The sequence below is a fragment of the Rhodanobacter sp. MP7CTX1 genome (assembly GCF_014205795.1).
In the GTDB taxonomy this organism is placed as follows: Bacteria; Pseudomonadota; Gammaproteobacteria; order Xanthomonadales; family Rhodanobacteraceae; genus Rhodanobacter.
The window spans coordinates 57,672-115,342 of sequence record NZ_JACHCN010000011.1 but is presented as its reverse complement, the minus strand read 5'-3'; the positions used below and the strand labels follow the sequence as shown (position 1 = coordinate 115,342).

The window sequence follows — 57,671 nt, the reverse complement described above, 5'->3', positions numbered from 1 at the left end:
GCAAAAACAATTGCATTCTCAACCTGTATCGTTTCGTGATCCATCGCCAAGGATCCAGCCATCAGGCAGTAAATATTCATGCTGGCGCCCACATGCGCCGGATCAACTGGTCGACTGAAAGAATTCGTTGAGACGATCGAACTGCTTATTGCGTCTATTCACCATTAATCCGCTCGATTTATGGCGTAAGCTAACGTTGTTGGTTAACGCCATGGATCGACTCCCGCTAAACGAACCGGAGCACAACCTCATGCTTGATTGGCTGCAATACCGCAAAGAATTGATGAGCCGCATTGGCGAGCTGGGCAAACTCAGCCCGGACACCCTTGCTGGTTACCAAACACTGTCGGGCGCCGGTGAAAAGACTGGGCACCTCGACGCCAAGACGCGCGAATTGATTGCACTGGCTGTTTCCGTGACCAATCGCTGCGATGGCTGTATTACCGTGCACACGGGTGCGGCGTTGAAGCACGGCGCCAGTCGCGAAGAGATTGCAGAGGCATTGGGCGTGGCGGTGGCGTTGAACGCCGGCGCAGCGATGGTCTATTCGGCCCGGGTCATGGATGCTGTTAGCGCGCACAGCGCAGCTTGAGCTGTCCAATTAAAAAGGGATGATGTCTTATCTGATTGTTTGTCCCGTGGGGCCGAAATTGATAGGTCGTGTCGCTTCGCATGTCAAAGGACGTCGAATGCGACACAATCAATACGCACTCAGAACGGCGAAATCTTTACAAGGCGCTCTCTGGCCTGGAAGACAAGCGAGTTCTGTCCACGTGGCGCCAGAGACGAGAGCTTCAAGAATTTCCCGTTGTGGCAAACGAAACCAGCCGATCCAAGCTGGCAGAGTTGGCGTCTGGCTGGTAACCCATGTCCTCGCTGGCCGCCGACGCTCTGTTTGCCCAATAGGTACGGTAGCCATAAGCCTTGGCACCGACCGCGTCCCATCCCCCAAATGCAACGAACAGCACTTCCGGTCTCGTGACTTTGAATGCTGTAGTTGCTATTCGGTATGCCAGAGGGGCGGGTTTGAAGAACCCCACTTCGTCAGTACTTAAGAGCGCGTCCAGCTTACCTTCCAAACCAGACGACACTACGCAGTGACGCATCATATCTAAAGTGAAGTTGGACAAAATTGCCAGCCTGATATTTGCCTCTTTCAATCGATCCAACGTTTGTGCAGCGTCAGGCCAGGCTCGAAGGCTCAGGTACGACTGCATCAGCTCGTCGGACTGGGCATCGTTTATTGCTATGTCACTGGCTCGTGCTGCATGTCGAAGCGCCGAACGCGTGACGTTCCAGAAGTTGTCGTACTTACCCATACTGTTACGAAGCCACGTGTACTCAAATTGCGCGGCTCGCCACGCTAGACTTAGCGCAGCTCCGCGTTTAGGAAACATTTTTTCGACGGCTGCAACTACGCTGTTCGCATTGAAGAGCGCAAAAGCGTCAAAGGCCACCACTTTTGTCTTGTAATCACCTGACGTTGATTTGCCAGGAACTGTGCTCACCATTCCCATAGCAGCCGCAGCAGACGTCATTTTCAGAAAGTCGCGTCGTTTAAGCACGATGATTACTCAATTCAGTACGAGAACCGAAGCCTCTTCTCGTTTTCCTTAACGTCGAGGAAAAAACGTGGGTATGCGGCAATGTCACCATTCTTTGCCGTGCTCGCCACTTTCCATATAGGTTTTTGACCAAAGCGCCATCTGGATGTGCATCGACTTGATCCAAGCCTTATGCATGCTAGATACCTCAGATTCTGTATGTCCCTTGGCCGCTAAATATGGCTTTATCGTTTCGTTGAGAACAGCCACGAAAGCAACGATGTCGCTGTAGGGAACGTAAGGCGTAGAGACAACGTTGTCGGTCTGATTTTTCTTCACACTCGTATGGCGCAGCGCTATCTCTTGCTGGTAGTTCAACCAGTCCTGGTCGTAGGTACGTGTGCAGGTATCAATGATCCATTGTTCGAATCGGCGATTGCTGCGCGCAAGGTAATCAGGGGAGGGAGATCCATCGAGGTTCCGTGAGTGCTTTGCGAGATGGGGAATTCCAGCAATAATGTTGGCGCGCCAGTGTTTCACGATGCGCTCGACATCATCCTTTAAAACGAATCCCGCTAAAAGCAACGAGCGCTCATCATCCTCCGTAAAGCCCACGGACGTCTTGAGTCGCTGAAGGTCATTGAGCGTCGCGGATGAAACGGCGATGGCCGGCGTTCCGTAGGTATATCCAGAGATGTCGTTCGCATTGCTATTCATGGACGTCTAACCCGAATAAATTGGCTCTCATTACACAGTCACCATTGGTTGGATCATCGGTGAAATTTTATGAAGCTACGGAAACCTCAGGTCCGTCGCTGCGATTGAATTTCATCGCTAGGACCTCTCTGCGACATGACGGTCAGCATGATGGCGGTCGATCTCTATCAACACCAGTAGTCACCTCATGCTCAGAGGCTTAAGCCGACTTAGCTCGAAAATGCCTGAATTAAATAACTTTGCTTGTAATGAAGTGGTTTACTAAATCTAGAGTCAAAAATACAGATATTTACGTTTCGAAAAATCACACTTCTGGATTGTGTGTGCATACTACTTAAGTGGTATCCGTTAAGCGAAATGGACTTCTATAGATGCCATACGCCGCTCGACCTCCAAAAAACATTCTGCACCGGGCGACGATGGCGATGAGAGTTCATCGTCTAACACTAAAGTGGTAGCTGTCTCGTCGCATGAAGAGTGATACGCGCATAGCTTACGTAGGTTAAGTTTTGTCCGAGTCAGTAACGCCACGCGGAAATAAGTTGCTATGCGACATGGTTATTTTTACCTTCACGAAAATATTACAATGGATAATTTAGTGTCGCGCTACTCGCATGAAATTTGCGGCAGCTACATTGTAGAGTAATAGCACATAGTCAAATCGACGGTCGTGTGAATCATTTATTAATTTTCACAAGATAGATTGTTCAATCTATAAGGACCTATTCCGTGACTAATCCCAAATTCGTTTCGAAAGTTCGCTTGGCGAGCCTTATGGCCGTCGTCGTCCTGGTCATCTCCACACTATCTTTGCCAGTGGTAGCTGGCGTATTCGAGCAGGTCAACGCCGAAGCGGCGAGTGGCCGGATAACGGTACACCCTCTGCGTGGGGGTGTCACTGAGTTGGAAGGTTCCGGCGGAAACATCACCGTGTTGACTGGTTCCGATGGTAAGTTCATGGTCGAGGCAGGAATAGCATTGTCCAAAAAGCCGATTCAAAACGCTTTGGACACGTTGGGAGCAGGCTCGGTAAAATATGTAGTCAACACGCATTGGCATTGGGACCACAGTGACGGCGACGCTTGGTTGCACGAAGCTGGTGCGCTGGTTATCGCGACCCCGAATACTGCCAAGCACTTGGCGCAGGCATCACGAGTTACAAACTGGAACCATACGTTTCCGCCGGTCACTAAGGATGGTATGCCCACCATTCTTCTGACCGCTGCGAAGACCTACAACTTCGACGGCGACAACATCGTGGTGACACCGCTGGCACCAAGCCATACGGACGGTGATATTTCAGTTTACTTTACCAAAGAGGACGTGCTGGCGACGGGCGATACATTCTGGAACGGCTTTTATCCTTATATCGACTACGAGCACGGTGGCAAGATCAACGGCACGATCAGCGCGGTAGATAGCTATCTGGTCAATATCACCGATCACACACTGATTGTTCCCGGCCATGGCGCGGTGGGCAACAAAGCGCAGTTGAAAGCTTTTCGCGACATGTTGGTAGGGATTCGCGATCGCGTGGCCATGCTTAAGGCCCAGGGCAAAACGCTCGATCAGGTGGTCGCTTCAAAGCCGACCGCACCATTCGACGCTCAATGGGGAGGCTTTATCGTCAAGCCAGATCTTTTTGCGAAGATTGTCTATCTGAGCTTGTAAGGCCGCTGAGCGAGTGCAAGGCAAGGCAAGGCAACGCAAGTGATTAGGGCAGGTTATCGGGGGTAGGGTGACCGTGCCTGCGACCAGGCTCCGAGCTGGCCATGAAATGAGTGAATCCGGTATGGGCCACAGCATCCACGGCAGCCAAAGATTGAGTGTGTTGATTTCCGCACCGTCGATGTTTCTTGGTGGACTTCTATCAGTGCGAACTCTATGGGCGAAGATTGCGGAAGATTTCTGCGGTAGCTGCCGAACTTTCAATGCGCTGAACACCAAAACACGCATCGAAGTAAGGTGTAAAAGTCGGGGATGGGCCCCTCAGCCTAAGAAGCGAATTGGGAAACCTTGTCGGATCGGGTTTGCGACACGGATATGCCGAGCAATTGCTGTCCTAATTGCTTCGGAGGGCTGTTTTGAGCTGCGGCAAGGGCCGCGAGGGCGATAAGCAGGAACCACGCCAGTAGTGCCAATTTCGCATAATGTATATTATGTAAAATCAAAGATATCCGCTCTTGGGCAAGGCCTTTGCCGTCGATCCCTATGTCCTTCTGCTGCAAATCTTCATCCTTTGGCGCCGATGTCCATTTAAATCACGACCGGTTCGAATGAGTCGGGACCACGCCTGATAAGGTCAGCGAGCCTTTGCAGTGCTTGCCCCAGCCGCGCGCGATCCTTGACGCCGCCGAGAGAAATTCGGATGGCTGTCGCGGACTCGCTACCGGCGGCAAATGCGTCGGAGGAAGTGACTGCCAGTCCTTCCAGACGCGCAGCGATGGCTAACGCTTGTGTAGTCCAGCTGTCAGGAAGCTCATACCAGATGTGTATGCCGCCGGCCGGCCAATGCTGGCTTCCATCGGTCAGAATGTGTTCGGCGAGCTGTTGGCGGGCGTGAGCTTCATTCTTTACGCCTTCAAGAAGTTGGATGGCCGAGCCGTCGTGGATCCACTGCGTCGCGACTGAAGTCATCAGTGGCGTTGACATGAGCGTGGCGGCCCGCAACGCCGCAAGAAAGCGAATTCGTGCATTGTCATCAGGCGACACTACGTAGGCTGTCCGAAGTCCCGGCGTCAGGCACTTGGATAGCGTCGATATGTAGTGCACCTGGCCGGGGGCCCAATGCGATAGCGAAGGCGGCGCATCCTCCGCCAAACGCCAATAGGGGTCGTCTTCGATAATCTGGATATCGTGTTTGGCAGCGACCCGTGCAATGTCGCGACGGCGATGCTCCGGCATGGTGCGTGTAGTCGGGTTCTGCATGGTGGGGTTGAGATAGACCACTTTCGCGCCCTCCTTCCGATAAGCCGACTCCAGCGCTTCTGGCGTCATGCCATGGGCATCGCGATCAGCCACCACGATGCGTCGACTCAATTGGCGCGAAGCCCCCAACAAGCCGGGATAAGTCATCGACTCGGTGACAATGGCGTCACCCGGCTTGGTCAGCGCCAGAATGAGTGCGGCCAGCGCGGCCTGGGCACCCGGACTGGTTACGATGCGCGCCGGCTCGACGCGCCCAAGCACCGGAGCGAGCCATATGGCCCCTGCTTCCCGATCAGCCTTGCTTCCGCCGCCAGGGTGATATGTCATCAGCATGTTGGCGTCTGCGCGAGTCAAGACCTGCTCCACGCCACGCCTTAGAAGGTCGGTGAAGTCCACCGACGCCGGTGGCGGCGGAATGTTCATGCTCAGGTCGACGATGGGCGCGAGTTCGACCTTCGGCGTGGATATGTAGGTCCCCAATGCTCCACGGGCATGAATCAGGTCCCGACCGCGAGCCTCCGCATAAGCGCGCGTCACTGTGGTGAGGTCGAGATGGAGTTGTCCGGCGAGATCTCGCTGTGGCGGCAAACGATCGCCTGGGCGCAGATGCCCTTCTGCCATTGCACGCTCGAGGAAGCGGACGATTTGCAGGTAGCGAGGGCCGTGTCCACTCAGGGCGGCCGACCAATCAACGCCATTCCCTGCTTCTTGTATGGATTTTGTCCGCGTCACTTTGCCACCGATGTATGGATCTTGTTGATCACTAGTATGCGCACAACGCGCAGCTAAATCCATGCATCCCGATTGCATCAGGCAACTCCAGAAGGACATGGATCATCCGCCTCATCCAGGTAAGCCACATGCTCAATCTGTTAGTCCGGTATCTGAGGATCGCGCTGGAAAGCGCGATGGGCGCAACCAGCGCCCGCTTGCCACGATGGCTTGTGCGTCTGCTGTGCACGGTGCCGGCCGGTTTGCTCGCCGGATGTCACCTCGCGCTTTTCGATCCGAAAGGCGACATTGGTGTGCAGGAGCGCCACCTCATCTTGCTGTCCCTCGTGTTGATGCTGATGGTGGTCGTTCCAGTGATCGCTCTGACGCTGTTTTTCTTCTGGCGCTATCGGGCGTCCAACACCAAGGCGACTTACGCGCCGACATGGGCGCACTCCACGAAGATTGAAATCGTGGTCTGGGCGATCCCCTGCGTGATTGTGGCCTTCCTTGCCGTGCTTATCTGGCGCAGCACGCATGTGCTCGACCCCTATCGCCCTCTCGCGTCTGATGTCCCGCCTGTGCGCGTGGAGGTCGTCGCACTCAACTGGAAGTGGCTGTTTATCTATCCGGACTACGGGGTGGCGTCGGTCAATCAACTCGTCATACCCGCCAATACGCCGGTCGATTTCGTGCTCACGGCGGACTCGCTCATGAACTCGTTCTTCATTCCGCGACTCGGAAGCCAGATCTATGCGATGGCCGGCATGCAGACGCAGCTTCATCTGATAGCCGATGCCCCTGGCGTCTATGCCGGCATGTCATCTGCCTACAGTGGCGAAGGTTTCTCGGACATGCGCTTCAATGCCATCGCAACCACTGGCATCGGCTTTCGCCAGTGGATTCAGCGCGCTCGAGGGGCACCGGCAAAGCTCACTCGTGATGCCTATCGCGCGCTCTCCCAGCCCAGCACGAACCCACCTGCCATGGTTTACGCGGACGTCGACCGGAATCTGTTTCAGAGCGTCGTCAACCAATACATGCCGAAGCCGAAAGCAGAAGACATGTCCGCAATGGCTTCGATGGCGCACCCCACCCCGAAACAAGTGAAAGAGTAACCACCCATGATTGGAAAGCTCACCCTGGGCGCCATCCCGTTCCACGAGCCCATCATCATGGGAACGCTGATGGTGGTGCTCCTTGGCGGGATCGCCCTGCTCGGCGCGATCACCTACTTCGGCAAGTGGCAATACTTGTGGACTGAATGGTTCACATCGGTCGATCACAAGCGCATCGGCGTGATGTACATCATCCTCGCCCTGATCATGCTGGTCCGCGGTTTTGCCGATGCGATCATGATGCGCGCACAGCAGGCCGTCGCGGCGAATGGCGCCGCCGGTTATCTGCCGCCGCATCACTACGATCAAATCTTCACCGCGCATGGCGTGATCATGATCTTCTTCGTGGCCACGCCGCTGATTCTCGGACTGATGAACGTCATCGTCCCGCTGCAGATCGGCGCACGCGACGTGGCGTTTCCGTTTCTCAACCAGTTGAGTTTCTGGCTATCGGTGGTCGGCGCGGTGCTGGTCATGCTGTCGATGTTTGTCGGCGATTTTGCCGCTACGGGTTGGGTTGCCTATCCGCCACTGTCGGAACTGGGCTACAGCCCAACGGTGGGTGTCGACTATTACATCTGGTCACTTCAGGTATCAGGCCTCGGAACGCTTCTCACCGGCGTGAATCTGGTCGTGACGATTCTGCGCATGCGCGCGCCCGGCATGGACCTGATGAAGATGCCGGTGTTCACCTGGACCGCACTGATCACCAACATGCTGATCATCGCCGTCTTCCCGGTACTGACCGCCACGCTGGCCTTGCTTACCGCAGACCGCTACCTCGGCATGCACTTCTTCACCAACGAACTTGGTGGGAACGCGATGATGTACATCAACCTGATCTGGGTCTGGGGCCACCCGGAGGTTTATATCCTCATCCTGCCCTGCTTCGGTGCGTTCTCCGAAATCATTGCCACGTTCTCCGGCAAGCCGCTGTTCGGCTACAAGTCGATGGTCTATGCGACCTCGTCCATCGGAGTCCTGTCGTTCTTCGTGTGGCTACACCACTTCTTTACGATGGGCTCCGGCGCGAACGTCAACGCGTTCTTCGGCATCATGACCTCGATCATTTCGATCCCGACTGGCGTCAAGCTGTTCAATTGGCTTTTCACGATGTATCGGGGGCGCATCCGCTACCACTCATCGACGCTGTGGACGGTCGGCTTCATGGTCACCTTTGCCGTGGGCGGCATGACCGGCGTGTTGTTGGCGGTGCCGGGCGCGGACTTCGTGCTGCATAACAGCCTGTTCCTGGTCGCCCACTTCCACAACGTCATCATTGGCGGTGTGGTTTTTGGTTCCCTCGCCGCGATTACCTTCTGGTTCCCCAAGGTATTCGGCTTCACCCTGAACGAGTTCTGGGGGAAGGTCTCGTTCTGGTGCTGGCAGATCGGCTTCTATCTTGCCTTCATGCCGCTCTATGTACTCGGCTTCGACGGCATGACCCGCCGCATGAATCATTACAGCAATCCGGATTGGCATCCGTGGCTCATCGTTGCCCTCTGCGGCGCGGTGGTGATCGGCGCAGGTATTGTCGCGATGGGAATACAGTTTGCAGTGAGCATCCGCGATCGTCATGCCCATCGCGATATCACGGGCGACCCCTGGAACGGCCGCAGCCTGGAGTGGGCGACGTCGTCGCCGGCACCGCTCTACAACTTCGCCCACATCCCGCAGATTACGTCGCTCGAACAGCATTGGGATGACAAGGTTTCCGGGCGAGCGTACAGCCAACCCGATCAGTACGAGGACATCCATATGCCTCGCAATACGGGCGCAGGCATCATCCTCTCAGGTTTCTCGTTCGCGCTTTGCTTCAGCCTGGTCTGGCATATCTGGCCGTTGGCGGTTGCCTCGCTGATAGGTGCCATCGCCACCTTTATCGTTCGCACCTATGACCGCGACGTGGACTATGTCATCCCGGCCAGCGAAGTCGCCCGCATCGAACGTGACCGATATGTCCGGCTGTGGACCACGGTGTCCTCGCCCGACCTGCGTCCTATCCACTTTGAAAAGGCGGCCTGAGCCATGAGTGCTTCCCTGCCCTACGCCGTGCACGAAACGGCGGGACACGACAACGCATCCATGACCACGGTCGGGTTCTGGATCTATCTCATGAGCGACTGCCTGATCTTCGCGGTGCTCTTCGCGACGTTCGGCGTCCTCGTCCACAGCACGGCGGGAGGCCCTGACGGCAAAGGGTTGTTCGAGCTTCCCTTCGTACTCGGCGAGACCATGTTGCTGCTGGTCAGCAGTTTCACTTTTGGTGCGGGCATGTTGAGCGCCCAGGCCGGTCGCAAGAAGCAGCTCCTGGCATGGCTCGCTGTCACCTTTGTGCTGGGTCTCGCCTTCATTGCCATGGAGCTGCACGAGTTCTCCACGCTCATTCACGAAGGCGCGGGGCCATCCAAGAGCGCGTTCCTGTCGTCCTTCTTCACCTTGGTGGGAACCCATGGCCTGCACGTCACCTGCGGCCTAGCCTGGCTCATCGTGATGGCTCACCAGGTTGTGCGATTCGGTCTTGATGGCATCGCGCTGCGTCGACTGGCGTGCCTTAGCCTGTTCTGGCATTTCCTCGATCTGATCTGGATCTGCGTCTTTACTTTCGTCTATCTGCGAGAGTTTCTATGAAAGCCCCGCTTCCCCACTCCGGCATGGAACATGCCGAGTCGCATGCCCATGGCAACCTGAAGTCATACGTCGTTGGCTTCGTGCTCTCCCTCGTGCTGACGATAGCGTCCTTCGGCACCGTGATGACCGATCTCGTGCCTCACGCCAGTCGACTGGCCACCATCGTCATCCTCTGCGTGGTCCAACTCTTCGTTCAACTGGTGTATTTCCTGCACATGGGCACCGCCAAAAGCCAGCGGCAGAACACGGCCATCTTCGCGTGCACATCCCTATTGATCGTGATCGTCGTGGCCGGGTCGCTTTGGGTCATGCATAACGCCAACGTCAATATGATGCCCATGTCGATGTCCATCCAGAGTGCACTGAAGCATCCATAGGCTTCACTTGCATGACTAGCCCCACCATCGCACCTTCGGATCGTGGGGGTCTTGGCGGCGCCGGCGAAGGACGGCTCGATGTAGACCTTTGGAGTGCTCCGCCGGTACACCGGAGGGGTTTACAATGAAAGAACCAGTGCCGGATCCCGGCTCTGAAGGACTCGCAACACAGCGACTCGCACGCTTCCCACTGATTGGAGGTCGATGATGAATCCCATCTATATCTCGCCCGGCGTACGCACCCCTTTTGTCAAAGCAGGTGGTTCTTTTTCGGGGCATGTCGCGCTTGAGCTTTCCGTTCCGGTGGCCAAGGCCATGGCAGATGTCGCTGCGCCGGACTTCCTCGTGTGGGGTCAGGTTATTCCGGACGTTATGGTGTCGAACATAGGGCGCGAGCTGGTGTTCGAGGCGGGTCTGAATCCCGATACACCCGCGTTTTCCACAGTGCTCGCCTGTTCGACCAGTTTCATGGGTGCGATCGAAGCGGCGGGCATGATCGGTAAAGGTGGAACACATCTCGCCCTGGTCGGTGGCGCGGAGACGATGAGTCACGTACCGCTGGCGCTCAGCACGGCTGCGGCGGATCGCATCGTGGCCGAGTTCGCCAAGAATCCGCGTGGTGCTGCGGAGATGATCGCTGCCACGACGGCGGCGGATTTCCAGTTGCCAGGCCAGGCGTGGGCCAACAAGCAGAGTGGTCGCTCGCAAGGTCAGCACACGGAGGATACCGCCCGGCACTTCGGCATCTCCCGCCAGGCGCAGGACGAACGCGCCCTGCTCAGCCATCGTGCGGCCATCGCGGGCCAGGACGATGGATTCTTCAATGATCTCCTGGTGCCTTTCGCTGGCGTCACTCAGGATGCGATTCCGCGTCGCGATACGTCGCTTGAGCGGCTGTCGACATTGCGGCCTGCGTTCGATCCGGTGGCAGGCACGATCACCGCGGGGAATGCGTCGCCGTTGACCGATGGCGCAGCGGGCGTGTGGGTGGCTGATGCCGAAGGCATGAAGAAACTGGGCCGCGAACCTGCGGTGCGTTTGGTCGATTGGCAAATCGCAGCGATGGATTTCCGCCATAGTGACGAAGGGATTCTGATGGCGCCTGCGCGGGCGATACCACGGTTGCTCTCCCAGCATCGTCTGAGGTTTGCCGACATCGCGTCCTGGAACATTCACGAGGCGTTCGCGGCGCAGGTTCTCGCCAACATTGCTGCAGCGTCGGACCCGGTCTATCGACGTGATAAGGCCGGCGTCGACTTCGACCTGGGTGACTTTGATTGGACACGGGTCAATCCGCATGGCGGATCGCTGTCGATTGGACACCCGTTCGCCGCCACCGGCGCGCGGATATTGAGCCAGGCCGCGAAGGAGTTGCAGGCATGCCCATCGGGTACGTACGGCATCGTGTCGCTATGTGCGGATGGTGGCCAGGGTACGGTGGCCCTGTTGCAACGCGTTTAGTGCTGCACTGAAGGAGCTTGCCCATGTCGTCCCGCAGCTTCGAATTTACCAGTCCGACAGGTTACCTGCTTGCCGGTCGGCTCGAACTTCCCGATGCGCCCGTGCGAGGCTGGGCGCTGATGGCGCACTGCTTCACCTGTGGCAAGAACAACCTGGCGGCCGTTCGCATTGGCCGTGCCCTCGCCCGCGCAGGCATTGGTATGCTGCGTTTCGATTTTGCCGGTCTCGGCGCCAGCGGCGGCGATTTTGCCAGCAGCAGCTTTGCGGCCAACGTGCGCGATCTGGTTGCTGCCAGCCAGGCGATGAGCGATGCCGGCATGGCACCTGCCCTGCTGATCGGGCATAGCCTCGGCGGCGCGGCGGCACTGGCTGCAGCCGGCGACATGCCCAATGTCCGCGCGGTGACGACGGTCGCCGCCCCGTTCGACGTGGCGCACGTGCTGGCACTGTTTGAACCTGCTTCGCTCGCGGCCATCCAGAAGGATGGCGAAGCAGAAGTCTTGCTGGCGGGTCGCCCGTTCCGCGTGAGCAAGGCCTTCATCGACGATCTGTACAAACACGACCAAGCGGGCCGCATCGCGACGCTGGATCGTCCGCTGTTGATCATGCACGCACCGCACGATGACACCGTCAGTGTCGACAACGCCAACCGCATCTTCATGGCGGCGGGTTATCCCAAGAGCCTGGTCTCGCTCGACGGCGCCGATCACCTGTTGTCGCGTCAATCCGATGTGGACTATGCGGCGGCGCTGATCATCAGCTGGTCTTCGCATTACCTGCAACCGGTTCCGGAAACCCGTGCGCACGGACAGGAAGGCGATGTGGTGGCGGAGGAAACCGGCGCGGGGCGCTACCAGGTGGCGATCCATGCCGGCGGCATCCGCTTTCTCGCCGACGAGCCAGTCAGTGCCGGTGGCTTGGGCACCGGTCCGACGCCCTACGACCTTGTTTCCGCCGGACTGGCCGCGTGCACCACGATGACGCTGCGCATGTATGCCGATCACAAGGGCCTGCCAGCGGGCCGCATCTGCACTGCCGTCGGCCACATGCGGCAGAAGGAAGCGGAAATCCCCGACCTGTTCAACCGTACGATTGCCATCGAAGGCCCGTTGGATGAAGCGCAGCGACAGCGACTGCTGGAGATCGCCAATCGCTGCCCGGTTGACCTCACCCTGCTCTCGGGGTCACGTGTCGAAACGACGCTGAGCGATCCACCCGCAGCGGCGGAGCCGGTCGAGGCTCATGCCGACGCGATGGAGCAACTCGTCAGCGGGACTGAATCGGCGCCGTCGGGGTAACCGAGAATCCGGGCAGCCCCCCTACCCTGACAAGCCACTTCACCACTCGACCATCTTCTGTAGGGCCATCGCGTCATTCGGTCAGTCGCGTCAACACCGCGCGGCCATCAGTGCCACGAGCAACCGTGATGTCGTAGTGCTTGCCGCGAAAGCTGATGTGCCGAAGCGTCAGCGATTTCCAGGTCGGCGGCAGGACAGGTGCGTAGGCCGGGTCGAGTCCTTTTTCGTCGATGCGCAAGCCGGTGAGGCCATACACCATGCTTTGCACGAAACCGGCCGACGTGGCGAGGATGTAGCCCGCGTTGTTGGCAACGGTCTCCGTGCGTACGTTGAACGGCGGCTTCAGAAAGCCGACCAGGTTGCGCTGGATCCAGTCGCCGGCGGTCTTCGCGTCGCCCAGTTCGGCAGCGCCGACGGCCAGCATCACCATCATCATCTCGTTCGGATCGTCGCCATGAACCTTCAGCTCGTGAAGTTGAAACGCGAAGTCGTTCTTGCGCACCTGCTCGGACATCGGCAGGTCCAGATTCGGATACATCAGCCAGGCGAGCGATGAGCCCATCCAGGTGATCTTGTCGTGCGGCACCGATGCATCGAAATCGAGATGGCGTTGTTCCTTGTCGTCGAACGGGATGTACATCTTCGCGGCGATAACGGCCCATTGCGGATCGGCTTTTGCACCCACCTTCTGCGCAGCTGCGATCGCGATGGTTAGGGCCTTTTTTGCCGCGGCATTGGTGAACGAGTCGTTCGGCACGTCGTCGTACGCTTCGTCGGGCGACGTGACATGGAGGACCTCGTAACGATCCTTCTCTCTGTTGTAATTGACCCGACTCACCCAGAACTGCGCGACCTCATCGATCACCGGCCAGCCGTATTGCTTGAGCCAGGCGTCGTCGCCGGTGGCGAGGTAGTACTGCCACTGCGCGATCGCGATATCGGCATTGACGTGAATCTCGCGGAATACGCCGTAAGCAAAGTGCGGGGTGTAGTCCTTGCCGGTTTCCGGATCGGCTTCCCACGGAAACATCGCGCCTTTGACGCCGTATTGGATTGCGCGGTCGCGCGCGGGCTGCATCGTGCGGCCGCGGAACATCACGATCGGTTTGGCACGCTCTGGATGCAGCAGGAGCAACGCGGGAAACACCCAGGAGTCGCTGTCCCAGAAGGCGTGGCCTGCGTAGTTCGGCGTCAGCGCACAAGCACCCATTGGCCACGCCGTGCCTACGGTGGTGTTGGACAACAGATAGTAGAGATCCGAATGCACGGCCTGCTGAACTTTCGGATCGCCATCGACGACGATGTCGGACTTCCACAACTCATGCCAGGCCGTCTGATGGCTGGAGAGCAATGCATCGAAACCCGTCTGGCGCGCTTGCTTGGCGATAGCGAGGTCGGCTTTGGCGTCCCCACCCCAGTCCTGTCGGGACGCGGCGATGTACTTGGTGAAGGTGTACGTCTTGCCCTGCTCCACCGTGGCGACCACGTTCAGCGACAGGCGATAAGGGCCCTTCTCCAGTTTGACGTCCTTGACCGCCAAGCCGGGTGGCAGTTCGATCGCAGCGGCTTCGGCCATGCTCAGCCCCTGCTCGGCCTTGCCGTCGAGCCATAGCGTCAGCTCCCTGGCGTCGCCGTCACTGGACACGACGCGAGTGACGCCGTGATACCAGACGGCGGCACGGTCGGGCGTCGGCACCGGCTTGTTGTCGAGATTCTGTCCGCTGGCGATAACTGCGGCGATCATCTCGTCGCCAGTCATCTTGCCGATCGGATAGCGCGGCTGATGCTCTGACCACAGCCGGATGGGAAACGTCAGCTGGATGTCACCGCTGAATTGTGGCGTGATCGAAATCTGTGTCGCCGCGAGATGATTCGCGGCCTGGCTGACGAAGGTGATGACCTTGATGTCGCTCGACTTGTTCGCATACACAAAGCGATAGCTGGTCAACAGCGTGCCGTCATGCATGTTCAGCGTCTGGGTGTAGCCGGTGAAGATGTTTGGGCTCAGACGCGTTGAATTGAGCCAGCCGCCGCCCGGGTTGTAGTCGATCTCGCTCCAGCCGGGAATCGCCGCGGGGCGTGCGATATCGTCCTTGGCATAGTCCATGAGGGCAACCATGTAGCTGGGACTCGGCTCGGTGCCCCTGGGCGAGGTCATCGTCGAGAAATAGCCGTTGGCGAGGTAGCCTGGAAAGTAGGCGTCGAAATTCTGCGACGTCGCCGTAAGCAGGAAGCTGGGATCGGTCGCGCTGGCGGCAGGCGCTGCTACGACTGCTGCAATCAGAAACAGGCCAGCGAGACTCATGTTGCCGAACTTCATGATTGCTCCATCGTTTGATGCCGTGCGTGACCAGTCGTGCATCGGCGGGTGCAGGCACGTCATGCGAATCAGGGAATGGCCGCAGCGTTGCCTACTTCATGGCGAGGCCAATGGTGGCCGGTGTGGCCGCACCCGCTCGATCGGTTTCGCGCTTGAAGAAGAACAGCGTGACCAGCACCAGCGCCATGGGTACCAGCGAAAAATAGAACGCGTGGATACCACCAAAGCCTGCGAAAACCCGCGCGGTGATGTACGAGCCAAGCGTGCCGCCGAGTGCGGAGAACACGACAATCAGGCCGGTCATCGCCGCATGCATCGGCTTGGGTAGCGAGCTGAGCGCCACCGAATTGATCACCGGGTAGATCGGCGCCATCAGCAGGCCGATCAGCGGAATCAGATAGGCCGCTGTCGGTGCATTGAACCAGCCGACATCGGGCCGAGCCACCACGTCCTGTGCCAGCGGCAACACCAAAATCACCAGCGCGCCCATCGCAACTACGCAGACATTGAGCAGCACGTACCACGGCACACGCTTGAGCAGGAAGCCGGCACCGATGCGCCCCAGTGCCGTCATCCCAGCGAGGATGCTGGCGAACTGGATGCTCATGGTGTTCGGCAGTTTCAGGATTTCGTTGTTGAAGGTCGGCAACCAGGTGCCAAAGCTCTGCTCGATCAGCACATAGAGGAAGGCCGATGCGAGGAAGACATAAACCAGCGGCAGCAGGAACAACCTGAGCATTTCTCGCAGTGACCCGATAAAGCTATTCGTCTCCTTCGAATGCGCGGCGCTCTCATCCAGCTTGCTCGTAGCGAGCAGCGCAATGACCGCGGCGCACATCCCGGCCAGCAGCCAGTAAACGTTGAACCACACCGGGTTGGCCGGGTGCGCCGGATCGACGTAGGCGCTGAAGATCCAGTTGCCGGCGAGCACGCCGACCATGAACAAGCCCTCGATCGTATTGGTCAACCGCGAATGCGCGGTTTTGTCAGCGGTGAGCAAACCGATCGAGGAATACACGCCGACCTTGGCCAGCGCAAAGGAAATGCCCACACAGGCGAACAGCAACCGCGTGGTCAGGAAGGTGGGATAGATCGGCATCAGCAAGCAGGCGCAGCCAACGATGGCCAGGGCCAGCATCATCGAGCGTCGATAGCCGAGCAACGGCAGGAACGAGGCGACCACGAACGAGGTGAAAGCGATCGACAAGTCCTTGTAGCGCTCCAGCGAACTGGCTTCGGGTTTGTCGATACCGAAGGTGGCCATCGATTGCAGGATCACCGTGCCGACGCTGTTCAGCAGAATCGCGAAGATCATGTAGATCAACGCCAGCGCGACAATCATGCGAATTCGGTTCATGGACTACCGCTCATCCTGAATCTTTCGGGATCGCCACACAGATGATCATGCGGACAACGCACGGGCGCCGCGCAACAGTCTCTTGCACAAGGCATCGGAATAAAGTGGCAGGCGGGTTGAGGGCCCCGCCTGCCGGGGTGCCACGGGTGAAAAAGTACGACCCGAATCGTCATCATGACGAGTCGGGCCGTGGGTTGCATCTTAGAAGTTGTACTTCACCTGGAAATTGACTTCGCGGCCTTCGATTGAGCGGGCCAGAATCACACCATTGCTGCTGGCAAAGCCGAACAGGCGCGCATTGCCCTCGGTGATACCTGTCTGATCGGTGAGGTTGGTGCCCTGCAGAGTCAGTGACCAGTTCTCGCCGATATTGGCGGCGGCACCGAAGCTGAGGTCGTAATAGTTGCCCAGCGGTTGCTGTTCGATCAGATCGCCATAGCGGTTGCCGACATACTCGTAGGTGATCCAGAACCTCATGCTGCCCCAACTCGTCGGAACATCGTAGGCTGGTGTCAGGCGAGCCTGGAACTTGGGCTGCCGTTGCAACTGCATCCCATTGATGCTCGTGCACTGGTTGCTGCCATCCTGGGCAACGTACTGCACGCAGGTAAGATAGTGCGTGTAGTGACCATCCATGTAGTCGCCGCCCAGCGCGAGCGTAAAGTGCTCGAACGGCTTGATGAGCGTCTGGAAGTTGATGCCCTTGGTGTCCGAATCATAGACGAAGGATTGCTGGCCAGTGTCGGTCGTGATCGTGTACGGCACGCCGTAGAACAGCCGGTGATAGGCGCTGACACTGGCGTAGATCCAGTCTGCCTGATACTTGAAGCCCAGTTCCATGTTGTGGATCTTCTGCACCGGCGTGCTCGGAAGACCACGCAGATCGTCGAAGCCTGGAAAGTGGATGCCGTCGTTCACTCGAACGTACGCGCTCATGTTGTCGTTGAACTCGTAGTTGGCGCCCAAGGTCCACGACGGCGCGGTCTTCGAATACGGCACGGTCGTATAGCTGTTTATGAGGTACGACGAGCCGTTGTTGTACAAGGTGTTTGGGTTGTTATCGAGGTCGCCTGACGCGTTGTTCTGCAGCGTGCCATTGGCCTCCTGATGCTCAATGCGCACACCGGCATCAAACAGCCAACGATCGACTTTCCAGGAATCGGCGAGGAAGAACGCGGTGTTCACCGCGTTCCACGCTTCATGCAGCGCGAACGACGAGCCGCTGGCGAACCCCTGTGGGCTGGTCAACGCATAGCTGTTCGTACCATTGCTCAAATTGACGACGATCGGGTTGGGATTGCTCTGGGCTTGCAGCAGCATGCTGTTGCCGAGATACCAGGTGTCGTGGTCGGAATACACGGCCGTGTAGTTGCCGGCAGTCAGGGTATTGCCGTCGAACAATTCCTTGCTCAGATGAATTTCGTTGCTGGCCGAGCTGATTTCCTTGTGGACGTACCAGAGGCCTTGGGTATTGACGTTCTCGTTCATGTTTGCCGCGCCGCCATTCGTATAGTTGGCGGTGGCAACCAGACCGGCGGGAAGACCATCGGCCGTTTCTGCGCCTGAGATATAGCTCGCCAGCGTGGACGGATTCGCCCCGGTGCTGAAGAACGATATCGTGTTCATCTGGCCGCCAGTGAAATTGAACTTGTCCGATAGCGACCAGCCGCCGCCGAAGTCCAGATCCAGATTTCCACCGGCCATGTGCAGATCGGCGCCGCGACCTTTGGCCAGGTCGACAGGAAAGCCGCCCGGCGTACAGCCCGCCGTGTTGCACGGGGTGGTCTGGATGGTTTCGTATCGATCCGCTTTGCTGCCGAAGGTGCCTGTCAGAGGGCTGAAGCCTGGGTAGTTCGAGAAGCTGCCCGAGCTTGGGTTGAGAATCGGCGTATCGGTAACGAACTGGTTGTGGTCCTTGAGGTCACGCGCGTAGAACATGATCGTGCCGTTGTCGAAATCATGCGACAACGTTGCGGTCAGTGAGCCACCATCGTCAGCGGTGAACTGCGGATCACGCACGCCATCGGATTTGCGCCAGAAGCCACCGATGCTGCCGAACCATCCATCGGCAATCTTGAAGCCGAAAAAGCCATCCAGACGCTCCATGCCCTCCGAGCCATAGGTCAGGCCGATATCGCCCGATGGCACGCCCGTGCCTTGCTTGAGAATGAAGTTCGCAGTCAGGCCAGGCTGGCCGCTGCCATACAGCACCGAGGGTCCGCCTTGCACGGCTTCGAGGCGCTCGATGGTGTCATCCAGGCGGAACATCGAGGAGTTGTCCATGAACGACAGCGTCGACATCGGATAGAGCGGCGAACCATTGAGCTGGAACGACACATACGGAGCATCACCGCCGCCCGGGAAGCCGGCAACTTCGATATTCGCGCCGGTCTGACCGCCCGAGGACTCTGGATAGACGCCCGGTGATATTTTCAGGAGATCAGCCGCGCTTTTGGGATTCGCCTCCTTGATCTGCTGGAGCGTAGCGGTCGTGATCGAGTAGCTCGCGTCGATCTTCTTCAGTCCGCCGTTGGCTGTGCCGGTGACGACCACCTGCTGCAGCGTTTGCACGTTCTTCGCGTCGGCGGCCTGCTGCGTATTTTTTGGTGTTGTTGTTGCCGGCGCTGGTGTTGTCGTTGTGGTGCCTTGCGGTTGAGCGTTGTCCTGCGCCATCACCGTACCGGACACGAGAATGCCGGCTATCGCGGCTGAGAGTGCCAGTCGGTTCAAGTTCTTATTGGTGCTCATTCAGTAGCTCCCCATCAAATTCGATTTTTTATCGCGGCATGTCGACAGACATGTCCGCGCCAGTTCACCCTTCAAATTTTTGCAAGACTGCCGAAGTCAAATTTCGCGACGCTCGGCAACACCACATCTGCCCCGGCCAGTGCTTGCGCATGACCGATCCCAATTGCCACCATCCCCGCGGCATGAATGCTGGCAATGCCAGCGGCGGCGTCTTCCACACCGAGACACTCGCCAGGCGCCACGCCAAGAGCGCTTGCGGCGGCAAGAAAAATCTCGGGATCAGGCTTGGAGCGACTGATCAGATTTGCGTCGACGACACAGTCGAATAGCTCGGCGATGCCGAGTCGTTGCAGCAACAATGGGGCGTTACGACTCGCCGAAGCCAGTCCGATCTTGAGTCCGGCTTGGCGCACCGACTCGATCGCGGCGCGCGCACCGGGCAGCAGATTCTGTGGCCCCAGGCGCTCGACCTGTTGCCGGTAGTAGTCATTTTTTCGTGCGGCCAATGCCTCTTTTTCGACTTCCGTGTATTGCCGATCCGCCCCCTCAAGGAGAATGTCCAGCGAGCCACGGCGATCGACCCCTTTCAGTCGCTCGCCGATGCTGTCATCGAATGGCACTCCGATCTCGCCCGCCAACTTTTGCCACGCCGCGTGATGCACCACGGCGGTGTCGGCGATTACTCCGTCCAGATCGAAGATCACTGCCTTGAACGGACGCGACAGTGGATTCCTGCTGACCGGAGGGCTGCCGTGCTGCAGGCGCAGTGACTGGCCTGCGTGCACTTGTTGTGGTTGGCCGTCATGTAGAAATGTCATAGCCATGCCATCGGTCAACGTGTAGAGCACACCGTCGCCATCGACATCCACTCGCAGATGCGCATCGCGCCAGCGCAACCCGAAGCGGTAGCTTTTCCATGCACTGGGTAGTTGCGGTGCCAGCGCGGGTTGACCGTCGCGCACGCGCAGGCCGCCGAAACCCCAGGTCAGCGCCAGCCAGCTGCCGGCCATCGCCGCCATGTGCACACCGTGCGCCGCGTTGCCGTGCAGGTCATCGAGGTCGACCCGCAAGGTCTCAAGAAAATACTGATAAGCCTTGTCGGCCTGCCCTGTCTCCGCCGCTATGACCGCGAAAGTCGATGCCGACAACGTGGAGTCGTGGGCCGTGACACTCTCGTAGTAGTCGAAATTTCGTCGCTTGGCATCGTTGTCGACTTGCTCGCCGGCCAGCATCAGGGCCAGCAACACGTCGGCCTGCTTGCACACTTGATGGCGGTAGATGCTCAACGGGTGCAGCTGCAACAGCAGCGGTTGCTTGTTTTGTGTGTCGATGAAATGGGCAGGCAAGCGCGGCTTGTCGAGAAAGCCGTCGTCCTGAGGAAAGATGCCGAGCCTGGCATCGACTGGCAGATACATCGCCTGTGCCGCCAGCAGCCACTGAGTTGCCTCATCCGACTGCAGCTCGATGCGCGCGGCGAGCGCGGCATATTTATCCGGATGCGTGGTGACCATCCAGTCGGCGACGGCGGCGGCTTCGCGCAGATGTCGCTGCGCCATGCGATTGGTGTAATGGTTGTTGTCGACCAGGGCGGAGTACTCGTCCGGACCCGTCACTTCGTGAATACAGAAAGCGCCATCGCGACGCGGATTGAAATGGCCGACGTCGAACCAAATACGCGCTGTCTCGAACAGGATTTCCGCGCCATGCGACAGCAGGTACTGTTCGTCACCGCTCGCATCAACATACAAACGGATCGCCCAGGCAATGGCTGCATTGATGTGGTATTGCGCCGAGCCGCTGGGAAAATAGGCCGAGCATTCATCGCCACTGATCGTGCGCCATGGGTACAGAGCGCCACGCGGATGATTCATTTCTCGCGCATGCAGGCGCGCACGGTCCAGTGTGCGGTAACGATAGTCGAGCATGCTGCGCGCAAGTTCCGGCGCCAACCCCACCATCGCCGGCAGCATGAACGCCTCGGCATCCCAGAAGTAATGCCCTTCATAGCCTTCGCCGGTCAGCCCTTTGGCAGCGACACTGCCGCTATCGTCGCGGCTGATCGATTGATAGACGTGGAACAGATTCAAGCGCAACGCCAGTTCGGTTTCCGCGTCGCCGGTGATGGCCAAGTCGGTGTCGCGCCAGAAACATTCCAGAGTGCGCGTCTGCTGCTGCGCCAAACTGTCGTACCCAGCCGATACGGCCTGTTGCAACGTGGCATCGACGTTCGCCAACAGCGTCGTGTTCAGTTCGCTGCCGGCGGGCTGCGACCAGGCGTAAGCGACATATTTTTCGAGGATGATTTCCGTGCCGGGCGACAGCTGGCCGACATAGGTCTGTGAGACCCCACATGCCCCAAACTTGGCATCACGAAAATTCAGCCCGCCCTCGGTCAGCGCATGCCGTTGCCCGCAGACCACGCGAATGCCGCTGTGGGTCGTCTGCTGACGGATCCACGCAAGGTTTTCTTCGGCGACGGCATCGCGGGTCTGCAAGCCGCCGCTCACGCGCGTACCCATGCGGGGATCGGCACCCTGCTCCACGGCATCGCGGGCAGTGTCGATGGCGGATTCAAGAATCAGCGGGCCGGTGTAGTCGATCGAGCGCACCACATAGCGAATCGCCAGTAACCCGGGCGTGTCCAACGCCACGATTCTTTCCGCCTTGATCTCCAGCGTGACGCCGGACGGTGCGCGCCAGCGCAGTGAGCGCCGCAGGCAGCCATGGCGAAGATCGAGCCCGCGCGAAAAATCCAGCCATTCGCCCTGCTCGAGGTTTACCGGGGTTTCACCCAGGGACAGTTGGATGCGGGTGCCATCCGCCACGGGGATGCGGGTGTCCGTGCTCTTTGCAAAGCCGGAAAAGCGCTCGTGGTATTCGATGGCTGTGCGTTCCCAGACGCCCGACAGAAAGCAGCCCTGGGTCGCGCTGCCCGCTTCTTCGATGCCGCCACGTACGCCTAGCGTCCCATTGGCCAAGGCGAAAAGGCTTTCATCCTGAGCGGAATCGGCGCTCTCGCGACCGCAGCGAACCAGCAGCCATGGGTCAACAGACTTCCCCGAAATCCCTTTCGGTGCCGTCGTGGATGTCAACACCGTATCTCGATCGCTCACTGCTTTTCGTGGCCTTCGTGTTGGGGATTTGGGCTCGACCTGGATGCGGCGGTCGGGCAAGCGGGAGGGAGCATCGCAGTAAATGATATCGATATCAAGATATCGATATCATTTACTGCGATGCAGCATTATCCTTGTGTGATGCGGCCTGCATGACGAGGGATCGATCTGGGTCAACACGACACGGAACGTTGCCAAACGGGCCACTAAGCGATTTTCCCGTTGCCGCCTGAGTTGGGAATCGCCACACTGCTCACACGCTTTTCATCGTGCTGTTCGCACACGCTCGTGGCGCATGCCGCGCCACATCGCCAGCCCCCGAGGTCTGCCTTGAGTCGGACAAGCAAGAACGGAAAGTCAGGGGATCTGCACTCATCAAACCTGACCATGGCTGATCTGGCTGAGCTGGCAGGGCTATCGAAGATCACGGTTTCAAGGGCGCTAAGCGACAGCCCGCTGGTCAATCCGGAAACTCGCGAAAGGATCCAGGCACTGGCACACGAGCATGGCTACAAGCTCAACGTCAGTGCACGCAATCTGCGTCTTCGCCGCAGCCACACGGTCGCGGTCATCGTGGAAATGAAGCCCTCCACCGATCGCACCATGTTCGACCCCTACCCGCTTGTGCTGCTCGGCGGTATCTCGCAGGAATTGACTGCGGCGGGCTACAGCGTATTGCTGACCACGCGGCAAGGCGCCAATGGAGCGGCCGTGCAAGCCGCCGATGGACTGATCCTGCTTGGCCAGGGCGTACACCAGGACGCGGTGCACCGGTTCGACAAGCTGGGCCTGCCGATGGTCGTGTGGGGTGCGTACTCGGAGGGTGACTCCCACGTCGTTGTCGGCAGCGACAATCGGCTTGGCGGCGCCTTGGTGGCCGATCATTTTGTCGCGCTGGGCCGTCGCCATCCGGTCTTCATCGGCAACCCGAGTCATCCCGAAATTTTTGAACGACTGAACGGGTTCGTCGACGCCTTGGCTGTGCATGGCATCAAGCCCTTGTTGATGCGTCGCGACGAGTTCACGCCGGACTCCGGCATGGACGCCGTGCATTCACTGCAGGCGCGCAAGGTCAGCTTCGATGCCATCTTCGCGTGTAGCGACTTGCTGGCGATGGGCGCCATCCGCGCGACACTGGAACTGGGTCGCTCCGTACCAGGGGATGTTTCGGTGGTCGGGTATGACGACATGCCGCTTGGCGCCAGTTTCCTGCCACCACTCAGTTCGGTGCGGCAGGATTGGCAGGAGGGTGGCATCTTGCTGGCGCGCAAGGTGCTGGCGTTGATCCACCACGAACAGGCAGCATCGGAAACGTTGCCGGTCACTTTGGTCGTGCGATCGACTTAGTTTGCTGGAGCCGGTTAGGTCGCCCTCTGTGAAATGGAGTATTCGTAGGCCTCGCGCAAATATGGCTTCATGATTTCCAGTTCCTCCATCGTGTGAAGCTTGACCACATGGCTCACCTGCCTCCGATCCCCACCGACCTTGATGAATAGCGGGTTTTTCGCCTCGCGCGAAAGATGGATCGCGAGCCGCAGGGCGTCCGACATGATCGTCAAGTCCGCAAAGATGCGATGGCTACGAAGCAACACGTATCGCTCGCGCGTCACGAATTCCACCGGGCCGAGCGATTTTGCGAACGTCTCCAACGCCGCATAAAGCTCGACAAGTTCTGGCCGTCTATTCCGCAGCACCTCGGCACGGTCGCCTGTACCGCAAGCGTGACGCTGGTTCTTTCGCGTGAATTGGCGCTTGCACGTTGGACATGCCCACATAGGCCTGAATACCCCAGGAAACAGACACACAGGTCCGTTTATACCTTGGTGCGCATCAGAGTCCAGGCCCTCTTGGAAGCGCCGGTCACCAACCCGGAGCCCGTCGATGCTTGCGGGGCAACAGCCCAGGGGCCGAGCACCAAAACCCAGGGCGCCCTCGATCTGGGATGGCCGTCTTATTTTCTTCGAAAAACTGTCCCGAAAGCTTCACACCCGAATGGTTCAATTCGGTTCGAACCGTGAGCTTCTGCTAGCTCTAGCTTCCGGCGACCGTAGGGGGAATCCGTTGAATTAGGCCCGGCATCGGGCCTATGTCATAGACGCACGTCAGGAGTCTTCATATGCTTCGAAAGGCACTGCTACCCGTTTCGATCGCTGCCATGGCATTCGTAGTCGCAGCCTATGCCCAGGTCGGCCCACTTCCAGATCAAAATTCCCCGTTCGGGGAAAATCATCGCGGGCCGGGGCCCGTGATATCTCCACAGGATGCTGTCCCGACCGCGACGCCGATCAAGCATCTGGTCGTGATCTTCGACGAGAACCGCTCGTTCGATCACTACTTCGGCACCTATCCGGTTGCCGCCAATCCGCCTGGTGAACCCGTGTTCAGGGCTTCGCCATGGACGCCCCGTGTCGATGGGCTCACACGAGCTTTGCTGACTCAGAACCCGAACAAGCTCAACCCGGTCAACGGCGTCAATGCCGTCAACCCGTTCCGGCTGGACCGCACCCAGGCCAACACGGAAGGTCAGAATCATTCCTATACCCCCGAGCAGCTGGCCTACGATAACGGCGCGGCAGACCGCTTCCCTGCCTTCACCGGCAACAACACCGTCAGCAGCACCGGCGCCTTTGGCACCCATGGCCTGGTCATGGGCTATTTCGACGGCAACACGGTAACGGCGATGTGGAACTACGCGCAGCATTTCGCGATGGACGACAACGCCTATACCGACACTTACGGCCCTTCGACGCCAGGTGCAGTGGAGGTTGTATCCGGCACCAACAACGGCGCCAGCGTGGTGCTTGGCACGGCATCGACCATTCCCGATGGCCACGGCGGCCTGACCCTGATCGGCGACACCGACCCGGCCCACGATGCATGTTCTTCGACTTCCAACACGGTCGAAATGACGTCAAAGAACATTGGCGATCTGCTGAATGACCGGCACCTGACCTGGGGCGGATTCATGGGTGGTTTCGACCTCGCTGCCGTCAACGCCAATGGAACGACGGGCTGCAAGCGAAGCACCTTCTCAAATGTCCTGAATGCAAGCCCGACCGACTACACGCCGCATCACAATTGGTTCCAGTACTACGCCTCCACGGCGAATCCGACCCACGTGCGGCCCACGTCAGTCAATGAGATCGGCTACACCGACGACCTGGACAGCACCTCGACACCTGTCCACCACGAATACGACGTGAATGATTTCTTCGACGCGGTGACAGCGGGCAACTTCCCCTCGGTCAGCTATCTGAAGCCGCCCGCGGTGAATGACGCGCATCCGGGAAATTCGGATCCGCTGGACGAGCAGGCCTTCATCGTCAAGGTCGTCAATTTCCTGGAGCAGCAGCCGGACTGGAAGAACACGGCGGTCATCATCACGTATGACGACTCCGACGGCTGGTACGACCACCGCTATGCCTCACCCACCACGGCCTCGTTCGACTCAAGCACGGCCGAGGGATCAGTGATCGGCGCCGATCAGCTCAATGGCACCGGGCTATGCAAAGGGCCGGGGTCCAAGCCCGGCGTGGGCGTAAACGGCGGTACAGTCAATGGCCGCTGTGGGCCCGGAACCCGAGTCCCGTTTCTGGTCATATCGCCCTATGCGCGCACCAACTACGTCGCCAACAACCGCCTCACCCAGTCCTCGGTCGTGCGATTCATCGAAGATAACTGGCTCCATGCGGAGCGGATCGGACAAGGTTCGAACGATGCCGAGGCCGGCAGCATCATGGACATGTTCGACTTCAACCACGGTCGATTCTATCCGACGCCGGCGCTCTATCTTGATCCCAACCTTGGCACACCGGTCGACAAGCCTGCGCATTCCTGATCTCAGGACACTGGCTCGTCTTCGTTCGACCAAGGACTCAATAGTCTAGAGAACATCCCTGCCCCGGCTGAATTCAGCGGGTCAGGGATGCTTCCAGAGCCACTACCACTCCATGCCCTTTCGCGCACATACCGTATTGCCACGAGACTTCCGACCGGCGCTCACGCCGGCTGATCGGAAACGGGACCGTCTGCTCACCGTCGTCCTGTGCCTGATCTGCATGTTCAGTTGCATGGCCGCCTACGCCTTTGTCGATCAAACGCACGCGCTGGCACCAACAGATAACGAAGCTGCTGATGCGCGTGGGATCAATCCCCACCCCGTTCACTTGATGCTTCCGCCGGCTGAGCCACTGAGCGCCGTCGCACAGCTTGGCCGCCTGCTGTTTTTCGACCCGTCTCTGTCGGCCTCCGGACGACAGTCCTGCGCGTCCTGCCACAGCCCGAAGAATGGCTACAACCCGCCCAATGCCCTCACCATCCAGCCAGGCGGACCCGAGCTCAAGAACGTTGGGTACCGGCCACCGCCGTCGCTGGCGTATCTATACCGGCAACTGCCTTTCAGCATCGGACCGGATGCAGGTGATGTCGAGGCGCCCGTCAATTTGAATGCGCTGGCGGCTTCCGCCCTCAGCGATCCCAAGGCGAAGAAATCGGCCGGCACCGCGCCGACGGCGGTCGCCATGGTGCCCCAGGGCGGACTGTTCTGGGACGGCCGCGCCGATTCGTTGCAGCGTCAGGCCTATATCCCGATGCTCAACCCCGTGGAAATGGCGAATGCCAGCGAAGCCGACGTCGCCCGCAAGCTGGCGCACACTCGCTACCGGCAGTCTTTTGCGCAACTGTTCGGGCCCGCCATTCTCGATGACCCGGCGCAGCTGGTTTCCGAGGCCATGTTCGCCATCGGCCGGTTCGAGATCGAAGACCCATCGTTCCATCCGTTCACCAGCAAATACGACGCCTGGTTGCAGGGTCGCGCTCGACTGACACTGGCCGAGTTGCGCGGACTAAAGCTTTTCAACGATTCAACGAAAGCCAATTGCGCGGGCTGCCATCTGAGCCCCGTGAGCAGCGACGGTTTGCCACCGCTCTTCACCGACACCCAATACGAAGCTCTGGGTGTGCCTCGCAACGCCAGCCTGCCGTTCAACAAGAATCCGCTTTCGTTCGATCTGGGCCTATGCGGCCCGGTCAGAAAAGACCTTGCACATCAGACGCAATATTGCGGCATGTTCCTGACGCCGACCCTGCGCAACGTCGACCGGCGCTCGGTCTTCTTCCACAACGGCGTCTATCACACCTTGAAGCAGGTGCTGGACTTCTACAACCTGCGCGACACAGCGCCCGACAAGATCTATCCACACGATGCAAACGGCAAGTTGGCGCAGTACAACGATATCCCGTCGGTCTACCAAGGCAACATCGATACCACCGATGCCCCTTTCAATCGCCGTGTCGGCGACGCGCTCCCGATGACGGACCAGGACATTCGCGACATCATCGCGTTCCTGCACACGCTAGACGATGGCTATACCCCGTCGTCGAAACCAGCCTCGCTTGCTCAGCGACAGGCGGACTGAAAAATTGCGTCGGGCTGTCGATTTCCTGGCCGCACGAAGAAGATCGACAGCTTCACTTGGTCACAGCGCCGATCTGTTGCAGGAAAGTCAGGTTATCTTCCAAATGCCAGTTCTCGACGATGCGGCCATTCACGACGCGATAGATGTCGGTCGCGATGAAATCGACGGTCTGCCCATGACCCTGCATACCCTTGAACTGACCAGTAAAGTGGCCAGTGAAGTGCAGATGGGCGACGACCCTATCGCCCGCCACGATCATTTGTTCGACGCTGCACTGAATGTCGGGAACTGCTCCGCGAAACGCCTTCGATGCAGCGATGGGGCCGGCAACGCCCTGTGCGCGTCCAGGCGGCAATGTTTTGTCGATAAAGTTCGGATCCAGCGCCGCGCGCGCATGAGCCTCGTCGCCAGTGTTCCAGAACGTGTCATAGCGACGCGCGGCTAGAACCTGCGCGGATAGCTGCGCCTTCGGCAGACTCTGATCAACAATCAGGGTTTGGGGCTGAACCAAGTGGTCGGTTTCAGCGAAGCCCGGGGCTGCCGAGATGGCAAGCAGACAAACAACTACCCAGCGCGCCTTATCGAGGCCGTGCCGACAAAGGATGGCTAGCGACATATCACTCTCCAACTATCGGTGCAGACAACGCTGAATCTGCATCCGCGTAGGCCTCTGCAAGCCAGTAGCGGAAATGTTTCCGGCTTCGCGATGATCATCGCGGACTCCGAGTGTCACCGTGCTCTTCGTCGCATAAGTCACCCAGATGTCCCTTAGGCGTCGTTGTTTCGCGGATCATCCTGCGCAGCAACATAATCAAGTCCAAGCGGTCCGATAGCTGTCACCTGTGTGATGTACTCGCTGGATTTCGCCCAATGGAAGTGGGGCGTATCGCCGGGAAGAACGACGACGCTACCAGGCGGATAGGCTTCAAGCTTGTCGGGGTCGAACTGATCGCCCAGGCCCATGTAGAAAATGCCGGACATCACGGTGTAAACGCGATCTTCCGGGTGCCGGTGTGGCATCAGCTTCTCGCCGTGTGGCACCTTGACCCTGATCGTGTAGGGGCCGGCCTTTGAGGGCTGGCCGACAATAATTGCCAGACGAACCGAAGGCGGAAAAGCCGCGAAGGGTATCCAGTCGATATCTTCGGCGAGGACAGATCTGAAGACGTCCTGGCCCGGCTGATGAGATCGAACTGCGCCCAGCTGTGCTCCAATAACGACTGCTTTTTTCTTGTCTGGCATACCGAACCTCCTGCTAGGGGACGGTGATCGAACTATCCCATCGCTTTGCGCAAGCGGACTGGGCTTTTGCCGCAGGAATCGTTGAGCAATGTGCTGCCGTTTCCGCAGGCGGGACATTGCAGAACATTGACCTTAATGGCGCACTCATACAGTGCTCGTGAATGGAGGGTGGAAATTTGGTTTAACGATGACGTCGCTAACTCTCCGGAGTCCACCATCCAGCCGACAAAGCTTGGCGATATCTACTCATCGCGCCCGAACCCTTCAGTCGCATGATTGTCGGATGGTCATGTAGGGTAGGCAGGATCGGCGACTGGTGTTTAAGGACCTGCCGTGCGGCGGGTCTGCAATTCACCGGATCGCAAGTTCCAACGCCCTGGGTTTCCCTCGAAGGCGAGCTCAGATGACGAACGCTTTGGAGCATGGCATTGCTGACCGATTGCCTGGATATCGGAGTTCACGCACTGGGTTTGTGTCGAAGCATTTTACGCTTCGCTCGACGATCCAGTGCGACGACCGTGCCCTATGGCATATGGTTGCCGACCATAAAGTTGCCTAGGCTATTATCCCTTGCCCCCTCCCCAGCAAACACAAGTCTGACCATGCCTCACGGACCTGTCCGGCCTTAGGCATGGCTGATGGAAGTCAACGGTTATGTGGATCGTCAAAATCGCGCTGGAACGACCGCTCACGTTCATTGTTCTGGCGCTGCTGTTGTTGATACTCGGTCCGCTCGCCATTCTGCGAACGCCCACCGACATCTTCCCGAATATCGATATTCCGGTGGTTTCGGTGGTGTGGCAGTACACCGGCCTGCCTGCCGACGATATGAACAACCGCATCGTGACCGGCTTCGAACGATCGCTCACCACGACGGTCAACGATGTCGAACACACCGAAACGCAATCGTTGAACGGCGTTGGCCTGGTCAAGGTGTTCTTCCAGCCAAACGTCAAAATCGACATGGCGGTAGCACAGATCACCGCGATTTCGCAGACGGTGATCAAATCGATGCCGGCCGGCACGACGCCGCCGCTGGTGATCGTCTATAGCGCATCCAGTGTGCCGATCCTGCAGTTTGCGCTGTCATCGAAGGAGCTGTCCGAGTCGACCATCTTCGACGATGCCAACCAGATCGTGCGCACCTTTGTTACTGGCGTGCGCGGCGCCGCCACGCCCTATCCCTACGGCGGCAAACAACGTCAGATCCAGGTCGATCTGAACCCGCAGGCGCTGTTGGCGCACGGCCTGTCGCCGAGTGATGTGGTCACAGCCATTGGTCAGCAGAACTTGATCCTGCCGGCGGGCACCGAGAAAATCGGCGACCTCGAATACAGCGTGAAGTTGAACGGCAGTCCACAACAGATCGCCGACCTCAACAATGCGCCGATCCGCACTGTCAATGGCATCACGACTTATATCCGCGACGTTGCGCATGTCCACGACGGCTCGCCGCCGCAGACCAATATCGTGCGCGTGGATGGTCAGCGCGCGGTGCTGATGTCGATCCTGAAAATCGGCAATGCATCCACGCTGGACATCGTGGGTAGCTTGCGTGGCATGCTGCCGAAAATCCGCGCGGCCATACCTCCAAACCTTCAGATTCACGCATTGTCGGATCAGTCGCTGTTCGTGCGCGCGGCGATTTCAGGCGTGATTCGCGAAGGTGGGATCGCCGCTGCGCTCACCGGCTTGATGATCCTGCTGTTTCTGGGTTCGTGGCGCTCCACGTTGATCATCGCGATCTCCATTCCGCTGTCGATCCTGGCTTCAATCATCGCGCTGTCCGCGATGGGCGAAACGATCAACATCATGACGCTGGGTGGTCTCGCGCTGGCGGTCGGCATCCTGGTCGACGATGCCACCGTGACCATCGAGAACATCAATTCGCATCTGGAGGAAGGCAAGGAGGTCTACGAAGCGATCATGGAAGGCGCCCAGCAGATCGCCGTGCCGGCGCTGGTTTCCACGTTGTCGATTTGTATTGTGTTTGTGCCGATTTTCTTCCTCGGCGGCGTTGCCAAATACCTGTTCGCGCCGCTCGCTGAAGCGGTGGTGTTCGCGATGCTGGCTTCCTACGTGCTGTCGCGAACCCTGGTGCCGACACTGTCGCTGTACTGGCTGAAGAAGCACGGCCACGGAGAGCAGAACTCCCCCGGTCTTCTCGGACGTTTTCAGCTGGCCTTCGAACGACGCTTCGAGCGCATTCGCGATGGTTATCGCAATACGCTGGAAGTCGCGGAAAAGCATCGCGGACTGTTCGCGATATTGTTCTTCGGCGGCTGCGCACTATCGGTGGCGCTGCTGGTGCCGTGGCTGGGCCGCGACTTTTTCCCTTATGTCGATGGCGGCCAGATCAAGCTGCATTTCCGTGCTGAAACCGGATTGCGCATTGAGGAGACGGCGCGTCTGGCCGATGGCATCGAGGACGTGATCCGCCAGACCATCCCGAAGAACGAACTGGTCAACATTGTCGATACGCTTGGCCTGCCCTACAGCGGCATCAATCTGTCTTACAGCAATACCGGCGTGGTGGGCACGTCCGACGGCGACGTCTTCGTCAGCCTGGGTGAAGATCACCACCCGACCATTGACTACGTGCGCACACTTCGCCAGCGTCTGGCGCAACGCTACCCCGGCGTGACGTTCTCGTTCCTGCCGGCAGATATGGTCGGACAGATCCTCAACTTCGGTTCACCGGCGCCCATCGACGTGCAGGTCAGCGGACGCGATCCTGATGTCACCGCGAAGATTGCCAACGACCTCTATGGCCAGCTCAAGCGTGTGCCCGGTCTGGTCGACCTGCGCCTGCAGCAGGCGCTGAACCTGCCGCAAATCAACGTCAACGTTGACCGCACACGTGCCAGCCTGGTTGGCCTTACCCAGCAGGATGTAGCCAGCAATCTGCTGACGGCACTGGCGGGTTCATCGCAGGTCAGCCCCACCTATTGGGTCGACCCGAAAACAGGCATCAGCTATTCCATTGCAACGCAGGCACCGCAGTATCAACTCGACACTCTGCAGGCGCTGCAGACGCTGCCGATCACCAGCACCGGCGCCTCAACGCCAGCGGCGACCAGCAGCAGCGGCACGAGCGGCATGTCGAGCCAGATTCTGGAAAGCCTCGCCTCTTTCTCGCGCAGCGCGGGACCAGCCATCGTGACGCACTACAGCACCATCCCGACCATGGATCTGTATGCCGCGGTCGATCGTACCGACCTCGGCAGCGTAGCGGCCGACGTTCAGCGCATCGTCGATAACTACTCCAGGCACCTGCCCCGCGGCGTCGACATCAACGTACGTGGGCAGGTGCAGACCATGGCCGAGTCTTATCGTGGCTTGATCGGCGGACTGGCGTTTGCAATCGTGCTGGTCTATTTGCTGATTGTGGTCAATTTCCAGAGCTGGCTGGACCCGATGATCATCATCGCGGCGTTGCCCGCGGCACTCGCCGGTCTGGTCTGGATGCTGTTCCTCACCGGCACGCCGCTGTCGGTGCCGGCACTGATGGGCGCCATCATGTGCATGGGCGTTGCCACGGCCAACTCGATCCTGGTGATCAGCTTCGCGCGCGAGCGGCTGGATCATCACAACGATCCGGTAAGAGCCGCGATCGAGGCTGGCTTCGCACGTTTCCGTCCGGTGCTGATGACCGCCTTTGCGATGATTATCGGCATGGTGCCGATGGCGCTGGGCATGGGTGAGGGCGGCGAGCAGAATGCTCCACTCGGCCGTGCCGTGATCGGCGGCCTGTTGCTGGCGACGGCAGCCACATTGTTCTTCGTACCCACGTTTTTCAGTCTGATCCACCGTCGCCATACGGCGGATCATGACGCGGCTGCCGTTTGAGATCCTGACCATGCCCACACCGAACACATCGTCATCCCTTCCGCGGTCCAAGCCGTCGCATCGCGCAAGGTTCGTGCTCATCCTGCTCGGCATCGCGTTGCTGGCGCTCGGGGTGATCGGGGTGATCGAACGCATGCACGCACGCCACGTGCTGACCGAAGACACGGATCGCAATGCCGTCCCGACCGTCAGCACGCTGACTGCACAGCCTGCGCCCACCGATCAATCCCTGATCCTGCCCGGCACCGTCAAATCCTGGCAGGACGCCCAGATCTATGCCCGCACCACGGGCTATGTGAACAAGTGGTACGTAGACATCGGAACGAAGGTGAAACAGGGTCAGCCCCTGGCTGAGCTGGACACCCCTGACGTCGACAACGAACTCAAGCAGGGCCAGGCGCAGATGCGCAGCGACCAGGCTAATGAGAACCTGGCAAAGGTCACCTCCGATCGCTATCAAAAACTGGTAGGGCAAGGTCTGGTGGCCGTTCAGACGGCTGATCAGTTTGCTGCCCAGTTGAACGCAGACGTCGCGACGGTGGAAGCGGACCGCGCCAATGTCGCCAAGCTCCAGAACATGGAGCAGTTCAAACACATTGTTGCGCCGTTCGATGGCGTCATCACCCAGCGCAACCTGGACGTGGGTGCACTGGTCGATGCGGGCTCGACCGGCAGCAATCTGTTTGTGATCGCCGACACCAGCAAGCTGCGTGTATTCGTCGATGTGCCTGAAAGCTCGGCGAGCGGTGTGCATATCGGCATGCCGGCTGACGTGACTTTGAGCAGCTACGGCGCCAAGCCTTTCAGCGGCACTGTCGCCCGCACGTCGGACGCCCTCGATTCGAGCACCCGTACCCTGCGCACCGAGATCGATGTAGACAATACGGGCCAGACACTGGTACCGGGGGTCTACGCCAACGTCAAGCTGGCACTGGCTACGGCCGCGCACAATTTCATCGTGCCAGCCAACACCCTGCTGTTTCGCAGTGAGGGCCTACGCATTGCGTTGGTCGATGCACAGCAGCGTGTTCACCTGCAGACGGTAACGCTGGGCCGCGATTTCGGCAACACGGTCGAAGTAACCGAAGGCCTGGAAGCCAACGCACACATCATCATCAACCCGGCCGACTCGCTGTATGAGGGCGAACAGGTAAACATCGCCAAGCGCGACAAGTAATTCCACCCATTCGAGGCTTGATGTCCGCCACGGAGCCTTTGCGCAGGTTGGACATGCATTTTCGTGGTTCATCACCTCGCTGGTGAAGCGCACGGATCACATGGGTCGTGCCGTTCTTGCCGTGTCGTTGCGCGGGCGGGACGCAGTGCGCAAAACCCGTATCGACGGTGGCCAGGCGCTACTGGCAAAGCCGGGCTTGCCACGCCGGCACGGCACCTTCATGCTATGAAAACATCTGGCTGGCGTATCTTCCAACGCACCCTGCTTCATGGCCACGGGCCCGGTTTCTTCGTGATTACAGGATTGCTTGCCCATGAGTGTCGCCAGTCCCGCCGAGCGCGATGAGCTGAATCGGCTGTTGATGCAGACCGGTCGCAATGACCAGAAGGCATTTGCCGAGCTCTACAAGCGCACCTCGTCCAAGCTGTTTGGCGTATGTCTGCGCATGCTGCATGACCGTGGCGAGGCAGAAGAAGTCCTGCAGGAGACCTACACCACGGTCTGGCGCCGTGCCGCGAGCTTCGATGCGGCGAAAGCAAGTGCGATCACCTGGCTGATCACGCTGTCACGCAACAAGGCGATCGACCGTTTGCGCCAGCACCGGGAAGAACTGCTGGATGACCCGTCCAGGCTGGATGAAACTGTAGACGACCAGCCCACGCCGGCCGCGGACGCCGAGACCAGTCAGGAATATCGACGCCTGCAGGTTTGTCTCGATGAACTGGAACCCCAACAACGTGATTCGGTTCGTGAAGCCTTTTTCACCGGAGCTACGTATAACGAATTGGCGACACGCTGCATGGTGCCGCTCGGAACCATGAAAAGCTGGATCCGCCGTAGCCTGATGCAACTTCGCACGTGCCTCGATCAATGAACACACCAGCCGACGACGGCAACAACAATCTGCGCTACGCCGAGTACGTGCTGGGCGTGCTCGATGCCGACGCGCGCGCCGCGGTCGCCCATGAAATCGAGACCACGGGCGAGGCCGCGACGGCGGTTGCGTTATGGCAGCGGCGCCTGATGCCTTTGGCTGATCAAATCGCCGACGTCGCGCCAGCGCCCTACGTCTGGGCGCGGATTCACGACGCGCTGCAGCTGGATGCACCGGCCAGGATCCAGCCACGCAAGGGGCTTTGGGACAACCTGCAGCTATGGCATTGGCTTGGCATCGGTGCCAGTGTCGTGGCCGCCGCGTTGATAGTCGTGGTCTCCCTGCCCCACCTGGCACCCACACCCACGGTGGTCAGCGCCGGTTACATGGCTTCCACCATCCAGCAGGACAATGGCGTCACCGGCTGGACTGCCACCATGGACTTGCAGCACGCGCGGATGGTCGTGGTGCCGGCAACACCGGTCGCCTTCGCGCAAGGGCGTGCTCCCGAGCTTTGGCTGATTCCGTCCGGGCAAAAGCCCATCGCGGTGGGCATGATTGCGCGCGACAAACCCACCACCCTGGCCTTGGATCCCACCCTGCTCGCGCAGCTCGGCCCAACCGCCGCACTTGCCGTCTCGGTCGAACCGATCGGTGGTTCGCCAACCGGTCAGCCTACCGGCGCGGTCATCGCCAAGGGTGTGATCAGCGGTGCGCCTGATGCGGGGGACCACACGAGCAAGGTCGCGAGTGCCTACCATCGGAACGCCGGGCAGACGTCGGCGTAGTCCGGTCATGATGCTTCCATCATGACCACGGCCGTGGTGTTGTTTCGCCGGGATCTGCGCCTCGCCGACAATCCTGCACTGGTGGCCGCCTGCGCCCGGCATACGCGCATCCTGCCGGTGTTCATCCACACCCCTCACGAGCAAGCGGCCAAGCAGGATGCTCCATGGCCCGCGGGGGCGGCCAGTCGCTGGTGGCTGCATCACTCGCTGGCCTCGCTCCAGGCCCAACTGCATGAGCGTCAAGCCGCCCTGCATCTAGTTCAGGGCGACAGCCTGCCGGTCTTGCTGGAGCTGATCAAGCAGACCGGCGCGCAAGCCGTGTACTGGAACCGCCTGTACGAGCCGGCGGCCATCGCACATGACACGCGGATCAAAACGGCACTGCGCGAACACGGCATCGAGGTGCACAGTCACGCCGCCGCGCTATGGTCGGAGCCTTGGCAGATCAGTACCCAGCAAGGCGAGCCGTATCGCGTATTCACGCCCTACTGGCGCAATCTCCGAGCCCGCGTGAATGCGACCGCGCCGTTGCCGGAGCCCGCGGCGGCTGATTGGCTGACACTACCTGGCAGTCTGCCGCTGGCCGCCTTGGGTCTGCTTCCGCGCATCGACTGGGACAGCGGACTTAACGAAACCTGGCAACCCGGCGAACAAGGCGCCCAGGAGATGCTGGAACTGTTCTGCGACGACGCCATCAGCGATTACGCGCATGCGCGCGACCTGCCTGCGCGGCACGGCACGTCACGACTGTCACCCCATCTGCATTTCGGGGAAATTTCGCCGAGGCAGATCCACTTCGCCCTGCACGAACACTCGCAACGCGTGGATACGCGACAGTGCGCAGACATCGAGCCTTATCTGCGCGAGCTGGGCTGGCGCGAATTTGCCCATCATCTGCTCTATCACTTCCCGCACACGCCCACTGAAAACTTCAATCCGCGCTTCGAAAGTTTCCCGTGGGCCCCGCCCGATGAAGTGCGACTCGAACGCTGGCAGCAGGGTCGCACTGGCATTCCACTGGTCGACGCCGGCATGCGCGAGCTATGGCATACCGGCTGGATGCACAATCGCGTGCGCATGATCGTCGCCAGTTTCCTGACCAAGAACCTGCGCCAGCACTGGCTCCATGGCGCGCGCTGGTTCTGGGACACGCTGGTCGACGCGGATCTCGCCAACAACACGCTAGGCTGGCAGTGGGTGGCCGGCTCTGGTGCCGATGCTGCACCCTATTTCCGGGTGTTCAACCCGGTCACCCAGGCGAAAAAATTCGACCCCCAGGGCATCTATCTCAGGCGCTGGCTGCCCGAACTGGCAGATGCACCGCTGGATCTACTGCACGAACCCTGGAAGGATTCGTCACTACTGACCCGCAGCGGTTACCCGGCGCCAATGATTGATGTTGCCGGGTCTCGCCAGGATGCGCTGACCGCGTATCAGAGTTTGCGCAACCGTTGATCCAGCTCTCGCTGGAGCGCAGACAGTCTTCACGTTGATATCAGAGTGGCAGACCTCCGCACCTGGGGAGGTCTGCCACCAATACCGCTTTGAGCAGCCCGATCGGTCATCCAGTCCTGACTAACTTACCAGCCCACACCTAGGCCAACACCACCCGAACTCTCGCCGCCACCGCTGATCGCCGCACCAAATGTAAGATTGGCTTTCGGGGTGATCTGGTGCGAATAGCCCACCGACATTGCGGCCTGCCCACCGTAGCCGCCAACGCCCATACCCAGTCGGTTTGGCGTGTTGATGCCCTGAGTACTGAACGCCATCTGCGACATCGCCGCACCCATGGCCCCGACGCGGTCAAGGCGCTGGTTAACTCCATAGAGCTGCTGGCTGACTTGATTACGCAACGTATTGAGGTCGTTGGTGCTGGCGAAATTACCCAACTTCTGGTCCGTATACGCATTGGCGGACTGCAAGGTGGTCTTGTCGCCAGCGTCGGTATACGTCTTGGCAGTAACCAGCGCAGCCTGCACCTGGCCGTAGTTTGCCGCATCGGTAACCTGGGTGCCGGCCGCCACGTTAGTGACCTGGCGCTGGGCGCCCGAGTTGCCCACTGACACCGTATTGGCACGGTTGGCTACCGAGCCTTGACCCAACGCAACTGCACCGGTCGCCGTCACCGAACTGCCCTGCCCCAGCGCAGTGCCCGAAGCAGCGGTTACCGAGGCACCTTCACCCACTGCTGCTGCGTTGGTCGCGGCTACCGCAATGCTGGTATTCGCACCGACCGCCGTACTGCCGTCGGCCTTCACCTTGGCGTTGCCGCCGATGGCCGTGTCGTTGCGGCCGGCCGCGTAGCTATCGCCGCCCACCGCGGTGCCGTGATCGCCGCCCACGGAGGCTCCGGAACCCAGCGCCACGCCCTTGGAACCAGTCGCCACGTTCGCCTTATCGCTGCCGTCGCTGGCACCGCCCGCCACGATGCGACCACCGTTGGGATCCACCACTACGTTGTGCGGAGCTTGCTGCAGGGCAGTCACATCATTGCGGAGCGAGATGATGTTATTCACCGCACCAGTCAGGACACCGTTCAATGCCCTCAGCGCATCGCCCACATTGCTGTAGCGACTGCCCTGGATCACAAAGTTCGGTAGGGCCGAGCCGCCACTGGCAGTCAGGCCAGCACCACCACCCATCGCGGCGTACACACCGGCAACCTGACCCACCGTTGCCGCGTCGGTCGACTCGCCGCCGGCCTGCACATTGCTGATCCGCGTTCCGTGAGTGCCAGCTAGAGTGGCTTGGCCCTTACTACTGTCGTCGTATTTCACCGCGTTGGTCAACTCGCCTCCGGAGCTGCCGGCAGTGGCGATCGCGGTATCGAGCTGGCGCTTGTTTATGGCATCCGTAGCCTGGCTGCCATCTGCGACGTTGGTGATTTGCCGTTCGCCCCCGACGCTACCCACCGACACCGTATTGTCGCGATCAGCCACGGACCTCGCGCCCAGCGCCACGCTATTGGAGCCACTGGCCATACTGCCGTAGCCCAGCGACGTACTGAACAGATTGGTCACGTTCGCTCCGGCACCCACCGCCGTCGCACCGTCTTTAAAGGCGAAGCTGCCTGAGCCCAACGCCGTGCTGTTGACACCTTCGGCGTCCGAGCCTGCGCCGTAGGCCGCACTGTGGTCACCCACCGCGAAGCTGTTCGCACCCGCCGCCACCGAATGCGTGCCCAACGCCAAGGCGTCCTCGCTGCCATCGGTCACACCGTCCGCGGCAAACAGGTGAGACGCCTGCGACGTAGACTTCGCCACGGCATCCAGCTGGCCCTTGTTCACCGCATCGGTTGCTTCGGTGCCAGCGGCGACGTTGGTGATCTGACGCTCATCACCGGCACCTCCTACTGAGACTGTGTTAGCGCGCTTACTGAACGAGTGTGCGCCGATGGCGATGGAGTTGTCCCCCAATGCCCAGGCATCAGCACCAAGGGCAGTGCCGCCATTGCTGGACGCCATACTGTTCGCCCCCACCGAGGTGGTGTTCTCGCCATGCGCAGTGCTGTTCCCGCCAATCGACGTGGCGTAATCGCCATACGCGTCTGAAGCGAAGCCTAGCGAAGTCGACAATATGCCGATGCTTCTCGCCTCACCGCCGACCGCCGTGCTATTGACGTCAGCCGCAAACGAACTCCAGCCAAGCGAAGTCGCGAAATCGCTCGATGCCACGGCACCCGCACCGAAGGCCGATGCGCCAAGACCTTTCGCTTCTGCCACAGAAACCGAGCCGTCCAACATCAAGTTGCCACCACCCACAGCGACACTTTCAGTACCCACCGCTTGTGCGGCTTGACCCACCGCCAGCGATCGGTCGCCCGAGGCGACACTGTTGTAGCCGGTCGCCGTTGCACCGTTTGCCGTTGCCGCCGCGCCGCTACCGAAAGCCGACGCGCCTGTTGCGCTGGCGAGGCTGCTATAGCCAACAGCCGTGGCGTAGTCATTAGCTGCCACGGCAGTCCAGCCCAGCGCGGATGAACCGGTACCGTTCGCGAAACTGTGCGCACCCATCGCGGTGCTGTTGAGGCCCTCTGCATCGGAAGACGCGCCGTATGCGGAACTCTCTACACCGACCGCGAAACTGCTCGCACCCGCCGCCACCGAATGTGTGCCCAACGCCAAGGCATCCTCACTGCCATCGGTTGCACCCTCAGCGACGAATAGGTGCGTCGATGAAACGGCATCCAGCTGAGCCTTGTTCACCGCGTCCGTTGTCTGTGTGCCAGGGGCGACATTGGTGATCTGACGCTCGTGGCCGGCGTAGCCTATCGACATCGTGTTGGCACGGTTGGCCAGTGAGCCAGAGCCAATGGCAATGGCGTTGAGCGCGTCAGCAGTGACGCGGCTACCTACGCCGAGCGCGACGCCACCATAGGCCTCGACGAGGCTGGCGTAGCCTAAACCAACGCCATAGTCGGCGAACACATTGGTGCGTGCGCCGATGGCGATGGCATAGTCGTTCTTGGCGTGACTCGACGTACCTTCGGCCAGGCTGTAACGTCCTTCGGCAGTGGCAATGGTGCCAAGCGCTACCGCGCCGTAAGCCGGAGAAGTCGTTACGGCGCCGGGGCCGATCGCGGTAGAAGCCAGCCCATTCGCTGTGGTGGCGACCAGGTGTCCGGTCGGGCGACCGTTAACAACGCCGCCCGCATCCACCAAGGAACCGAACGCGACGCTGAAGTCGCCATTTGCAGCACTGCCGGCACCAAGCGCCGAGGCCGCGTTTCCAACCGCCTGAGCACGGGCTCCGAGCGCGGTGCCGTAGTCCCCGGATGCATTGGCCCGTGCGCCTACTGCAGTGGATTGCTGCCCTGTCGCAAAAGCGCCGACGCCGAACGCCGCAGCGCCAAAACTACTTGCCTGTGCGCTGGCGCCCACTGCCGTACCACCCACACCGGCACTGGTCGCGGCGGTATCTATCGGGTCCCCGTTGGCATCTCCAAGTAGTGCGTTGCCATTCGCATCCACAGCATTGCCGCCGATAGCGACACCAGCAGGACCGGTTGCCTGGGCACCGGCGCCGTAAGCGGCGCTGTTCTGCCCACTCGCTACCGCGCCATGGCCGGTTGCCGTGGCATGGCTTGCGGTCGCGGACGCACCGCTTCCGAAAGCGGACGCACCTATCGCGTCAGCGAAGCTGTTGTAGCCCGCGGCCGTGGCGTAGTCATGGGTCGCCTGCGCCTTCCACCCAAACGCCGATGAACCGGTACCGAAGGCAAAACTGTGCGCACCGATCGCCATGCTGTTGTTTCCCTCCGCATCGGAATAGCTGCCGAATGCGGAACTCTCGTCGCCCACTGCGAAGCTGCTCGCACCGGCCGCCACCGAATGCGTACCAAGCGCAAGTGAGTCACTGCCCAGGGCCAGGGAATTGTCGCCTTCCGCGCCCGCCTGGTAGCCCACGGACACGCTCCGCACACCGTCCGCTGTCGCATTGACACCCATCGCCTGCGCTTGGTTCTTGCTGGCGGTTGATGAGGCGCCAAAGGCGATGGAATCACTTATATCCGCACTACCGGGCGTGCGATTGCCGGCCGTCGCAGCATTGCCGATAGCCATGTTGCGAGTGCCATTTCCGCTGCCCGCCCAGGCCTTGGCGCCTATCGCCTGGTCGTTAGTAAACGCGGCGACCGCGCCATGGCCAATGCCGATGCTGTCCGTGCCCCAAGCCACACTGGAGTTGCCGATAGCTACCGCGTCGGTTGTACCCAGGTTGAGTCCATTGGCCAGACTCTTGAGGCCTATGGCCACGCTTCCATCACCGTTCGCATGCGCCTGGAAACCGATGGCCGATGCACCGCCCAGGTCGCTTGCATTGAGTGAGTTGGTACCACTGGCATACGCCCCGGTGCCAAGTGCTGTGCTGTTGTTGGCCCACGCGTACGCGCTTTTGCCCAAGGCCACGCTGTTGGTGCCCAGCGAAGTCGCAGACATGCCAATTGCCAGCGATCCGGGGCCTACCGAATAGCTCTTGGTGCCGAGCGCCATGGAGTCATCGCCATAGCCGATGGCCGATTTGCCAATCGCGATGGCATCCTTGCTCAGCTGCGCCACACCTGCACCAAAGCCCAAAGCCACCCCGTATTGGGCGCCCGAGTAAGCAATCGCACCGTTACCGATGACGACGCTGTTGCTCGACCCGATCGTTGTGCCCGTCGTGGTGTCGTCGGTGGCCGAGGCACCTTGACCGATCACGATCGCGCCAGTCGACGCCGCGCCGGTGTACGAATTTCCGCTGCCGAATACGATGCTATTCGCGCCCTGGGCCCTTACGCCCTGACCAATGGCTACGGCATTGTTGCCGATGGCCTGAGCACCATTACCTTCCGCAATCGTGTTGTTGCCGCTGGCCAGTGCCGCCGGACCTACCGCCAGCGCGTTGGTACCCGTCGCGGAGGCATCGGTGAGCGTGGACTTGGTGTGGAAGTACTTGGTGCCATTTGCGTTGATACCGCCGGCGTACACGTCCAGCGCGCTGAGTGCGCTACCTGCATCATGGTATGTATTGGTGCCGCCCGCGCTCGGCAAGGTGTAGCTCGGCGTGGTCCACGCACCCGTGGTTGAGTTATAGCCAGCACCGCCGCCTAACGCACTGGCTGCACCCTGACCGACGGCTGCCAGATCCACGTCCACTGAATTCAATCGCGGGCCATTCAAAGTATCGGTGCTGGTGATGTCGAGAGGGCCGCTGGCCACGTTGTTCGTGCCGCTATTGGCATCATTGAACTGAAGATAATGGATAGTCCCTGCGATGCCTCCAACGGATACATGCTGTTGACTCTTGTTCACCGCGTTTGTGGTCAACCAGCGTGCCGTCGTCGTATCCGTCGACTTGCCGAAAGCATCCGTAGCCACTGCCGGGCCAGCGCCTAGCGCCATGACGACACCCGCAGCCGCGGTCGCGGCTCTGAGACGTTTCGATGCGGCGCCCTTGCCACTGGCATTGGCGAACTCCGATGCAACCACGAGCATGCCCAGCGACTTGTTCCATACCTTGCTGTAGATTTTGTTCAAGACACATCTCCCTATGCGTAATTACGAATTCGGCCCGCACCCGCCGTACTCAGCGTGTGTCGAAGGACATGATTTGTATCTGTAGGTCAGTCAGGTCTTTCAGACGCACGTATCCGTCGCACGTCCTGAAAACCGGTGTGTGCGGGACTTGAAGTTGCGAACTTCAATCGCGGCCCTTCGGCGTCGCGGCATTGAGTCGGCCGTGGCGTGGAGGACTCCGACCTGGAGGGCGGAGTCCTCGGTTTGCCTGCTATCAACTCGGTGTTTACTTCGGTGCGGTGAACGTGCCGAGCACCGTCACGCCACTGTACGCGGAGTCGCCCACCAAGGTGACGTAGTAGCTGGCAACCCGCGGGCGCGAGATCGCCACTGATTTACTCGTTCCGGAACTCGATGCCGATTTGAAGTCGTAGTTGGTAGCGCTACCCACGGAACCCACCTTGACGTAGAGAGATACGTTGCCACTGCCTCCTAACGTGCGCAGGGTCAGTGCGAGCGCCCCGGCTGGAACATCCAGCTTGTAGACCGTACTGGCGCCGACTGATCCCGACTGGCCAGCCACCATGATGCCGCTGGTGAGCACAGTGGAACTGTCCGGGACCGGTGGTGGGGGGACGTCAGTGCCAAAGGTCGCTGCCGCCGCTACAGCAGCGCCTGCATCGAGAATGCCTGCACCAAATGTCTTTGACGGATCCGGGGTAACTTTTGGTACTCGCGCTGTACTCTTCAGGATGCTGAGTACCTGGGCAGGCGTCAGCAGCGGCAAGCCTGCGCCAACTCGGGCGCTCTGCATCAATGCAACAGCGCCGGTAACGTGCGGGGCGGCCTGCGAAGTGCCCGCCATGCCGCCGTAGGTATCGCCACCAGGGCTGGCCGCCGGTGCCGTTGCGCTGTTATTCAGGGCTTGCCAGGCAAAACCTTCCGGGTTCAACTGGGTCCCCGATTCGCCATCATTGACGTTGACACCGCCGCCAAACGCGCTCAAGGCCACGATACTTTCCTTGGGGCCATTGTAATTTGAATAGTACGCAAGCTTGCTGGTGACGCCAGTCGAAGCCACCGTGATCGCACCGGGGCAGCTGGCCGGGGAGCTGCCGACGACATCCTCGCCGCTGTTACCGGCAGCGACCACGACCACGGCACCCAAGGCATTCGCCTTGGCAATGGCAATAGCAGGATCGTCCTTGGCTGTGCACGTACTCGGCCCCCCAAGACTGAGATTGATCACTTGCGCCGGGTTCGGGTTGTCGGGGATGCCTTCCACGTGACCACCCGCGGCCCACACGATGGCGTCGTCGATGTCACTGTCAGTGCCTCCGCAGTGGCCCAGTACGCGGACCGGAATCACCTTGGCGTTATACGCAATGCCCGCCATACCAACCCCATTGTTGGTCAACTCGGCACCACTGGCGCTGGCCACATGGGTGCCGTGCCAGGAGCTATCGTGGCCGCCACTGCCCGGATTAATGCAACCACCGTTGGTGGTCGTGTATCGATCGCCCGTCGTCCAGTCACCCAGATCCCAACCACCCGGCGCGCGGCCGGCTGATGTGCGACCAGAGACCAGAGCATCGCTGGTGAAGTCGTAGCCAGCATCCGCCATCGAGGTATTTACATCAGCATGCTTGACGATGCCGGTATCCAGCACCGCGATGGTCGCGCCTTTGCCATCGGCAAGGTTCCAGGCTCCGACGATATTGACGCCGCCGTAGTTGGCCACCTTGTTCTTCGCTGTAGGGGCACCGTTCCCTGCCAGATAGTCAGTCTGATAGGTGGCAAAGTTGGGATCGTTCGGCATGAACGCCGTCGTGATGGCATTGGGCGAGTTGGTATCCAACACGGCTTGCCGGAGCACGTCCGGGGCGACGTGTTCTACGGCCGGGTCGGCCGCGATGGACTGGATGAATGCCGCCGCCTCTGCCTGATTCAGCTTGCGTGAGGTGGTCACCAGCTCAGCGCCGGTCGCCAGCTTGCGCTTGTAGTTCACGCGCGGTGCGTTGCCCAAGCGAGCACGTGCGGCGGCAGCGCTAATATTCTGCACGGCAGCCGTCTGGCTTCCCTGCTCAGTCGATCCCACGCGATACCTGATGATGAAGCGATCGTAGCTGCCGTCAGTGCGCAAGGAACTGACATTGAAGTTTGCTGCGGCTACGGAGGGCGTGGGTATCGCCTGCGTGATACTGCCAGCGAAGGCTGACGAAGAAAGAGCCATTCCGATCGATGCCACCAGCACCGACTTGATCCCTGAACTGTTCATCATTGCAACGATCTCCATGTTTTGATGATTGGCGTTCCATGGCGATGTCCATGAAACCCTTCCTGCGGAACTTCCCGTTCCATGCTTTGACGCCGATCGATATCCCGTCCCGCGGTTGCGTACGAACAGTCCTTCGAAACGTAAGATATTACGAACCTAACACTGTGTTCTTGCGCCAGTCAACCGGAATTTGCCATTTTCCAGCAGGCCGATTTCGAAGTGATGTGATGCTCGTTCGCATTGACGAGCCGCTCATTGGCTTAGGGGCCAACCCAGAATTTTTTAATTCAAGGAAACAAGGACCCCGCAACAGCCGGATGTCGACGCTAATTGCACGTTTGCGTTGTTCTGTCATGAGCGTGACGCTGTATCAATAGCTCCCCGCGATCGGATGCATCCGCTCCGGCCATTCGTCCGTACCTATCAACGACACACTGATAGGCAGACGTTCATGGCGCTCTCCAGACCGGTCTTGATCCCAATTTCACACGGGGCCAAGCCAGCAACACTCAATGCGGAAGTTGTCGATGCCCATGGGTCGTGGCTTAGCCGTAGTGTTCGACGCTGGATCGATACTGCCGCGAGTGACGAGCTTGACGAGGCAACCGCCGATCGCATCGACTGGCTGCGGACTGCGCCGTTCATTGCGATGCATCTGGCCTGCCTGTGCGTGTTCTGGGTGGGTGTGTCGCCGATCGCGTTGATCGTGGCAGCTGCGTTATATGTCGTACGCATGTTTGCGTTGACGGGTTTCTATCACCGCTATTTCTCGCACCGCACGTTTCAGACCTCGCGCACAGTGCAGTTTGTGTTTGCTTTGATCGGGGCCTCATGCGTGCAGCGTGGCCCCTTGTGGTGGGCGGCGCATCATCGCAACCACCATCGCCATGCCGACACGACGCGGGACCCGCATTCGCCGGGTGTGTATGGCTTCATCTGGAGTCATGTGGGCTGGTTTCTGACGCCACGCAACTTCCGCACGGACTTGTCGCGCGTGCCGGATCTGGCGAAGTTTCCCGAACTGCGCGTGCTGGATCGTTACGACACTTTGGTGCCGGTGATGCTGGCCGTGTGCCTGTATCTGCTGGGCGTACTGCTCAAGCACGTTGCGCCGCAGCTGGGCACCAGCGGCGGGCAGATGCTGGTGTGGGGCTTTTTCGTATCGACCATCGTGCTGTTCCACGCCACGGTGACCATCAACTCATTGGCGCATCGATTCGGCAGCCGTCGCTTCAATACCCGGGATGACAGCCGCAATAACGTGTGGCTGGCATTGCTCACGTTTGGCGAAGGCTGGCACAACAACCATCATTTCTTCCCTGGCTCAAGCCGCCAGGGTTTCCGCTGGTGGGAGATCGACCTGACCTGGTACGGGCTGCGGTTGATGTCGGCGCTGGGTCTGGTACGGGGCCTCAAGCCGGTGCCCGCCTGGGTGATGACGAAGGCGAGGGAGTAAGACATGCGTATCGCCGTTGTCGGATCGGGCATCGCAGGCATGGCTTCTGCGTGGCTGCTGTCGCGAAAGCATGAGGTGACGCTGTTCGAAGCCGGCAGCTATTTCGGCGGCCACACGCATACGCATGACGTCATGCAGCAAGGTGAAAACTATCGCATCGATAGCGGCTTCATCGTGCACAACCCGAGTCACTACCCACTGCTGACCCGACTGTTCGAGCAGCTCGGTGTGCAGTCGCAGCCGACGACGATGAGCTTCTCGGTGCACAACGAAGCCAGCGGGTTGGAATACAACGCAGCAACGCTGGATACGCTGTTCTGCCAGCGTCGCAACCTCTGCTCGCCGCGGTTTATCGGGATGGTGCGCGACCTGACGCGCTTCTATCGCGAGGCACCGGCGCTGCTGGACTTGCCTGGAGTGGGTCCATCGCTTGGCGATTACCTCGCCGAACACCGATACGGCGAAGCGTTTCGCGACGAGCATCTGGTGCCGATGGCTTCGGCGTTGTGGTCATCGCCGGCGACGCAGATCCTGCGCTTCCCTGCCCGCTATCTGGTGCAGTTCATGTCCAACCACCAGATGCTGCAGGTCACTGATCGGCCGCAGTGGCGGGTCGTGCGTGGCGGTTCATCGAACTATATCCATGCGCTGCGGGCGCGCTGGCCGGTCAATGAGCGCCTGAATTGCGCGGTGCGCTCGATCCGTCGCCACGTGGGTGGCGCCATGCTGGAAAGCGCTGCGGGCGTTGAACATTTCGATCAGGTCGTACTGGCCTGCCACAGCGACCAGGCCCTCGCCCTGCTGAGTGACGCGGACGAACGCGAGCACGCGATCCTTGGTGCCATGCCCTACCAGGCCAACGACACCATACTGCACACCGACGCCAGTGTGCTGCCCCGACGTCGCAAGGCGTGGGCTGCGTGGAATGCGTGGCTGCCACGCAACCCCGATGAGGCGTGCACCGTCAGTTACTGCATGAATCTGCTGCAGGGGATCGAATCGCCCGAACCCTTTGTGGTCACGCTCAATCGCACGGCAGCCATTGATCCGGACAAGGTGCTGGCGCGCATGCGTTATCAGCACCCTGTGTATAGCCACGCTTCGGTGGCTGCGCAGATGCGCAAGGCTGAAATCCAGGGACACCGGCGCACCTGGTTTGCAGGCGCATACTGGGGATGGGGTTTTCATGAGGATGGCATGCGCAGCGCGGTTGAGGTCGCCGCCGGTCTTGGAGTGCGCTGGCCGGGAGTGGCGTCTGCCCGCGATTCGCAGTCGCTTGGCCAGGAGATGGCAGCGTGAGTGTCGACGTGGCCAGCGCGACTTCACCACTGGCAAGCGCTATCTACGAAGGCGTGGTGCGTCACCGTCGACTCGCACCTCACCCGCATGTATTCGATTACAAGATGGCCCAGCTCTATCTGGATCTGGATGAAGTCGATCGTGCGTTCCAGCAGCGTTGGCTGTGGTCCAGCGAGCAACGCAACGTCGCACAGTTTCGCCGCAACGATTATCTCGGCCCGGTCGAGCTGTCGCTGACCGAAGCTGTGCGACAGCGCGTCGAACAGGCGACCGGGCAGCGGCCGATGGGGCCGATCCGTCTGCTCACGCACTTGCGTTACTTCGGTTATGTGTTCAATCCGGTCAGCTTCTACTACTGCTATGCCGAGGATGGCGAGACTCTGGTCTGCATCGTTGCCGAGATCACCAATATGCCGTGGCATGAACGCCATGCTTACGTGCTGCCGGTCGAAGCGGCGCAGTCGCACGGACGTGCGCTGCACTGGACGTTCCCCAAGAGCTTCCATGTATCCCCGTTCATGCCGATGTCGCGCGAGTACGAGTGGCGTTTCACGATTCCGTCCGACGACCTGCATGTGCACATGGATGTGCTGCGCGAAGGTCGGCGTGAGTTCGATGCCACCCTCACCCTGCAGCGCCAGCCTTTGAACAGCGCCTCGCTCGCCCGCGTGCTGTGGCGCTATCCGCTAATGACGGCACAAATTGTTGGCGCCATCCACTGGCAGGCGCTGCGACTGTGGCTGAAGCGCAATCCCGTCCACGATCACCCGCAACCGCTTTGAGGTTCGCATGAACGCCATCGTCAAACCCCGTGCTGCTGAATCCAGTCATGTCTTGTCGCCTTCGGCAGGCGCACGCTTTCTGCGCCAGCGCCTGCTGGCACAGATGGCTGGACTGCAGCATGGCCGGCTGATCATTCGTGATGCGTTGGGCACCGTCGAGTTGGGCACACCGGCAGCGCAGGAAACGGATCTCACGGTGCATATCGAAGTACTCGATCCCGCGTTCTATCGGGCCGTTGCCGCCAATGGCAGCGTCGGTGCAGGCGAGGCGTACATGGATGGACTCTGGTGCTGCAACAACCTGGTCGGGCTGATTCAGCTGCTCGTGCGCAATCGCGATCTGCTCGACGGCATGGAGACGGGATTGGCCCGGCTCGGCGGCGTGGCCATGCGTGCCTGGCACAGCTTGCAACGCAATACGCGCCACGGCAGCCGTCGAAATATTGCTGCTCACTACGATCTTGGGAACGATTTCTTCCAGCTGTTTCTGTCCCCTGACCTGATGTATTCCTCGGCGCTGTGGGACGGTACCGACGACACCCTGGACGCTGCCTCCACGCGCAAGCTCGAGCGCATCTGCCGCATGCTTGATCTCAAATCGAGCGACCGGGTGATCGAGATCGGCACCGGCTGGGGTGGCTTTGCGATCTACGCCGCCCGGCACTACGGCTGCCACGTCACGACCACGACGATCTCGCGCGAGCAGCATGCACTGGCCAGCCAGCGCGTCGCCGACGCGGGCATGAGCGAACATGTCACTCTGCTTCTTGAAGACTACCGTGACCTCCGCGGGACCTATGACAAGCTGGTATCGATCGAGATGGTCGAGGCGATCGGTGCGCCCTACCTCGATACCTATTTCCAGCAGCTCGGCCAACTGTTGAAGCCCGACGGCCTGGCACTGCTTCAGGCCATCACGATCGAGGATCACCGCTACGCGCAGGCGTTGAAGTCGGTCGACTTCATCAAGCGCCACGTGTTTCCCGGCAGTTTCATTCCGTCGATCCATGCACTGCTTGCAGCCAAAACGCGCAGCAGCGATCTGGCACTGGTCCAGCTGGAAGACTTCGGCGAGTCCTATGCGCGCACCTTGCAGGCGTGGCGCGAACGCTTCATGGCGCAGCTGCAGCAGGTGCAAGCGCAGGGCTTCGATGAGCGTTTCGTCCGGATGTGGGAGTTCTATCTGGCTTATTGCGAAGGCGGCTTCCGCCAGCGCTCGATCGGTGTGGCGCATCTGCTGCTGGCAAAACCGGGTCACCGACGATCGGTGCTGCCGTCAGCAAGCGCAGCCACAAAGGGCGAGCCTGCATGAAGTTCTGGCTCAGCCTCATCGGTTACGAACTGGTCTGGTTCTGCGCCGTGATTGGCGCCGAACACGGGCTGGCGTGGCCCGGCGTCCTCGGCATGCTGGTGTACGCGGCATGTCAGCTGGGGCTTGCGCGCCACTACAAGGCTGATGTGTCACTCATGCTGACGGCAGTGGCCATGGGGTTCGTGCTGGATGGTGGTTTGATACGCGCGGGGCTCGCCTGTTACGCGGCGCCGTGGCCATCGGCCACGCTGGCGCCGGCGTGGATCCTCGCGATGTGGGCTACGTTTGCGCTGACGTTTACGCAATCGCTGGCTTATCTGCAGACGCGCCTTTGGCTGGCAGCGTTGCTTGGAGCCATCGGTGGGCCACTGGCCTACCTGGGCGCGGCGCGCGGCTGGCACGTGGTGACCTTTGCCGATCCCATCTGGCATGCCCTGTTATGGCTGGGCATCGGGTGGGCGTTGGCGACACCCGCACTGGCATGGGTGGCAAAACGCTGGTCAACCAGCGTGATCGCGACATCGACTTCCCTGCAAGGTCACGCGCCATGAATCCATGGATCTCCTTGGCATGCCTGTGGGCGCTGGCGGCGCTGATGATGACGCTCGGTTGGTTGTGGCAGCGCCGCCACTCCAACGCAGGCATCGTTGATGTCTTGTGGGCCGGTGGCGTGGGCGGTGGATCGGTTTTCTTCGCACTGTACGGCGACGGTGCCGTCTGGCCACGCATCATCCTGGCCGTGCTTGGCGGTGCATGGGGTATCCGACTGGCCGCTCATCTGTGGACACGTGTCAGCGGTGAGCCCGAAGACGGCCGCTACCAGAATCTGCGCGCGCACTGGAACGGCAATCAGCTTTATTTTTTTCTGTTCTTCCAGTTCCAGGCGTTGCTGATTGCGCTGTTCTCCCTGCCTTTCCTTGCTGTGGCACGAAATCCTGCCAGGTTCGGTCCGTGGATGCTCGCAGCAATCGCGATCTGGCTGATCAGCGTCATCGGCGAGTCGATCGCCGACCGGCAACTCGCACGCTTTCGCGCCGATCCGGCCCATCACGGACGCACTTGCCGCGATGGCCTGTGGCGTTATTCGCGCCATCCCAACTATTTCTTTGAATGGATCCACTGGTTCGCCTACGTCTGTCTTGCGCTGGGCTCGCCCATCGCGTGGCTGGCCTGGTCGGGGCCGCTGGTGATGTATGTGTTCCTGCGTTGGATCAGCGGCATTCCGTATACCGAGACGCAGGCCTTGCGAAGCCGTGGCGACGACTACCGCGCCTATCAACGCAGCACATCGATGCTCATTCCCTGGTTTCCGAAGAGGAGCGAACCATGAATACCCATGCTGCCATCAGCGATGAATTGCCACAGGAACAAGCCGCCGGCGGACTGCTGGGTATGGCCGAGCGCGGTCGCCTGCCTGATGCCCTGTTGCGGCAGGGCATACGACGCATGTGCGCGCAACGCCTGCGTGAGGAACTGTCTGGGGGTCTGGATCATCAGGCGGCTCGCTTCGGCCAGCGCATCGACATGCTGCGCCATAGTCCCGTGGCGATTCATACTCAAGCCGCCAACGCACAGCACTACGAATTGCCGCCCGCCTTCTTCGAACTTTGCCTTGGCAAGCGCCTGAAGTATTCGGGCTGTTATTACCCGCGCGGCGACGAGTCGCTGGAACAGGCCGAGGAAGCCATGCTCAAGCTGTATGGCGTGCGTGCCGAACTTGCCGATGGGCAAAAGATTCTCGAGCTTGGTTGCGGTTGGGGCTCGCTCACGTTATGGATGGCCGAACGCTATCCGAACAGCAGGCTCACCGCCGTCTCGAACTCCCATCAGCAACGCGAATATATCGAGGCACAGTGCCGCAAGCGCGGGCTTTTCAACGTGCGTGTGATCACGCAGGACGTCAACCAGCTCGAACTGGAACCCGCGCAATTCGATCGCTGCGTGTCGGTCGAGATGTTCGAGCACATGCGTAACTATGAAATCTTGCTGGCCCGTATCGGAAGGTGGCTGCGACCCGGTGGCAAGTTATTCGTGCACATCTTTGCGCACAAGACCCTGATGTATCCGTTCGAGACGGCGGGTGAGGACAACTGGATGGGTCGGCATTTCTTTACCGGTGGGCTGATGCCTGCGTCCGACGCCCTGCTCTGGTTTCAGCGCGACCTGCAGATCGAGCAGCGCTGGCACGTCGACGGTACGCATTACCAACGCAGCGCCAATCACTGGCTCGCCAATCAGGATGCGCGCAAGGAGCTTGTAATGGCCACCTTGATCAAGGCTTATGGCACCAAGGCGGCACCGCTGTGGTTTCAGCGCTGGCGCATGTTCTGGATGTCATGTGCCGAATTGTTCGGTTATGCCGACGGTCAGGAGTGGCTGGTTGCGCACTACCGGTTTGTCCGTCCTGAATGAGCCCGTGATCCGCGCCGCAAGCACACGCATCACACGTTGGGAGTATGAAATGCAATTACCAAAATCACTGCTTATGGCTTGCGGTCTTGCGCTGCTAAGCGCTGTAGCCTTGGCGAACGACATGGCGCCCATCAAGCCAGTCGCCCATGTGGACCTTCCCCGGTTCATGGGTAAATGGTATGTAATCGCCTCGATACCTTCGTTCATAGAAAAGAAGGCATACAACGGCGTCGAGGCTTATCAGCTACAGCCCAACGGCAACGTTGAAACTTCGTTCCGCTACCGCAAGAACTCGTTCAACGATCCGGTGAAGACCATTCACTCGACCGGCTTCGTGACACCCAATACGGGCAATGCTGTCTGGGGCATCCAGCTGATCTGGCCATTGAAAGAGCAGTACCTCGTGGCTTATCTGGACGATAGCTACAGCGAGACGATCGTTGCTCGCGACAAGCGCGACTACGTCTGGATCATGGCGCGAACGCCAGCCATTGCGCAGGCTGACTACGATGCACTGGTGGCGCGCGTGAAGCAGTTTGGATACAAAGTCTCGGATATCCGCAAGATGCCCCAGGCTTGGCCAGAAACGGCGGAATGAGGCAGAGGCAACGACGTCTTGCAGGCGCTTTTGGTACGATGAAGCCCATCGGACTACAGGGCCAGCTCAGTCGCATCGCTAACGGCATGCCATCTTCAAGCCCCGCGTCTGCCACTGGTAGTTGTTTGCATGTCGGCCATTCCAGATACCTCCATTGAGACGATGACGGCCCATACGTCGCTATCCGATTTTTTGGCCAATCATCAGCGTCTGTTTTTGATTACTGGTGCAGGCTGCAGTACGGATTCGGGTATTCCCGATTACCGCGATGCCAAGGGTGACTGGAAGCGCACCCCTCCCGTGACCTATCAGGCGTTCGTTGGCGAACTGGCTACACGTCAGCGCTATTGGGCGCGCGGGCTGATTGGCTGGCGCAGATTTGGGCGAGCCTTACCCAACGCAACCCACCATGCGTTGGCCCGACTCGAGCAGCAAGGAAAGCTGACGCTGTTGCTTACGCAGAATGTCGATCGGCTGCATCAGGCCGCCGGCACGCGCAACGTGATCGATCTGCATGGCCGCATGGATGTCGTGCGCTGCCTGGGCTGCGAGCAACGAATGTCACGCGACGACTTCCAGTCCGAAATGTTGGAGATGAATTCCGCCTGGGCGGATCTGGATGCGACAGATGCACCCGACGGCGATGCAGATCTTGAAGTACAGGATTTCTCCAGCTTCGAAGTCCCTGCCTGCCATCATTGCGGTGGAGTGCTCAAGCCGGATGTGGTTTTCTTCGGGGAAAATGTGCCCAGGGATCGCGTGGATGCGGGCATGCAGGCGCTGCAGGACGCGGATGCCGTGCTGGTGGTCGGCTCATCGCTGATGGTGTTTTCGGGCTACCGCTTCGTCCATGCCGCCGCGCGCATGGGCAAGCCGATCGCTGCGGTGAACATGGGACATACCCGCGCCGACGCCCTGCTGACCCTGAAAATCGAACAGCCCTGCGCGCAGGCGCTGGCCTTCCTGTAGCGCTGCTGCTCAGCGTCGGGCGCGGAAAAAATCACGCAGCAGGCTGGCGGATTCTTCGGCGAGCAATCCACCGGCAACGTCGATCCGATGGTTATGCCGTTCGGAAATAAGCGTGTCGAACACGCTGCCGGCGGCGCCTGTCTTGGGGTCGGCCGCGGCATAGACCACGCGGTCGATGCGCGCATGAATCATCGCCATCGCGCACATCGAGCATGGCTCCAACGTGACATAAAGCGTGGCGCCGGACAGCCGATGGTTCGCGAGCTTTTCGCCAGCCGCGCGCATGGCCTGGATTTCGGCATGAGCTGTGGGGTCGTGCAACGTAATGTTGCGGTTCCAACCGAGACCGATGATCTCCCCACCCTGCACCAGCACGGCCCCCACCGGCACCTCATTTTCGGCGTCGCGTGCGTGCGCGGCGAGCTGCAAGGCGCGCTGCATGTGCAGCACGTCCTCGGTCGAAAATGCCGCGGGTGATTCGATAATTTCGTCATTCATTTCAATGCATTATGAATACAACATGAGAAAGCCGGCAAGGCGCCGGCTTTCATCAACGCACGCAAGCCCTTGATTTTGTTATTCCCACTCGATGGTGGCCGGCGGCTTGCCACTGATGTCATAAACTACACGAGAAACACCGCGTAACTCATTGATAATTCTATTTGATACCTTGCCGAGAAACTCGTACGGCAGGTGTGCCCAGTGGGCCGTCATGAAATCGATGGTCTCCACCGCACGCAGCGCAATCACCCACTCGTAGGCGCGTGCGTCGCCGACGACGCCCACTGACTTCACTGGCAGGAATACCGCAAATGCCTGACTGGTCTTGTCGTACAGATCCGCCTTGCGCAGCTCGTCGATGAAGATCGCATCGGCGCGTGCCAGCAACTCGGCATATTCGGGCTTCACTTCGCCGAGGATGCGCACGCCCAATCCCGGACCCGGGAACGGATGACGGTAGACCATCGCACGCGGCAGGCCGAGTTCCACGCCGATCCGGCGCACCTCGTCCTTGAACAATTCGCGCAGCGGTTCGACCAGCTTGAGCTTCATGTGCGCCGGCAGACCGCCGACGTTGTGGTGGCTCTTGATGACGTGGGCCTTGCCGGTCTTGCTGCCGGCGGACTCAATCACGTCGGGATAGATAGTCCCTTGCGCCAGCCACTTCACGTTGCTGCCGTCGGCCGTGATCTTGCTCGATTCCTCGTCAAAGATATCCACGAACAAGCCGCCGATGATCTTGCGCTTCGCTTCCGGGTCAGCCACACCGGCGAGCGCACTGAAATAGCGCTCGGCCGCGTTGACGCGGATCACCTTGATGCCCATGCCGTGCTCGTCGGAGTCGGCCATGGTGGCCATCACCTGGTCGCCTTCCTGCCAGCGCAGCAGGCCGGTATCGACGAACACGCACGTCAGCCGATCACCAATGGCCCGGTGCAGCAACGCGGCAACCACCGAGGAATCCACACCACCGGACAGGCCGAGCAATACATGGTCATTGCCGACCAACTCGCGTACACGGGCAATCTGGTCGTCGATGATGTTGGCGGCAGTCCACAACGTGGCGCAGCCGCAGATCTCGGTGATGAAGCGCTTCAGCAGCGCCCCGCCCTGCTTTGTATGCGTCACCTCCGGATGGAACTGCACGCCATACCAGCGCTTGGCGTCGTTCTCCATCACGGCGACCGGAATACGGTCGGTGCTTCCGGTGATGACAAAGCCCGGCGGCGCCTTGGCGACGTGATCGCCATGGCTCATCCAGACGTCGAGTCGGTGATTGCCTGCATGGTCACTCAAGCCGTCAAACAGGCGGCTGGGCGCCACGATGTCCACTTCGGCATGACCGAACTCACGCGCATCGGCAGCCTCGGTTGCACCACCGAGTTGCGCGGCCATGGTTTGCATGCCGTAGCAGATGCCGAGGATCGGTGTGCCAGCATCGAATACCTGCTGCGGCGCTGTCGGCGCGCCTTCCAGCGTGGTCGATTCCGGACCACCGGACAGGATGATGCCCTTCGCACCAAATGCAGCGATCTGCGCCGGATCATGATCCCAGGCCCAGATCTCGCAATACACGCCAAGCTCGCGGATACGGCGCGCAATCAGCTGCGTGTACTGCGCGCCGAAATCGAGAATGAGGATCTTGTCGCTATGGATGTTGGTCATGGGGCCAAGGCTCAGAACAGGGACGAGGGACGAGTAGCAAGGGCGTTGGATTGGCGATCACGGCAAGCGATCGCGTTTCAGGCACTGGAGCCAGGAACCAGCGAGGACGCCTAATCAGGCGCCCTCGCTACTCGTCCCTCGTCCCTCGCACTTCAGGAATTCAGCCGATAGTTCGGCGCTTCCTTGGTGATCTGGATATCGTGCGGATGCGCTTCGGTGACACCCGCAGCGGTCACTTTGACGAACTGCGCGTTATTGCGCACGTCGTCGATCGTGGCCGTGCCCAGGTAACCCATCGAGGCACGCAAGCCGCCAATCAGCTGATGGATGATGTTGCGCAGCGGACCGCGATACGGCACCCGGCCCTCGATACCTTCGGGTACCAGCTTGTCGGCATCGGCTTCATCCTGGAAGTAGCGATCCTTCGAACCCAGCTGCATCGCGCCGATCGAGCCCATACCGCGATAGCTCTTGTACGAACGACCCTGGAACAACTCCACTTCGCCCGGCGATTCCTCGGTACCGGCGAACATCGAGCCGAGCATGACCGTGGATGCACCGGCAGCGAGTGCCTTCGGGATGTCGCCGGAGTAACGGATGCCGCCATCGGCGATCAGCGGAATCTCGTCCTTCAGTGCGGTGGCGACCAGGTCGATCGCGGTGATCTGCGGCACGCCTACGCCGGCGACCACGCGGGTGGTGCAGATCGAGCCCGGGCCCACGCCAACCTTGACCGCATCGACGCCTGCATCGAGCAACGCTCGCGCCGCCTCGCCAGTGACGATGTTTCCGGCGATCACCTGCACCTGTGGGTAGTGTTTCTTGACCCAGCCAGCACGCTCGATCACACCCTGCGAATGGCCATGCGCGGTGTCCACCACCAGCACGTCCACACCGGCATCGACCAGCGCGGCGATGCGCTGCTCGGTATCGCCGCCCACGCCCACCGCGGCGCCGACCAATAGCGCTTCGTGCTTGTCCTTCGCAGCATGCGGATTATCGCGCGCCTTCTGGATGTCCTTGACAGTGATCAGTCCGCGCAACTGAAACGCATCGTTGACCACCAGCACTTTCTCGATGCGGTGCTTGTGCAGCAACAGCAGCACGTCGTCCTGGCTGGCGCCCTCGCGTACCGTCACGAGCTTGTCCTGGCGGGTCATGATGTTGCGCACCGGATCGTCGTGCTTGCGCTCGAAGCGCAGGTCGCGACTGGTGACGATGCCGACCAGCTTGGCGCCATCGACCACCGGCACGCCGGAGATGTTGTGCGCGTGGGTCAGGCGCAGCACTTCGCGGATCGAGGTATCGGGTCCAACGGTGATCGGGCTACGGATGACGCCGGCCTCGAACTTCTTGACCAAGCGCACTTCGGCGGCTTGTTGCTCAGCCGTCATGTTCTTGTGGATGATACCGATGCCGCCATTTTGCGCCATGGTGATGGCGAGTCGGGCTTCGGTAACCGTGTCCATGGCAGCGGACACGATGGGAATGTTCAGCCGCAGGTTGCGCGTCAGTCGGGTCGAGGTGTCCACGTCGCGTGGCAGCACGACCGAATGGGCCGGAACAAGGAAGACGTCGTCGTAGGTCAGGGCCTCGGCGAGGATGCGCATGCGAAAAGTCCCGCTGCAAAGAGGGAATTATACGCGCCCTGCCGTGATGCTCGCCAGATCTGGAGCTGAACGCCGAGTCAGATCAGGCCTTTTGGCTGAGTGCGGTACGTGCCTCAGCCGC

Annotated in this window: 43 protein-coding genes (1 of these 43 only partly in view); 26 read left to right on the top strand and 17 right to left on the bottom strand. The window is 60.2% G+C overall.

All coding sequences use genetic code 11. The features are described from left to right. Window positions 1–250 precede the first annotated feature (250 nt). The gene (locus HDE77_RS14190) at window positions 251–592 is read left to right on the top strand and encodes a carboxymuconolactone decarboxylase family protein (protein WP_184418280.1); all 342 of its coding nucleotides are present in this window, start codon (window positions 251–253) and stop codon (window positions 590–592) included. Window positions 593–794: 202 nt separating this feature from the next. Here HDE77_RS14190 and HDE77_RS14185 read toward each other — a convergent pair whose 3' ends face one another. After that, the gene (locus HDE77_RS14185) at window positions 795–1,565 is read right to left on the bottom strand and encodes a haloacid dehalogenase type II (protein WP_184418206.1); all 771 of its coding nucleotides are present in this window, start codon (window positions 1,563–1,565) and stop codon (window positions 795–797) included. Window positions 1,566–1,649: 84 nt separating this feature from the next. Continuing rightward, a complete protein-coding gene (locus HDE77_RS14180; protein WP_184418204.1) occupies window positions 1,650–2,261 on the bottom strand; it encodes a protoglobin domain-containing protein in 612 nt (203 codons plus the stop codon). A gap of 729 nt (window positions 2,262–2,990) precedes the next feature. Here HDE77_RS14180 and HDE77_RS14175 point away from each other — a divergent pair. Further along, window positions 2,991–3,932 (top strand): MBL fold metallo-hydrolase, encoded by a 942-nt coding sequence (locus tag HDE77_RS14175; protein WP_343206121.1) that lies wholly within the window; start codon window positions 2,991–2,993, stop codon window positions 3,930–3,932. A 323-nt stretch (window positions 3,933–4,255) separates the two neighbouring features. Here HDE77_RS14175 and HDE77_RS14170 read toward each other — a convergent pair whose 3' ends face one another. Beyond that, window positions 4,256–4,489 (bottom strand): hypothetical protein, encoded by a 234-nt coding sequence (locus HDE77_RS14170; RefSeq protein ID WP_184418202.1) that lies wholly within the window; start codon window positions 4,487–4,489, stop codon window positions 4,256–4,258. 28 nt (window positions 4,490–4,517) lie between these two features. Further along, window positions 4,518–5,921: a PLP-dependent aminotransferase family protein gene (locus HDE77_RS14165; protein ID WP_343206120.1), complete on the bottom strand. Its 1,404-nt coding sequence runs from the start codon at window positions 5,919–5,921 to the stop codon at window positions 4,518–4,520. A gap of 176 nt (window positions 5,922–6,097) precedes the next feature. Here HDE77_RS14165 and cyoA point away from each other — a divergent pair, with 176 nt between their 5' ends. From cyoA to HDE77_RS14135, 6 genes are all read left to right on the top strand, one after another. After that, window positions 6,098–7,018, top strand: a complete 921-nt coding sequence (gene cyoA / locus HDE77_RS14160) for a ubiquinol oxidase subunit II (RefSeq protein WP_184418276.1) — start codon at window positions 6,098–6,100, stop codon at window positions 7,016–7,018. A gap of 6 nt (window positions 7,019–7,024) precedes the next feature. Then, on the top strand, window positions 7,025–9,043 hold the full coding sequence (cyoB, locus tag HDE77_RS14155; protein WP_184418200.1) for a cytochrome o ubiquinol oxidase subunit I: 2,019 nt from the start codon (window positions 7,025–7,027) through the stop codon (window positions 9,041–9,043). Between the two features lie 60 nt (window positions 9,044–9,103). After that, complete coding sequence (gene cyoC / locus HDE77_RS14150; RefSeq protein ID WP_255482729.1) at window positions 9,104–9,649, top strand: cytochrome o ubiquinol oxidase subunit III; 546 nt, start codon at window positions 9,104–9,106, stop codon at window positions 9,647–9,649. Beyond that, window positions 9,646–10,026 (top strand): cytochrome o ubiquinol oxidase subunit IV, encoded by a 381-nt coding sequence (cyoD, locus tag HDE77_RS14145; RefSeq protein ID WP_184418196.1) that lies wholly within the window; start codon window positions 9,646–9,648, stop codon window positions 10,024–10,026. Before cyoC ends, cyoD begins: the two co-directional genes overlap by 4 nt. A 207-nt stretch (window positions 10,027–10,233) precedes the next feature. Continuing rightward, window positions 10,234–11,487, top strand: a complete 1,254-nt coding sequence (locus HDE77_RS14140; protein ID WP_184418194.1) for an acetyl-CoA C-acyltransferase — start codon at window positions 10,234–10,236, stop codon at window positions 11,485–11,487. A 23-nt stretch (window positions 11,488–11,510) separates the two neighbouring features. Next, on the top strand, window positions 11,511–12,785 hold the full coding sequence (locus tag HDE77_RS14135; RefSeq protein WP_184418193.1) for a bifunctional alpha/beta hydrolase/OsmC family protein: 1,275 nt from the start codon (window positions 11,511–11,513) through the stop codon (window positions 12,783–12,785). Between the two features lie 73 nt (window positions 12,786–12,858). Here HDE77_RS14135 and HDE77_RS14130 read toward each other — a convergent pair whose 3' ends face one another. The 4 genes from HDE77_RS14130 to pgmB form a co-directional block, all read right to left on the bottom strand. Continuing rightward, entirely contained in the window at window positions 12,859–15,105 is a 2,247-nt protein-coding gene (locus tag HDE77_RS14130) for a glycoside hydrolase family 65 protein (RefSeq protein WP_184418191.1), read from the bottom strand. A 91-nt stretch (window positions 15,106–15,196) separates the two neighbouring features. After that, on the bottom strand, window positions 15,197–16,462 hold the full coding sequence (locus HDE77_RS14125) for an MFS transporter (protein ID WP_255482725.1): 1,266 nt from the start codon (window positions 16,460–16,462) through the stop codon (window positions 15,197–15,199). Window positions 16,463–16,663: 201 nt separating this feature from the next. Next, window positions 16,664–19,210 carry a TonB-dependent receptor gene (locus HDE77_RS14120; RefSeq protein ID WP_184418189.1) on the bottom strand — a complete coding sequence of 849 codons (2,547 nt, stop codon included), beginning with the start codon at window positions 19,208–19,210 and terminating at the stop codon, window positions 16,664–16,666. Window positions 19,211–19,281: 71 nt separating this feature from the next. Then, on the bottom strand, window positions 19,282–22,323 hold the full coding sequence (gene pgmB, locus HDE77_RS14115) for a beta-phosphoglucomutase (protein ID WP_343206119.1): 3,042 nt from the start codon (window positions 22,321–22,323) through the stop codon (window positions 19,282–19,284). Window positions 22,324–22,710: 387 nt separating this feature from the next. Here pgmB and HDE77_RS14110 point away from each other — a divergent pair, with 387 nt between their 5' ends. Next, entirely contained in the window at window positions 22,711–23,670 is a 960-nt protein-coding gene (locus HDE77_RS14110) for a LacI family DNA-binding transcriptional regulator (protein WP_184418187.1), read from the top strand. A gap of 14 nt (window positions 23,671–23,684) precedes the next feature. Here the strand turns inward: HDE77_RS14110 and HDE77_RS14105 are convergent, their stop codons facing one another. Next, a complete protein-coding gene (locus HDE77_RS14105; RefSeq protein ID WP_221444289.1) occupies window positions 23,685–24,098 on the bottom strand; it encodes a DUF5655 domain-containing protein in 414 nt (137 codons plus the stop codon). A gap of 470 nt (window positions 24,099–24,568) precedes the next feature. On the opposite strand from HDE77_RS14105, the gene HDE77_RS14100 reads away from it, so the two are divergent. Beyond that, complete coding sequence (locus HDE77_RS14100) at window positions 24,569–26,161, top strand: alkaline phosphatase family protein (RefSeq protein ID WP_343206118.1); 1,593 nt, start codon at window positions 24,569–24,571, stop codon at window positions 26,159–26,161. Window positions 26,162–26,393: 232 nt separating this feature from the next. Then, window positions 26,394–27,740: a cytochrome c peroxidase gene (locus tag HDE77_RS14095; RefSeq protein WP_255482724.1), complete on the top strand. Its 1,347-nt coding sequence runs from the start codon at window positions 26,394–26,396 to the stop codon at window positions 27,738–27,740. A gap of 52 nt (window positions 27,741–27,792) precedes the next feature. Here the strand turns inward: HDE77_RS14095 and HDE77_RS14090 are convergent, their stop codons facing one another. Further along, complete coding sequence (locus HDE77_RS14090; RefSeq protein ID WP_184418178.1) at window positions 27,793–28,356, bottom strand: ester cyclase; 564 nt, start codon at window positions 28,354–28,356, stop codon at window positions 27,793–27,795. Between the two features lie 152 nt (window positions 28,357–28,508). Continuing rightward, window positions 28,509–28,982: a cupin domain-containing protein gene (locus HDE77_RS14085; protein WP_221444288.1), complete on the bottom strand. Its 474-nt coding sequence runs from the start codon at window positions 28,980–28,982 to the stop codon at window positions 28,509–28,511. 654 nt (window positions 28,983–29,636) lie between these two features. Between HDE77_RS14085 and HDE77_RS14080 the strand changes: the two genes are divergently transcribed. The 6 genes from HDE77_RS14080 (at window position 29,637) to HDE77_RS14060 (ending at window position 37,125) form a co-directional block, all read left to right on the top strand. Next, window positions 29,637–32,831 carry an efflux RND transporter permease subunit gene (locus HDE77_RS14080; RefSeq protein WP_184418176.1) on the top strand — a complete coding sequence of 1,065 codons (3,195 nt, stop codon included), beginning with the start codon at window positions 29,637–29,639 and terminating at the stop codon, window positions 32,829–32,831. 73 nt (window positions 32,832–32,904) lie between these two features. After that, window positions 32,905–34,008 (top strand): efflux RND transporter periplasmic adaptor subunit, encoded by a 1,104-nt coding sequence (locus tag HDE77_RS14075; RefSeq protein WP_184418174.1) that lies wholly within the window; start codon window positions 32,905–32,907, stop codon window positions 34,006–34,008. A 100-nt stretch (window positions 34,009–34,108) separates the two neighbouring features. After that, the gene (locus HDE77_RS20550) at window positions 34,109–34,237 is read left to right on the top strand and encodes a hypothetical protein (protein WP_255482723.1); all 129 of its coding nucleotides are present in this window, start codon (window positions 34,109–34,111) and stop codon (window positions 34,235–34,237) included. 84 nt (window positions 34,238–34,321) lie between these two features. Further along, entirely contained in the window at window positions 34,322–34,882 is a 561-nt protein-coding gene (locus HDE77_RS14070) for a sigma-70 family RNA polymerase sigma factor (protein WP_184418172.1), read from the top strand. Continuing rightward, the gene (locus tag HDE77_RS14065) at window positions 34,879–35,670 is read left to right on the top strand and encodes an anti-sigma factor (protein WP_184418170.1); all 792 of its coding nucleotides are present in this window, start codon (window positions 34,879–34,881) and stop codon (window positions 35,668–35,670) included. Before HDE77_RS14070 ends, HDE77_RS14065 begins: the two co-directional genes overlap by 4 nt. 21 nt (window positions 35,671–35,691) lie before the next feature. Continuing rightward, window positions 35,692–37,125, top strand: coding sequence for a deoxyribodipyrimidine photo-lyase (locus HDE77_RS14060; protein ID WP_184418168.1), 1,434 nt, complete (start codon window positions 35,692–35,694; stop codon window positions 37,123–37,125). Window positions 37,126–37,250: 125 nt separating this feature from the next. Here HDE77_RS14060 and HDE77_RS20320 read toward each other — a convergent pair whose 3' ends face one another. Next, a complete protein-coding gene (locus tag HDE77_RS20320) occupies window positions 37,251–42,689 on the bottom strand; it encodes an ESPR-type extended signal peptide-containing protein (RefSeq protein ID WP_221444287.1) in 5,439 nt (1,812 codons plus the stop codon). 265 nt (window positions 42,690–42,954) lie between these two features. Further along, the gene (locus HDE77_RS14005; protein WP_255482722.1) at window positions 42,955–44,949 is read right to left on the bottom strand and encodes a S8 family serine peptidase; all 1,995 of its coding nucleotides are present in this window, start codon (window positions 44,947–44,949) and stop codon (window positions 42,955–42,957) included. Between the two features lie 448 nt (window positions 44,950–45,397). Between HDE77_RS14005 and HDE77_RS14000 the strand changes: the two genes are divergently transcribed. The 9 genes from HDE77_RS14000 (at window position 45,398) to HDE77_RS13960 (ending at window position 53,774) form a co-directional block, all read left to right on the top strand. After that, a complete protein-coding gene (locus HDE77_RS14000) occupies window positions 45,398–46,402 on the top strand; it encodes a fatty acid desaturase (protein ID WP_184418166.1) in 1,005 nt (334 codons plus the stop codon). Window positions 46,403–46,405: 3 nt separating this feature from the next. Then, window positions 46,406–47,701, top strand: a complete 1,296-nt coding sequence (locus HDE77_RS13995; protein WP_184418164.1) for an FAD-dependent oxidoreductase — start codon at window positions 46,406–46,408, stop codon at window positions 47,699–47,701. Beyond that, on the top strand, window positions 47,698–48,483 hold the full coding sequence (locus HDE77_RS13990; RefSeq protein WP_343206117.1) for a DUF1365 domain-containing protein: 786 nt from the start codon (window positions 47,698–47,700) through the stop codon (window positions 48,481–48,483). Before HDE77_RS13995 ends, HDE77_RS13990 begins: the two co-directional genes overlap by 4 nt. Before the next feature lie 7 nt (window positions 48,484–48,490). After that, window positions 48,491–49,795 (top strand): cyclopropane-fatty-acyl-phospholipid synthase family protein, encoded by a 1,305-nt coding sequence (locus tag HDE77_RS13985; protein WP_184418162.1) that lies wholly within the window; start codon window positions 48,491–48,493, stop codon window positions 49,793–49,795. Beyond that, entirely contained in the window at window positions 49,792–50,346 is a 555-nt protein-coding gene (locus HDE77_RS13980) for a DUF2878 domain-containing protein (RefSeq protein ID WP_184418160.1), read from the top strand. The genes HDE77_RS13985 and HDE77_RS13980 overlap by 4 nt, the downstream gene beginning before the upstream one ends. Then, window positions 50,343–51,125, top strand: coding sequence for a DUF1295 domain-containing protein (locus HDE77_RS13975; protein WP_184418158.1), 783 nt, complete (start codon window positions 50,343–50,345; stop codon window positions 51,123–51,125). Before HDE77_RS13980 ends, HDE77_RS13975 begins: the two co-directional genes overlap by 4 nt. A gap of 62 nt (window positions 51,126–51,187) precedes the next feature. Next, window positions 51,188–52,207, top strand: a complete 1,020-nt coding sequence (locus HDE77_RS13970; RefSeq protein WP_255482727.1) for a class I SAM-dependent methyltransferase — start codon at window positions 51,188–51,190, stop codon at window positions 52,205–52,207. Between the two features lie 4 nt (window positions 52,208–52,211). After that, window positions 52,212–52,805, top strand: coding sequence for a lipocalin family protein (locus tag HDE77_RS13965; protein WP_343206116.1), 594 nt, complete (start codon window positions 52,212–52,214; stop codon window positions 52,803–52,805). Window positions 52,806–52,934: 129 nt separating this feature from the next. Next, on the top strand, window positions 52,935–53,774 hold the full coding sequence (locus HDE77_RS13960) for an NAD-dependent protein deacetylase (RefSeq protein ID WP_255482721.1): 840 nt from the start codon (window positions 52,935–52,937) through the stop codon (window positions 53,772–53,774). Window positions 53,775–53,783: 9 nt separating this feature from the next. Here the strand turns inward: HDE77_RS13960 and tadA are convergent, their stop codons facing one another. From tadA to folD, 4 genes are all read right to left on the bottom strand, one after another. Beyond that, entirely contained in the window at window positions 53,784–54,272 is a 489-nt protein-coding gene (gene tadA / locus HDE77_RS13955) for a tRNA adenosine(34) deaminase TadA (RefSeq protein WP_184418153.1), read from the bottom strand. A 78-nt stretch (window positions 54,273–54,350) separates the two neighbouring features. Then, entirely contained in the window at window positions 54,351–55,940 is a 1,590-nt protein-coding gene (guaA, locus tag HDE77_RS13950; RefSeq protein ID WP_184418151.1) for a glutamine-hydrolyzing GMP synthase, read from the bottom strand. Window positions 55,941–56,092: 152 nt separating this feature from the next. After that, window positions 56,093–57,550 (bottom strand): IMP dehydrogenase, encoded by a 1,458-nt coding sequence (gene guaB / locus HDE77_RS13945; protein WP_184418149.1) that lies wholly within the window; start codon window positions 57,548–57,550, stop codon window positions 56,093–56,095. Between the two features lie 82 nt (window positions 57,551–57,632). After that, window positions 57,633–57,671, bottom strand: the 3' portion of a protein-coding gene (gene folD / locus HDE77_RS13940; RefSeq protein ID WP_184418147.1) for a bifunctional methylenetetrahydrofolate dehydrogenase/methenyltetrahydrofolate cyclohydrolase FolD. 831 nt of this gene lie beyond the right edge of the window; only the last 39 of its 870 coding nucleotides appear in the window; the start codon falls outside the window, past its right edge; it ends in the stop codon at window positions 57,633–57,635.

What these genes read in the sequence shown, in the direction of transcription:
- HDE77_RS14085 (WP_221444288.1), bottom strand. Translation starts at nt 28,982, where the DNA reads ATGCCAGACAAGAAAAAAGCAGTCGTTATTGGAGCACAGCTGGGCGCA.
- HDE77_RS14070 (WP_184418172.1), top strand. Translation starts at nt 34,322, where the DNA reads ATGAGTGTCGCCAGTCCCGCCGAGCGCGATGAGCTGAATCGGCTGTTG.
- HDE77_RS14190 (WP_184418280.1), top strand. Translation starts at nt 251, where the DNA reads ATGCTTGATTGGCTGCAATACCGCAAAGAATTGATGAGCCGCATTGGC.
- HDE77_RS14130 (WP_184418191.1), bottom strand. Translation starts at nt 15,105, where the DNA reads ATGAAGTTCGGCAACATGAGTCTCGCTGGCCTGTTTCTGATTGCAGCA.
- cyoA (WP_184418276.1), top strand. Translation starts at nt 6,098, where the DNA reads ATGGGCGCAACCAGCGCCCGCTTGCCACGATGGCTTGTGCGTCTGCTG.
- HDE77_RS13975 (WP_184418158.1), top strand. Translation starts at nt 50,343, where the DNA reads ATGAATCCATGGATCTCCTTGGCATGCCTGTGGGCGCTGGCGGCGCTG.
- tadA (WP_184418153.1), bottom strand. Translation starts at nt 54,272, where the DNA reads ATGAATGACGAAATTATCGAATCACCCGCGGCATTTTCGACCGAGGAC.
- HDE77_RS14180 (WP_184418204.1), bottom strand. Translation starts at nt 2,261, where the DNA reads ATGAATAGCAATGCGAACGACATCTCTGGATATACCTACGGAACGCCG.
- cyoD (WP_184418196.1), top strand. Translation starts at nt 9,646, where the DNA reads ATGAAAGCCCCGCTTCCCCACTCCGGCATGGAACATGCCGAGTCGCAT.
- HDE77_RS14125 (WP_255482725.1), bottom strand. Translation starts at nt 16,462, where the DNA reads ATGAACCGAATTCGCATGATTGTCGCGCTGGCGTTGATCTACATGATC.
- HDE77_RS14065 (WP_184418170.1), top strand. Translation starts at nt 34,879, where the DNA reads ATGAACACACCAGCCGACGACGGCAACAACAATCTGCGCTACGCCGAG.
- HDE77_RS14080 (WP_184418176.1), top strand. Translation starts at nt 29,637, where the DNA reads ATGTGGATCGTCAAAATCGCGCTGGAACGACCGCTCACGTTCATTGTT.
- HDE77_RS13995 (WP_184418164.1), top strand. Translation starts at nt 46,406, where the DNA reads ATGCGTATCGCCGTTGTCGGATCGGGCATCGCAGGCATGGCTTCTGCG.
- HDE77_RS13985 (WP_184418162.1), top strand. Translation starts at nt 48,491, where the DNA reads ATGAACGCCATCGTCAAACCCCGTGCTGCTGAATCCAGTCATGTCTTG.
- HDE77_RS13960 (WP_255482721.1), top strand. Translation starts at nt 52,935, where the DNA reads ATGTCGGCCATTCCAGATACCTCCATTGAGACGATGACGGCCCATACG.
- HDE77_RS14120 (WP_184418189.1), bottom strand. Translation starts at nt 19,210, where the DNA reads ATGAGCACCAATAAGAACTTGAACCGACTGGCACTCTCAGCCGCGATA.
- cyoC (WP_255482729.1), top strand. Translation starts at nt 9,104, where the DNA reads ATGACCACGGTCGGGTTCTGGATCTATCTCATGAGCGACTGCCTGATC.
- HDE77_RS14095 (WP_255482724.1), top strand. Translation starts at nt 26,394, where the DNA reads ATGGCCGCCTACGCCTTTGTCGATCAAACGCACGCGCTGGCACCAACA.
- HDE77_RS14005 (WP_255482722.1), bottom strand. Translation starts at nt 44,949, where the DNA reads ATGATGAACAGTTCAGGGATCAAGTCGGTGCTGGTGGCATCGATCGGA.
- HDE77_RS14110 (WP_184418187.1), top strand. Translation starts at nt 22,711, where the DNA reads ATGGCTGATCTGGCTGAGCTGGCAGGGCTATCGAAGATCACGGTTTCA.
- HDE77_RS13970 (WP_255482727.1), top strand. Translation starts at nt 51,188, where the DNA reads ATGGCCGAGCGCGGTCGCCTGCCTGATGCCCTGTTGCGGCAGGGCATA.
- cyoB (WP_184418200.1), top strand. Translation starts at nt 7,025, where the DNA reads ATGATTGGAAAGCTCACCCTGGGCGCCATCCCGTTCCACGAGCCCATC.
- guaB (WP_184418149.1), bottom strand. Translation starts at nt 57,550, where the DNA reads ATGCGCATCCTCGCCGAGGCCCTGACCTACGACGACGTCTTCCTTGTT.
- HDE77_RS14090 (WP_184418178.1), bottom strand. Translation starts at nt 28,356, where the DNA reads ATGTCGCTAGCCATCCTTTGTCGGCACGGCCTCGATAAGGCGCGCTGG.
- HDE77_RS14105 (WP_221444289.1), bottom strand. Translation starts at nt 24,098, where the DNA reads ATGTGGGCATGTCCAACGTGCAAGCGCCAATTCACGCGAAAGAACCAG.
- HDE77_RS14135 (WP_184418193.1), top strand. Translation starts at nt 11,511, where the DNA reads ATGTCGTCCCGCAGCTTCGAATTTACCAGTCCGACAGGTTACCTGCTT.
- HDE77_RS14140 (WP_184418194.1), top strand. Translation starts at nt 10,234, where the DNA reads ATGAATCCCATCTATATCTCGCCCGGCGTACGCACCCCTTTTGTCAAA.
- HDE77_RS13980 (WP_184418160.1), top strand. Translation starts at nt 49,792, where the DNA reads ATGAAGTTCTGGCTCAGCCTCATCGGTTACGAACTGGTCTGGTTCTGC.
- guaA (WP_184418151.1), bottom strand. Translation starts at nt 55,940, where the DNA reads ATGACCAACATCCATAGCGACAAGATCCTCATTCTCGATTTCGGCGCG.
- HDE77_RS14060 (WP_184418168.1), top strand. Translation starts at nt 35,692, where the DNA reads ATGACCACGGCCGTGGTGTTGTTTCGCCGGGATCTGCGCCTCGCCGAC.
- HDE77_RS20550 (WP_255482723.1), top strand. Translation starts at nt 34,109, where the DNA reads ATGGGTCGTGCCGTTCTTGCCGTGTCGTTGCGCGGGCGGGACGCAGTG.
- HDE77_RS14000 (WP_184418166.1), top strand. Translation starts at nt 45,398, where the DNA reads ATGGCGCTCTCCAGACCGGTCTTGATCCCAATTTCACACGGGGCCAAG.